The 42,312-nt window shown below is 64.2% G+C and carries 38 protein-coding genes, 1 tRNA gene, 3 pseudogenes and 1 riboswitch; of the genes and pseudogenes, 20 read left to right on the top strand and 22 right to left on the bottom strand.

Going from position 1 to position 42,312, the window contains the following annotated elements:
• The 3 genes and pseudogenes from G486_RS0115415 to G486_RS24065 all read right to left on the bottom strand — a co-directional run.
• Positions 1 to 267, bottom strand: a 267-nt coding sequence (locus G486_RS0115415; protein WP_027016349.1) for a helix-turn-helix domain-containing protein, incomplete at its 3' end; no start/stop codon positions are given.
• A gap of 84 nt (positions 268 to 351) precedes the next feature.
• A pseudogene (locus G486_RS24605) lies at positions 352 to 589 on the bottom strand (integrase core domain-containing protein); the annotation flags it as partial.
• A gap of 96 nt (positions 590 to 685) precedes the next feature.
• Entirely contained in the window at positions 686 to 874 is a 189-nt protein-coding gene (locus tag G486_RS24065; RefSeq protein WP_156920056.1) for a hypothetical protein, read from the bottom strand.
• Here G486_RS24065 and G486_RS0115405 point away from each other — a divergent pair.
• Complete coding sequence (locus G486_RS0115405; RefSeq protein ID WP_027016348.1) at positions 873 to 1,946, top strand: linear amide C-N hydrolase; 1,074 nt, start codon at positions 873 to 875, stop codon at positions 1,944 to 1,946. The genes G486_RS24065 and G486_RS0115405 overlap by 2 nt on opposite strands.
• A 166-nt stretch (positions 1,947 to 2,112) precedes the next feature.
• Here the strand turns inward: G486_RS0115405 and G486_RS0115400 are convergent, their stop codons facing one another.
• Positions 2,113 to 4,347 carry an NADP-dependent isocitrate dehydrogenase gene (locus tag G486_RS0115400; RefSeq protein ID WP_027016347.1) on the bottom strand — a complete coding sequence of 745 codons (2,235 nt, stop codon included), beginning with the start codon at positions 4,345 to 4,347 and terminating at the stop codon, positions 2,113 to 2,115.
• Between the two features lie 339 nt (positions 4,348 to 4,686).
• Here G486_RS0115400 and G486_RS0115395 point away from each other — a divergent pair, with 339 nt between their 5' ends.
• Positions 4,687 to 5,337 (top strand): CatB-related O-acetyltransferase, encoded by a 651-nt coding sequence (locus G486_RS0115395; RefSeq protein WP_027016346.1) that lies wholly within the window; start codon positions 4,687 to 4,689, stop codon positions 5,335 to 5,337.
• Positions 5,338 to 5,420: 83 nt separating this feature from the next.
• On the opposite strand, the gene G486_RS0115390 is transcribed toward G486_RS0115395, so the two are convergent.
• Positions 5,421 to 6,002, bottom strand: a complete 582-nt coding sequence (locus G486_RS0115390) for a Fe-Mn family superoxide dismutase (RefSeq protein WP_027016345.1) — start codon at positions 6,000 to 6,002, stop codon at positions 5,421 to 5,423.
• A 208-nt stretch (positions 6,003 to 6,210) separates the two neighbouring features.
• Entirely contained in the window at positions 6,211 to 7,536 is a 1,326-nt protein-coding gene (gene xseA, locus G486_RS0115385) for an exodeoxyribonuclease VII large subunit (protein WP_027016344.1), read from the bottom strand.
• Positions 7,537 to 7,906: 370 nt separating this feature from the next.
• Here xseA and G486_RS0115380 point away from each other — a divergent pair, with 370 nt between their 5' ends.
• The 8 genes from G486_RS0115380 (at position 7,907) to G486_RS0115345 (ending at position 15,169) form a co-directional block, all read left to right on the top strand.
• Positions 7,907 to 8,533: a MotA/TolQ/ExbB proton channel family protein gene (locus G486_RS0115380; protein WP_027016343.1), complete on the top strand. Its 627-nt coding sequence runs from the start codon at positions 7,907 to 7,909 to the stop codon at positions 8,531 to 8,533.
• A gap of 12 nt (positions 8,534 to 8,545) precedes the next feature.
• Positions 8,546 to 8,971 (top strand): ExbD/TolR family protein, encoded by a 426-nt coding sequence (locus G486_RS0115375; RefSeq protein WP_027016342.1) that lies wholly within the window; start codon positions 8,546 to 8,548, stop codon positions 8,969 to 8,971.
• Positions 8,972 to 8,991: 20 nt separating this feature from the next.
• Positions 8,992 to 10,014, top strand: a complete 1,023-nt coding sequence (gene lpxK / locus G486_RS0115370) for a tetraacyldisaccharide 4'-kinase (RefSeq protein WP_051303585.1) — start codon at positions 8,992 to 8,994, stop codon at positions 10,012 to 10,014.
• 60 nt (positions 10,015 to 10,074) lie between these two features.
• Entirely contained in the window at positions 10,075 to 10,263 is a 189-nt protein-coding gene (locus G486_RS0115365; protein WP_027016340.1) for a Trm112 family protein, read from the top strand.
• Positions 10,264 to 10,420: 157 nt separating this feature from the next.
• A complete protein-coding gene (gene kdsB, locus G486_RS0115360) occupies positions 10,421 to 11,194 on the top strand; it encodes a 3-deoxy-manno-octulosonate cytidylyltransferase (protein ID WP_027016339.1) in 774 nt (257 codons plus the stop codon).
• A 434-nt stretch (positions 11,195 to 11,628) separates the two neighbouring features.
• A complete protein-coding gene (adk, locus tag G486_RS0115355) occupies positions 11,629 to 12,285 on the top strand; it encodes an adenylate kinase (RefSeq protein WP_027016338.1) in 657 nt (218 codons plus the stop codon).
• 157 nt (positions 12,286 to 12,442) lie between these two features.
• Positions 12,443 to 14,491: a M3 family metallopeptidase gene (locus G486_RS0115350; protein ID WP_027016337.1), complete on the top strand. Its 2,049-nt coding sequence runs from the start codon at positions 12,443 to 12,445 to the stop codon at positions 14,489 to 14,491.
• A 6-nt stretch (positions 14,492 to 14,497) separates the two neighbouring features.
• On the top strand, positions 14,498 to 15,169 hold the full coding sequence (locus G486_RS0115345; RefSeq protein WP_084455346.1) for a glutaredoxin family protein: 672 nt from the start codon (positions 14,498 to 14,500) through the stop codon (positions 15,167 to 15,169).
• A gap of 311 nt (positions 15,170 to 15,480) precedes the next feature.
• On the opposite strand, the gene rpiA is transcribed toward G486_RS0115345, so the two are convergent.
• Complete coding sequence (rpiA, locus tag G486_RS0115340) at positions 15,481 to 16,182, bottom strand: ribose-5-phosphate isomerase RpiA (protein WP_027016335.1); 702 nt, start codon at positions 16,180 to 16,182, stop codon at positions 15,481 to 15,483.
• 35 nt (positions 16,183 to 16,217) lie between these two features.
• Here rpiA and G486_RS0115335 point away from each other — a divergent pair, with 35 nt between their 5' ends.
• The 5 genes and pseudogenes from G486_RS0115335 to G486_RS22500 form a co-directional block, all read left to right on the top strand.
• Positions 16,218 to 17,270 carry a quinone-dependent dihydroorotate dehydrogenase gene (locus tag G486_RS0115335; RefSeq protein ID WP_027016334.1) on the top strand — a complete coding sequence of 351 codons (1,053 nt, stop codon included), beginning with the start codon at positions 16,218 to 16,220 and terminating at the stop codon, positions 17,268 to 17,270.
• A 236-nt stretch (positions 17,271 to 17,506) separates the two neighbouring features.
• Positions 17,507 to 18,229, top strand: a complete 723-nt coding sequence (locus G486_RS0115330) for a protein-L-isoaspartate O-methyltransferase family protein (protein ID WP_027016333.1) — start codon at positions 17,507 to 17,509, stop codon at positions 18,227 to 18,229.
• A gap of 52 nt (positions 18,230 to 18,281) precedes the next feature.
• Positions 18,282 to 18,623 carry a rhodanese-like domain-containing protein gene (locus tag G486_RS0115325; RefSeq protein WP_027016332.1) on the top strand — a complete coding sequence of 114 codons (342 nt, stop codon included), beginning with the start codon at positions 18,282 to 18,284 and terminating at the stop codon, positions 18,621 to 18,623.
• A gap of 122 nt (positions 18,624 to 18,745) precedes the next feature.
• On the top strand, positions 18,746 to 20,215 hold the full coding sequence (locus tag G486_RS22505; protein WP_084455344.1) for a TolC family outer membrane protein: 1,470 nt from the start codon (positions 18,746 to 18,748) through the stop codon (positions 20,213 to 20,215).
• Between the two features lie 13 nt (positions 20,216 to 20,228).
• Positions 20,229 to 20,653: pseudogene (locus tag G486_RS22500) on the top strand (DDE-type integrase/transposase/recombinase); the annotation flags it as partial.
• Here the strand turns inward: G486_RS22500 and G486_RS0115310 are convergent.
• The 10 genes from G486_RS0115310 to G486_RS0115265 all read right to left on the bottom strand — a co-directional run bounded on the left by G486_RS0115310 (position 20,650) and on the right by G486_RS0115265 (position 28,958).
• A complete protein-coding gene (locus G486_RS0115310; RefSeq protein WP_027016331.1) occupies positions 20,650 to 20,958 on the bottom strand; it encodes an H-NS histone family protein in 309 nt (102 codons plus the stop codon). The pseudogene G486_RS22500 and the gene G486_RS0115310 overlap by 4 nt on opposite strands.
• A 224-nt stretch (positions 20,959 to 21,182) precedes the next feature.
• A tRNA-Pro gene (locus G486_RS0115305) sits at positions 21,183 to 21,259 on the bottom strand.
• A 103-nt stretch (positions 21,260 to 21,362) separates the two neighbouring features.
• Entirely contained in the window at positions 21,363 to 22,307 is a 945-nt protein-coding gene (locus tag G486_RS0115300; protein ID WP_027016330.1) for a CysB family HTH-type transcriptional regulator, read from the bottom strand.
• A gap of 406 nt (positions 22,308 to 22,713) precedes the next feature.
• Positions 22,714 to 22,929, bottom strand: coding sequence for a TOBE domain-containing protein (locus G486_RS0115295; RefSeq protein WP_027016329.1), 216 nt, complete (start codon positions 22,927 to 22,929; stop codon positions 22,714 to 22,716).
• A gap of 46 nt (positions 22,930 to 22,975) precedes the next feature.
• The gene (locus G486_RS0115290) at positions 22,976 to 23,953 is read right to left on the bottom strand and encodes an ATP-binding cassette domain-containing protein (protein WP_027016328.1); all 978 of its coding nucleotides are present in this window, start codon (positions 23,951 to 23,953) and stop codon (positions 22,976 to 22,978) included.
• A 13-nt stretch (positions 23,954 to 23,966) separates the two neighbouring features.
• On the bottom strand, positions 23,967 to 24,803 hold the full coding sequence (ssuC, locus tag G486_RS0115285) for an aliphatic sulfonate ABC transporter permease SsuC (protein ID WP_027016327.1): 837 nt from the start codon (positions 24,801 to 24,803) through the stop codon (positions 23,967 to 23,969).
• 12 nt (positions 24,804 to 24,815) lie between these two features.
• A complete protein-coding gene (ssuD, locus tag G486_RS0115280) occupies positions 24,816 to 25,985 on the bottom strand; it encodes an FMNH2-dependent alkanesulfonate monooxygenase (RefSeq protein ID WP_027016326.1) in 1,170 nt (389 codons plus the stop codon).
• 144 nt (positions 25,986 to 26,129) lie between these two features.
• Positions 26,130 to 27,125: an aliphatic sulfonate ABC transporter substrate-binding protein gene (locus G486_RS0115275; RefSeq protein ID WP_027016325.1), complete on the bottom strand. Its 996-nt coding sequence runs from the start codon at positions 27,123 to 27,125 to the stop codon at positions 26,130 to 26,132.
• A gap of 151 nt (positions 27,126 to 27,276) precedes the next feature.
• The gene (gene ssuE / locus G486_RS0115270; protein WP_027016324.1) at positions 27,277 to 27,867 is read right to left on the bottom strand and encodes an NADPH-dependent FMN reductase; all 591 of its coding nucleotides are present in this window, start codon (positions 27,865 to 27,867) and stop codon (positions 27,277 to 27,279) included.
• Between the two features lie 68 nt (positions 27,868 to 27,935).
• Entirely contained in the window at positions 27,936 to 28,958 is a 1,023-nt protein-coding gene (locus G486_RS0115265) for a sulfate ABC transporter substrate-binding protein (protein WP_027016323.1), read from the bottom strand.
• Between the two features lie 146 nt (positions 28,959 to 29,104).
• Here G486_RS0115265 and G486_RS0115260 point away from each other — a divergent pair, with 146 nt between their 5' ends.
• From G486_RS0115260 to G486_RS24595, 5 genes and pseudogenes are all read left to right on the top strand, one after another.
• Positions 29,105 to 29,377 (top strand): oxidative damage protection protein, encoded by a 273-nt coding sequence (locus G486_RS0115260; RefSeq protein WP_027016322.1) that lies wholly within the window; start codon positions 29,105 to 29,107, stop codon positions 29,375 to 29,377.
• Positions 29,378 to 29,578: 201 nt separating this feature from the next.
• Positions 29,579 to 29,674, top strand: a riboswitch (glycine riboswitch).
• Between the two features lie 162 nt (positions 29,675 to 29,836).
• Entirely contained in the window at positions 29,837 to 30,505 is a 669-nt protein-coding gene (locus G486_RS0115255) for a trimeric intracellular cation channel family protein (protein ID WP_027016321.1), read from the top strand.
• A gap of 47 nt (positions 30,506 to 30,552) precedes the next feature.
• Positions 30,553 to 32,493, top strand: coding sequence for an FAD-dependent 5-carboxymethylaminomethyl-2-thiouridine(34) oxidoreductase MnmC (mnmC, locus tag G486_RS0115250; protein ID WP_027016320.1), 1,941 nt, complete (start codon positions 30,553 to 30,555; stop codon positions 32,491 to 32,493).
• A 114-nt stretch (positions 32,494 to 32,607) separates the two neighbouring features.
• Positions 32,608 to 32,784: pseudogene (locus tag G486_RS24600) on the top strand (DUF4124 domain-containing protein); the annotation flags it as partial.
• A gap of 36 nt (positions 32,785 to 32,820) precedes the next feature.
• Positions 32,821 to 33,114 carry a hypothetical protein gene (locus G486_RS24595; protein WP_245587340.1) on the top strand — a complete coding sequence of 98 codons (294 nt, stop codon included), beginning with the start codon at positions 32,821 to 32,823 and terminating at the stop codon, positions 33,112 to 33,114.
• A 40-nt stretch (positions 33,115 to 33,154) separates the two neighbouring features.
• Here G486_RS24595 and G486_RS0115240 read toward each other — a convergent pair whose 3' ends face one another.
• The 5 genes from G486_RS0115240 to G486_RS22495 form a co-directional block, all read right to left on the bottom strand.
• Complete coding sequence (locus tag G486_RS0115240; RefSeq protein WP_245587339.1) at positions 33,155 to 35,290, bottom strand: site-2 protease family protein; 2,136 nt, start codon at positions 35,288 to 35,290, stop codon at positions 33,155 to 33,157.
• A complete protein-coding gene (locus tag G486_RS0115235) occupies positions 35,287 to 36,666 on the bottom strand; it encodes an efflux RND transporter periplasmic adaptor subunit (RefSeq protein ID WP_027016317.1) in 1,380 nt (459 codons plus the stop codon). The genes G486_RS0115240 and G486_RS0115235 overlap by 4 nt, the downstream gene beginning before the upstream one ends.
• Before the next feature lie 3 nt (positions 36,667 to 36,669).
• Positions 36,670 to 37,461, bottom strand: coding sequence for an efflux RND transporter periplasmic adaptor subunit (locus G486_RS0115230; protein ID WP_027016316.1), 792 nt, complete (start codon positions 37,459 to 37,461; stop codon positions 36,670 to 36,672).
• Between the two features lie 11 nt (positions 37,462 to 37,472).
• Complete coding sequence (locus tag G486_RS0115225) at positions 37,473 to 38,990, bottom strand: TolC family protein (protein ID WP_051303587.1); 1,518 nt, start codon at positions 38,988 to 38,990, stop codon at positions 37,473 to 37,475.
• A gap of 79 nt (positions 38,991 to 39,069) precedes the next feature.
• Positions 39,070 to 42,312 (bottom strand): Ig-like domain-containing protein (locus G486_RS22495; RefSeq protein ID WP_034387932.1); only part of this gene is annotated, 3,243 nt, incomplete at its 5' end.

The following is a 42,312-nucleotide window of genomic DNA, read 5'->3' as shown; positions in this document are numbered from 1 at the left end:
GATGCTGCGCGGGGCGCCCGGGCGAGGTGCGTCAAGCAGACCGTCCAAGCGGTGTTCAACGAAGCGGGCGCGCCACTTGGAAACCGTTTGGGGTGTCACGCGCAGGCGAGCGGCAACCGCCTTGTTCTCCATACCGTCGGCACAACCCAGCACGATGCGTGCACGCAGTGCCTGCGCCTGTGCGGTCTTGCGCCGCAGGGTCAATGTCGTGAGTTGCTCGCGCTCTGCGTTGCTCAGCACGAGTTGCGCCTTGGGTCTGCCTCTCATGATCACCTCGTCGTGTTGCCACATTACATGATTGATCAATCGACAGACAATAAATTCAATGAATTTCCAACTCAGGACACTAGCTTCGCATCCCGGATGATCATATATGACACTTACTGAACAGATTTGGATGCGTCTGAGGCCACTTTTCCATGGCCTGTATGGGTGCTTTGCTTTGCAGTGCTGACTGCGGTAACTGGTGGTTGTACAAGGCCCCGTAGGGCAGCAGCATTTGCTCCAAGTCCTCGGCACTGTTGAAGTAGTGGGCCTTGAGAGCATCAGCAATTCGCCCATTGAAGCGCTCCACCACGCCCAGCGACCTGCCCGTCACCGCACGCACAGCCCTGCTTCAACTCCTGCGTATAGCGCGTGCGCACTGTCTTTTTCATTTCCGTTTTCCTCGCTTGTATTGAAACACTCAGCAAGGGATACGTTTTTCAGGAGCAAGGCCACCAACCGCGCCCGCACGGATAGCGTTTACCATGGCAAAATTTTGAAACATCTTCACAATCCCTTCGCCACAAACGTGGGCGACTGTGAACGTGTAGGCCTTCGTGACTGCAGTATGCAGCGCGCCCCCAAGACCTTGCATCAAGGAGTTATCCATGCCTTCTCCCCTCAAGCGCCTGCGTCCCCTGAGCACGGCCCTGCTGCTGGGCCTGGCCGGTCTATCTGCGTTTTCCACGGCCGTGGCCTGCACGCGCCTGGTCTTTCATGGCGACAGCGGCCAGGTGATCACGGCCCGCTCCATGGACTGGAAGTCCGACATTGTGAGCAATCTGTGGGTCATGCCGCGCGGTATGGAACGTACGGGCCAGGCCGGCCCCAACTCGCTACGCTGGACATCCAGGTACGGCAGCGTGATCACTTCGGGCTACGACATCTCAACCACGGACGGCGTGAATGAAGCCGGCCTCGCCGCCAATCTGCTGTGGCTGGTGGAGTCGCAATACCCGAATTTCGGCCCATCGAGCAAGCCCGGTCTGACAATTGCCGCCTGGGCGCAGTACGTGCTGGACAACTTCGCCACCGTGGAGGAAGCAGTGAAGGCGCTGGAGCAGCAGCCTTTCACCATCGTCACCGACAAGGTGCCCGGCGAGAACCGCCTGACCACGCTGCACCTGTCCATCTCGGACGCCAGCGGCGACAGTGCCATCGTCGAATACATAGGCGGCAAGCCGGTAATACACCACAGCCGCAAATACCAGGTCATGACCAACTCGCCGGTGTTCGAGCAGCAACTGGCGCTCAATGCCTACTGGGAAAAGATCGGCGGCCTGTCCATGTTGCCGGGCACCAACCGCGCAGCCGACCGCTTTGCGCGCGCCTCGTTCTATGTGAATTCCCTGCCCAAAAACCAGAGCCCGAATAAAACCCTGGCCAGCGTATTCAGCGTGATCCGCAACGTCTCCGTGCCTTATGGCATCACCACGCCCGAGGAGCCCAACATCTCCTCCACACGCTGGCGCACGGTGTTCGACCACCAGCGCAAGCTGTATTTCTTTGAATCGGCGCTCACGCCGAATACCTTCTGGGTGGATCTCAAGGCCCTGAACTTCGACGCCAAGAGCGGCAAGGTGCTCAAGCTCGACCTGGGCGCCGACCAGAGCCACACCTTCTCGGGCGATGCCACGCGCGAGTTCAAGCCCTCCAAGCCTTTCGAGTTCCTGGGCCTGTAAGCCGCTAGGCTGAAAAGCGAACCGGCCGCCTTGTTCGAGGCAGCCGGTTTTTTTATGCGCACGAGCCTAGGCCTGGCTCATCGCATACATGTTTCATCCTGTACCGCAGCACAGGAAGGCGGCGCAGCAAAGACCCAGGGCTACGACGCGGCCATGGGTCTCAGGTTCAGGCCAGTGCTGCGATGGCGCTGTTGAACGTGGCGCTCGGGCGCATCACGGCGTCCATCTTGGCCACATCGGGCATGTAGTAGCCGCCGATGTCAGCTGCCTTGCCCTGGACCACGCGCATCTCTTCCACGATCTTGGCCTCATTCTCGGCGAGGGTCTTGGCCAGGGCCGCGAACTTGGAGGCCAGTTGCGCATCCTCGGTCTGGGAGGCCAGCGCCTCGGCCCAGTACAAGGCCACATAGAACTGGCTGCCACGGTTGTCGAGCTCGCCCGTGCGGCGCGAAGGCGACTTGTTCTCGTCCAGCAGCCGGCCTGTGGCCTGGTCCAGGGTCTTGGCCAGCAGCTTCGCGCGTGCATTGTTCTCCTTGATGCCAAGGTCTTCCAGCGACACTGCCAGGGCCAGGAACTCACCCAGCGAGTCCCAGCGCAGATGGTTTTCCTCCACCAGTTGCTGCACATGCTTGGGAGCCGAGCCGCCTGCGCCAGTCTCGTACATGCCGCCGCCAGCCATCAGCGGCACGATGGACAGCATCTTGGCCGAGGTGCCGAGTTCCATGATGGGGAACAGGTCGGTCAGGTAGTCGCGCAGGATGTTGCCGGTCACCGAGATCGTGTCCTGGCCGCGTGCCACGCGCTCCAGCGTGTAGCGCATGGCGCGCACTTGCGAGAGGATGTGGATTTCCAGGCCCGTGGTGTCGTGATCCTTTAGGTATTTGTTGACCTTCTTGATCAGCTCGGCCTCGTGCGGACGATAGGGGTCAAGCCAGAACACGGCAGGCATTCCCGAGTTGCGGGCACGGGTCACGGCCAGCTTCACCCAATCGCGGATAGGCGCATCCTTGACCTGGCACATGCGCCAGATATCGCCCTCTTCCACGTTCTGACTCATGAGCACTTCACCCGTGGCCAGATCGACGATGTTGGCCACGCCATCCTCGGCGATCTCGAAGGTCTTGTCGTGGCTGCCGTACTCCTCGGCCTTTTGCGCCATCAGGCCCACGTTGGGTACGGTGCCCATGGTCCGGGGGTCGAAATTGCCATGCCACTTGCAGAAGTTGATCATCTCCTGGTAGATGCGTGCAAACGTGGACTCGGGCATCACGGCCTTGCAGTCATAAGGCTTGCCGTCGGCGGCCCACATCGTACCGCCGGAGCGGATCATCGCAGGCATGGAGGCATCCACGATCACGTCGTTGGGCGAGTGAAAGTTGGTAATGCCCTTGGCCGAATCCACCATGGCCAGACGCGGACGGTTTTCCTGGCAGGCATGCAGGTCGCGCTCGACTTCCTCGCGCAGCGAGGTCGGCAGCGTGGCGATCTTCTCGTAGAGATTGGCCATGCCGTTGTTCACGTTCACGCCCAGTTCGTCGAACAGCTTGCCGTGTTTCTCGAAGGCCTCCTTGTAGAAGATCTTCACGCAGTGGCCGAACACGATGGGGTGGGACACCTTCATCATGGTCGCCTTCACGTGTAGCGAGAACAGAATGCCCGACTCCTTGCAGTCCTCGATCTCCTTTTCATAGAACTCGCACAAGGCCTTCTTGCTCATGAACATGGAGTCAATGACCTCGCCGTCCAGCAGTGCGACCTTGGACTTGAGAACAATGGTCTTGCCGCTCTTGGTCACCAGCTCCATCTTCACGTCGCGGGCCTTGTCCAGGGTCATGGACTTTTCGCCGTGATAGAAGTCGCCATGGCTCATGTGCGAGACATGGGTTTGCGACCACTGCTTCCACTCGCCCATGGAGTGCGGGTGTTTCTTGGCGTAGTTCTTCACCGCAGCCGGGGCGCGGCGGTCGGAGTTGCCTTCGCGCAGCACGGGATTCACGGCTGAGCCCAGGCACTTGCCATAGCGGGCCTTGAGCTCCTTCTCGGCTTCGGTCGTGGGATTTTCGGGATAGTCGGGCAGCGCAAAGCCTTTGGACTGCAGCTCCTTGATGGCTGCCGCGAGCTGGCCCACGGAAGCACTGATATTGGGCAGCTTAATGATGTTGGCATCGGCCTGCAGCGTCTTCTTGCCGAGCTCGGACAAGGTGTTGGACACGCGCTGCTCGGGTGGCAACAGGTCGGCGAACTCACCCAGGATGCGATGGGCCACGGAGATGTCGCTGGTCTCGACGTTGATGCCGGCAGGCGCGGCGAAGGCACGCACCACGGGCAGGAAGGCGGCGGTAGCCAGGCGCGGCGCCTCGTCGGTCAGGGTGTAGATGATGGTGGGTTGCTGCGTACTCATCTCTTGTCTCGGTTGGTAAAGGGGGGGAAGCGTCGCCAGCCTGCGTCCATGGCAAGCCATGGACTGGCGCGGCGTCACGGGGGCTCGCCAGCATCCGTCAGACGGATCTTGACGATTTTGCAATGCGATCCCACGATACAAAATTCTAAGCGCATACCGGCTTCAATTCATAGGTCTTGTAGAAGACTTAGGGGTTTACCGCGACTTTCACCCCTCGTTTCCTGCCATGCAGAAAATGCTGTGGCACCTGGGCGACGGCTGCACCGGCAAGGCCTTTGGGCAGGCACGAGGAAATCGATGGCACCATGGCCCGGTAAACAATTCAAGGCACGGAAGACAATGAAGTCAGAGGAAAAGCAAGTGAGGCACTGGTCCAGGGTGGAGATGCTGCATGAGACCGTGAAGAACAAGAACATCCACATCAAGGGCCGGCACAGCTACTACAGCGATGCCTGGAGCGGCAGCTTCGAGCAGTCCGTAGTCCGCTACCTGTATGGCGACGCCTACAGTCTTCAGCACTGGGAATCCCAGTGGGAAATCGACCCTTTGTACATAGGCGACTATGTCTGCATTGGCGCCGAGGTGGTGATTCTCATGGGCGGCAACAACACCCACAGGGCAGACTGGTTCAGCCTTTACCCTTTTGCCGACAACATCCTCGCCTCATACCAGCCCAAGGGGCCGACCACGATTGGCGACGGCGCCTGGATTGGCATGCGCGCCATGATCATGCCGGGCATCACGATAGGAGAAGGCGCGATCATCGCAGCCAATGCCGTCGTGACGCGTGATGTCGCGCCCTACAGCATCGTCGCAGGCAACCCCGCCAGGGAAGTCAGAAAGCGCTTCACGGAGGACACCATCCGCCGCCTGCTTGCGCTGCAGGTTTACGCCTGGCCCGAGGAAAAACTTCAGCGCCTGCAGGCCTTGCTGTGCTCGTCCGACATCGACGCACTCGAAGCGACGGAAGCCGCGCTGCGCGAGCCTTGAGCCCCCTGGGCCGGCGAGACAGGCAGCCGTCCAGGCAAAAGAAAAGCCCCTTGCGGGGCTTTGTGCTTTCGGCGCCTGGGCTATCAGGCAAAGTTCTGCTCGGCAAACTTCCAGTTCACGAGCTTGTCGAGGAAGGTCTCGACGAACTTGGGACGCAGGTTGCGGTAGTCGATGTAGTAGGCATGCTCCCATACGTCGACCGTGAGCAAGGCCTTGTCTTCGGTGGTCAGAGGCGTGCCGGCGGCACCGGTGTTGACGATGTCGACCGTGCCGTCCGTCTTCTTCACCAGCCAGGTCCAGCCCGAGCCGAAGTTGCCCACGGCAGACTTCACAAAGGCTTCCTTGAAGGCCGCGTAGCTGCCCCACTTGGCATTGATGGCTGCAGCCAGCGCACCCGTGGGCTCGCCGCCGCCATTGGGGGCCATGCAGCTCCAGAAGAAGGTGTGGTTCCAGATCTGGGCTGCGTTGTTGTAGATACCGCCCGAGGACTTCTTGACGATTTCCTCCAGCGTCATGCTTTCGAACTCGGTACCCTTTTGCAGGTTGTTCAGGTTGACCACATAGGCGTTGTGATGCTTGCCGTGGTGGTACTCCAGGGTTTCCTTGCTGTAGTGAGGCGCCAGGGCGTCGATGGCGTAAGGCAGCTGAGGCAGGGTATGTTCCATGGTGAATCCTTCGTGGTTGAAATTTTTTGCTGCGGGCCACACCGGCAGCGCGGTCCGCGTCCAATTCCTGATCGCCGGGCGAGGCAAGCCCTGCATGCGGGGCAGTGCAGCTCACCATTCGCTCGAACAAGCCATTGTAGGAAGAGTTTCGGGCTCTTGCCGCCAAGCCGCGAGATCACGGCTGACGCTCTGGGGTTGAGTCCTGCCGTCAAAGCAGGCGCGGCGGCGTCACCGTCAGGTCCAGGCTGCCCTTGGCCAGCTGGGCGCGCAATGCCGTTCCGGGCGGGGCCTGCTGCTCTTCGGTCACGGGTCTGCCGTCGGCATCCGTGAGCAGTGCATAGCCACGCTGCAAGATCAGGCGCGGGTCCAGCAATTGCAGGCGCAGTTGCAGCTGCATCAAGTGCTGCTCGCGCCGCTCCAGGATCAGCTTTGCGGCCTGGGGCAGCTTTTGCGCCAGCCATTGGTTTTTTTGCCGCTGGACCTGCAGGCCCAGGGCCATCGCATGGCGCAGCCGCTGGGCTTCGCGGTCGAGCCGGTTGCGGCTGCACACCAGTTGCTCACTGGGCCTGCCAAGGCGCTGCACGGCGGAGTCGAGCCGCTGCTGCTGGCGGTCGAGCTGGCGCTGCACGCCGTCGCTCAGGCGCTGCTGCATGAGCCCCAGAGCGCCAAGCCAGACTTCGCGCGGCTGGCTGAGCAGCTCGGCCGCCGCCGTGGGCGTGGGCGCCCGCAGGTCAGCGCAGAAATCGGCAATGCAAAAGTCGGTCTCATGGCCTATGCCCGAAATCAAAGGCACAGGGCTCTGAACGATGGTGTGGGCCAGTTGCTCGTCGTTGAAGGCCCAGAGATCCTCGAGCGAGCCTCCGCCACGCACGAGCAGGATACAGTCCAGATGCACCTCATCGCCAGAGCGGGTGCGCTCCGCCCCCCCCAGCGCATACAGTTTTTGCAAGGCCGCGATCAGGGAGGCCGGCGCCTGCGGCCCCTGGACCAGGGCCGGCGCCAGCACCACGGGGATGTGCGGCACGCGCCTGCGCAGAGCCGTGACCACATCGTGCAAGGCCGCCGCGCCCAGCGAAGTCACAAGCCCTATGCCGCGCGGCATCCTCGGCAGGCTGCGCTTGCGCGCCTCGTCGAACAGGCCCTGGGCTTGCAGACTGGCCTTGAGGCGCAGGAACTGCTCGAACAAGGCACCCTGGCCTGCGCGCTGCATGCTTTCCACCACGAGCTGCAGGTCGCCGCGCTGCTCGTAGACGCCCAGACGGCCGCGTAACTCCACCAGCTCGCCATCGCGCGGCGAGAAGTCCATGAGCTGGGCCGCACGACGAAACATCGCGCAGCGTATCTGACCCGAGGAGTCCTTGAGGTTGAAATAGCAGTGCCCGCTGGCCGCACGCGAAAAACCGCTGATCTCGCCACGCACGGCCACAGGATTGAAGCGCGCCTGCAAGGCATCGCCAATGGCCTTGCATAGGGCGCCGACCTCCCAGACCAGGGGCGAGCTTGCTGGACTCAGAGGCCCGAATCCTGAGTTCATGCGGCTTTCCCCGCTATTTGCCTTGCTGGATTCTCCACAGCATCGGGATAGACGTCTTTTGGAGACATATGCATGATCTTATGAAAGTGCTTTATTCAAAATCAAACTTAAATCATTGATTTTGAATAATTTTTCTGAAATTTTCGACACCTTGAAAGTGTCATAATAAGTGTCCTTTGTAATAAGCGCGACAAGCACCGCTGCTTGATCACAAAGTTATCCACAGAAATCCATGCTAAACGGGGCCTCATTCGTGGCCTTGTCCGGCTGGAATTGGGTGTCAGAGGATAGCGGCAGTCTTGAGCGAGCTTCGGGCTGCGCCATAATCGCCGGCTAGGATTTTCAATGCGTCAATGCGGGGGAGCGCAACTTGTTTTCGATCATACAAGCGGCTGGCTGGCCTATCTGGCCTCTCATCATTTGCTCGATTCTGGCCCTGGCCCTGGTCTTCGAGCGCTTCATGGCCCTCAAGACGGCACGCGTGGCGCCACCGCAATTGCTGAACGAGGCAATTTCGGTTTCCTCTCGCGGTCTGCCCAAGCCCGATGTGGTCGAACAACTGGCACAGAATTCCCTGCTCGGAGAAGTGCTGGCCAGCAGCCTGAAAGCCGTGCAGTCCCATCCCGACATCAGCGAGGAAGAGCTCAGGGCCTCGATGGAAGGCGCAGGCCGCGCCGCTGCCCACAAGCTGGAGAAGCACCTGAGCGCCCTGGCCACGATTGCCTCGGCCGCGCCCTTGCTGGGCTTGCTTGGCACGGTCATAGGCATGATCGAGATTTTCGGCTCTCAAGGCGGTGCCACCGGCGTGGGCAACCCTGCGCAGCTGGCCCAGGGCATTTCGATTGCGCTGTACAACACGGCCTTCGGGCTGATCGTGGCCATTCCCGCATTGATCTTCTGGCGCTACTTTCGCGCCCGCGTGGATGGCTATCTGCTGGGCATGGAGCTGGCCAGCGAGCAGTTCATGCGCCATCTGTGCCGTGCCCAGGAAGCATAAGCCCCTGCTGCCATGAAGTTCCGACATCGTCTTCGCGAAGAGCCCGAGATCAATCTGATCCCGTTCATCGACGTGCTGCTCGTGGTGCTGATCTTTCTGATGCTATCCACCACCTACAGCAAGTTCACCGAGCTGCAGCTCAACCTGCCCGTGGCCGACGCCGAGCAGCAGCGCGACCGGCCCAAGGAAATCATCGTCGGCGTTTCGGCCGATGGCCGCTATGTGGTCAACAAAAACACTGTCGATGAGCGCAGCGTGGCCGGCCTGACCCAGGCCCTGGGCGAGGCCGCCGTGGCCGGCAAGGACAGCGTGGTCATCATCAGCGCCGATGCCATGGCGCCCCACCAGTCCGTGGTCTCGGTCATGGAGGCGGCGCGCAGCGCAGGCCTCTCGCAGATCACGTTCGCCACCCAGAAATCGGACGGCGCGCGCCGCTGATCCGCCCGCACCAGCCCGCCATGAACCCTGCGCGCAAGCGTCCCATGCGAGGCCAGGGCCTGCAGGCCGCCTGGCGCAGCCGTGGGCTTGTGGCCCGTGCGCTCTGGCCGCTGTCCCGGGTGTACGCAGCCGCCGTGGCCTGGCGCAGGCGCGCTTATGACAGCGGCTGCAAACGCCCCGAATCTGCGGGCCTGCCGCTGATCGTGGTCGGCAACGTGATTGCCGGCGGTGCGGGCAAGACCCCGGTCACGCTGGCCGTGGTAGAGCATCTGCGCGCGCGCGGTTGCCGGCCCGGCATCGTCTCGCGCGGCTACGGCCGCAGCACGCGCGACTGCCGCGAGGCCCTGCCCCAGAGCCCGGCCGCCGAGGTCGGCGACGAACCGGCCCTGCTCGCACGCACCAGCGGCTGCCCGGTGTTTGTGGCCGCCAGGCGCATGGATGCGGTACGTGCCCTGCGCACACGCTACCCCGAGGTCGACGTCATCGTCAGCGACGACGGCCTGCAGCACCTAGCCATGGGCCGCGACATAGAGCTGTGCGTATTCAACGACGAAGGCACCGGCAATGGCTGGCTGCTGCCTGCCGGGCCGCTGCGCGAGCCCTGGCCACGCCCCGTGACGGCGGTCCTGCATGCGGGCGATGCGCCGCAGCCACCTGGCACGGCACCGCTGTTCGCGCTGCAGCGCAGGCTTGCACCCGAGGCCGTGAACGGCCTGGGCCAGCGCATGGCTTTGTCCGGATTTGCCGGGCAGCGCCTGGAAGCCGTGGCCGCCATTGCCAGGCCCGAGCGCTTTTTCGCCATGCTGCAAGCGCAAGGCCTTGCGCTCGCCCATGTTCAGGCCTTGCCCGATCACTATAATTTTGAGAGCTTCAAGCGCCTGGGCCAGAGCCATGAGGCGCTGATCTGCACGGAAAAGGACGCGGTCAAGCTATGGACCAATCTGCCCCAGGCCTGGGCCGTGGCCCTGGAGCTGGAGTTGCCCCCGGCCTTCTGGAGCTTGCTCGATGCCAGGCTGGAGAGCCTGGAGCGCAAGCCGGCCTGAGAGCTGCGGGCCGTGCAGGCTGCCGGCCGGCTTTTCATCCACCCAAACCCTGAACTCACCATGGACGCCAAACTTTTAGAACTGCTGGTCTGCCCCATCACCAAGGGGCCGCTGCGCTATGACCGCGAGCGTCAGGAGCTGGTTTCGCGCAGCGCGCGCCTGGCCTACCCCGTGCGTGACGGCATTCCTGTACTGCTGGAAAACGAAGCCCGCGCATTGGAAGACGAGGAAATTGAAGGCTCCTCCTGAAGGAGAGACAACAGCCTCGCTGCGGGGCGGCCCTTGAGCCCTGCCTCCTGTTTCAGCTGCGCAAGTTTGAAGCGGCATGGACTGCGCAAGAGCCATAGGCCAGGCGCGGTCTCCAATCACGAACCAGCACGACCTGCTCAAACCAAGGATTTCTTTCATGCCGTTCACGGTTCTGATTCCCGCCCGCATGGCATCAAGCCGCCTGCCGGGCAAGCCATTGGCCGATATTGCCGGCCTGCCCATGGTGGTGCGCGTGGCCCAGCGCGCCAGCCAAAGCAAGGCTCAGCGCTGCGTGGTGGCCGCCGATGATGCGCGCATCCTCGCTGCCTGCGAGCAGCATGGCGTGCAGGCCATTCTCACGCGCAGCGATCACGCCAACGGCAGCGACCGCCTGGCCGAGGCCTGCGAGCAACTGAGCCTGAGCGGCGAGGACATCGTCGTCAACGTCCAGGGCGACGAGCCCTTGATCGACCCCACCCTCATCGACGCCGTGGCCAATTTGCTCGTCCAGCGCCCCGAGGCCAGCATGGGCACGGCCGCGCATGCGATTGCGAGCCTGGCCGACTACCAGAACCCCAACGTGGTCAAGGTGGTCTGCAATGCCAAGGGCCTGGCCAGCTACTTCAGCCGCGCGCCCATCCCCTTGGCGCGCGACCACCTGGATCAGGCCTGGTGGCAGGGCGCGGCCCAGGCCGCCGGCCATGCGGGCTTTGCACCCCTGCGCCACATAGGCATCTACAGCTACAAGGCCGGGTTTCTGCGTGAATTTCCAACGCTAGCACCCGCGCCCACCGAGGTCATGGAAGCCCTGGAGCAATTGCGCGCGCTGTGGCACGGCTATGCAATCGCTGTGCACATAAGCGGCCAGGCTCCGGGCGCAGGCGTCGACACGCCCGAAGACCTGCAACGCGTGCGAGCGCTGTTTGCCTGATTTGCTATCAAAAAAATGAGCTGCAAGCGCAGGTCCCTCTTCAAATTCACGGAGTTTCTGCGCAAGTCTCTTTACCATCAAGCGCTACCAGCTATTGTTTTTGATTTTCCGCTGGCCGTACCACGGCGAACAAGGCAGAATCGCGCGGCAAGAGTGCCCACAAGGCACGATGGTCACCCCTGCCGCCTGCACCTGCGCCCTGCATTGCTTGGAGCGCAAGCCGTAAGCCTCTGTTGGCCTTGTGCATGCTATCCTTGCCCGCGCAAAAAATTGAATCCGGCGCTCATGCCCCACACGGACAACCCGCCACAGAACAAGACACGGCTTACACAAACCCGGTTGAGACAAGCTGCCAGCCCCCTGATGCGGGCCCTGGCGGCATTCCTGCTTGTGTAAGCCCTACAAGAATTTCCACATACTCTTCAAGGATCTCCATGAAACTGATCTTGTTGGGCGCTCCCGGCGCCGGCAAAGGAACCCAAGCCACCTTCATCTGCCAGAAATACGGTATCCCCCAGATCTCCACCGGCGACATGCTGCGCGCAGCCGTCAAGGCCGGCACGCCCCTGGGCCTGCAGGCCAAGGCCGTGATGGATGCAGGCCAGCTGGTCAGCGACGAACTCATCATCAACCTCGTCAAGGACCGCATCGCCCAGCCCGATTGCGCGCAAGGCTTTCTGTTCGACGGTTTTCCCCGCACCATTCCCCAGGCCGATGCCATGAAGGCGGCTGGCGTGAACCTCGACTACGTGCTGGAGATCGACGTGCCCTTCGAGGCCATCATCGAGCGCATGAGCGGCCGCCGCTCCCATCCTGCATCGGGCCGCACCTACCACATCAAGTTCAACCCGCCCAAGGTCGAAGGCCAGGACGACGTGACCGGTGAGCCCCTGGTGCAGCGCGAGGACGACAAGGAGGAGACCGTACAAAAGCGCCTGGACGTCTACAGCAGCCAGACCCGTCCGCTGGTCGACTACTACCAGGATTGGGCCAAGCAGGATGCGGCCAGCGCTCCGCGCTACCGCGCGATCAGCGGCATGGGCACGGTGGAGCAGATCACCGAGCGCGCGCTCGCAGCCCTGAGCTCCTGACAGGAGCCATACCCCGGACCTCGGCTTGCAGGGCTGCCGGGGACGGGGCTCACCCCCGGTCAGGCCTGCGCCCCAGGCTGGAGCAAGCCTGACAGCTATCTGCACGATAGCTGCCCATACGCCTTGAAACATCCCCAGTTGGCGCAAAATGCAGGCCATGACCAATTCCCTGCTTGCCCCCTCCGACCTGCCCTTGTTCGACCGCATCACCCCTGCGGATGTAGGCCCCGCCGTAGACACCCTGCTCGCGCGTGCCAGCCAGGCGCTGGAGACCGTGACGGCAGCGGACTTTCCAGCCGAATGGAAGGCCATATCCGCCGTGCTGGACGTGGCCACGGAAAAGCTGGGAACGGCCTGGTCGGCCGTCAACCATCTCAACAGCGTGGCCGACACGCCCGAGCTGCGCGCAGCCTACAACGAGGCGCTGCCCAAGGTCACCGAGTTCTGGACCAGCCTGGGCGCCGACGAGCGCCTGTACGCGAAATACAAGGCCATCGATCCTGCCAGCCTCAACAAGGAGCAGCGCGCGGCCTGGGATCACGCCATGCGCGGCTTCGTGCTTTCGGGCGCCGAGTTGCAGGGCCAGGCCAAGGAGCGCTTTGCGCAAATCCAGGCGCGCGCGGCCGAGCTCGCGCAGAAATTCAGCGAGAACGCGCTGGACGCCACCGACGCCTTTGCCTACTACGCCACGGCGGACGAGCTCGACGGCGTTCCCGATGACGTGCAACAGGCTGCCCGCGCAGCCGCCGAAGCCGATGGCAAGCCCGGTTTCAAGCTCACGCTCAAGATGCCCTGCTACCTGCCCGTGATGCAGTTCGCCAAGAGCAGTGCGCTGCGCGAGACGCTTTATCGCGCCTATGTGACACGCGCCTCCGACCAGGCCCAGGGCGATGCCCAGCGCTTTGACAACACCGCCGTGATGAAGGAAATCCTGGCCCTGCGCCTCGAAGAAGCGCAACTGCTGGGCTATGCGAATTTCGGCGAAGTCTCGCTGGTGCCCAAGATGGCCGACTCGCCCAAGCAGGTCATTGACTTTCTGCACGATCTCGCACGTCGTGCCCGCCCCCATGCCGAAAAAGACGTGGCCGATCTGCGCACCTTCGCCAAACAGGATCTGGGCATCACCGACCCCCAGCCCTGGGACTGGGCCTTCATCGGCGAGAAGCTCAAGGAGGCGCGCTACTCCTTCAGCGAGCAGGAGCTCAAGCAATACTTTCCCGCTCCCAAAGTGCTGGCAGGCCTGTTCAAGATCGTCGAGACCTTGTTCGAGGTCAGCATCCGCCGCGACGAGGCAGCGGCCTGGAACCCGGGCGTGGAGTTCTACCGCATAGAGCGCACAGGCCCCCAAGGCAGCGAGCTCGTAGGCCAGTTCTATCTGGACCCCTCGGCTCGCAAGGGCAAGCGTGGCGGCGCCTGGATGGACGATGTGCGCACACGCTGGCTGCGCCCCGACACCCAGCAACTGCAAACCCCTGTGGCCCACCTGGTCTGCAACTTTGCGGCCGGCGTGGATGGCAAGCCGCCGCTGCTCACGCATGACGACGTGATCACGCTGTTCCATGAAACAGGCCACGGCCTGCATCACATGCTCACCCAGGTCAACGAGCGCGATGTCTCGGGCATCTCGGGCGTGGAGTGGGATGCGGTGGAGCTGCCCAGCCAGTTCATGGAAAACTTCTGCTGGGAATGGGACGTGCTCAAGCACATGACGGCCCATGTGGACACGGGTCAGCCCTTGCCACGCGCGCTCTACGACAAGATGATTGCGGCCAAGAACTTCCAGTCCGGCATGCAGACCCTGCGCCAGATCGAGTTCGCGCTGTTCGACATGCTGCTGCACACCGAGCACCAGCCCGAGGCCGACTTCATGCAGCTGCTGACCCAGGTGCGCGCCGAAGTCGCCGTGCTGCCGGCCACGGCCTACAACCGCATGGCCCATACCTTCAGCCACATCTTTGCGGGCGGCTATGCGGCCGGCTACTACAGCTACAAATGGGCCGAGGTGCTCAGCGCCGATGCCTATGCGGCCTTCGAGGAAAGCGCCCTGGCCGATGGTTCGCCCAACCCCGAGACCGGACGCAAATACCGCCAGGCCATCCTGGAAGCCGGCGGCAGCCGCCCGGCCATGGAATCCTTCAAAGCCTTCCGTGGCCGCGAGCCCCAGCTCGATGCCCTGCTACGCCATCAAGGCATGGCCCAGGCCTGAGCCCACATGCCGAGCAAACGCATGACAAACGCAGCCTTGAAACTGCCCGCCGGCCTGCTGGCCGCCCTGATCCTCGCAGTCCCAGCCCTGCCCAGCGCAAACGCGCAAACGGTTTACCGCCACGTAGGCCCCGATGGGCGCGTGACTTTTTCCGACCGTCCGGAGAGGCAGGACAGCGCCTCCGCTCCGGTAGCCCAGCCGTCCAGCCCGGGCAGTGCGGCCAACGACCTGCCCTATGCCCTGCGCCAGGTGGTCGGCCGCTACCCGATGACGCTCTACACGGGCAGCGACTGCAGCCCCTGCGATCAAGCACGCCAACTGCTCAGGAACCGGGGCATTCCTTTCAACGAGCGCCTGATACTGACCGCCGCCGACCAGGCCGCGCTGCAAAAGATCAGCGGCGACACCAGCCTGCCCTTTGCAACCCTGGGCAGCCAGCACCTGCGAGGCTTTGGCGCCCAGGAATGGACCCAGTATCTGGACGCTGCCGGCTACCCCGCCAGCTCCCAGCTACCGCCCCGGTACCGCGCGCCATCCGCCACGCCTTTGACCCAACCCGAGACCAGGTCAGTGCCCAAGAGTGCACCTGTGGCACCCGCTGCCCCGGCCAACACTGCCCCGCCAGCGGCCAGCAAGCCAGGGTCCAGCAAGGACAACCCGGCCGGGCTGATTTTCTGAGAGTGCTGGTGCACGCACCGCGCCTCAAAAAAGCATGCTCAGGGGCGCCCAGAGCCAGCAGCACGATCACGGTCAGCGACAACAAGGCAAGCAAAAAAGCTATCGTCTGAGGCTTGAACAGAAGCTTGCCGGGCATGTCCGCATCGCCCGCTGATGCAGGATCAAACAGCGAGAGAAGCCGGGTTTTATTCAGGTTTACCAGGCCAGAAAACTCAAGCAGGAGATAGCAATCTCAGAGCAGGTCGTGGTGCCCGACCTCGACGCCTCCCCCCATTTCACGATGAAAGAGCTGCCAGCAGCTCTCGGGGTCTTCAATACTCCAGCGTCTTCACGCCTTCGGGCGTGCCCAGCAGGCAGACCGAAGCCTTTTGATGGGCGAACACACCTACGGTGACCACGCCAGGCCATTGGTTGACTTCGGACTCGAAAGCCAAGGGCTCGGCAATCTCCAGGCCTTGCACGTCCAGGATATGCTGGCCGTTGTCGGTGACCAGGGCTGCGCCGTCCTTGAGGCGCAAAGTGGCCTTGGCGCCCATGGCCTCGAAACGGCGTGCAATCTGGCCTACGGCCATGGGAATGACTTCCACGGGCAGAGGAAAGCGCCCCAGCTTGTCCACGAGCTTGGACGCATCGGCAATGCAGACAAAGCGCCGCGCCAGGGCGGCCACGATCTTCTCGCGCGTGAGCGCCGCGCCACCGCCCTTGACCATGAAGCCCTGGCCGTCGATCTCGTCGGCACCGTCGATATAGACAGACAGGCTGGAAACCTCATTGGCATCGAAGACGCGAATGCCCAGGGCCTTGAGGCGCTCGGTGCTGGCCTCGGAGCTCGATACCGCGCCCGCAATACTGCTTTTGATGCCATCCAGGGCTTCTATGAACTTGTTGACCGTGGAGCCCGTGCCCACACCCACGATTTCTCCGGGTTTCACATAGGCCAGGGCGGCCTGGCCGACCAGGGCTTTGAGTTCATCTTGGGAATAGGAGGCAATGGAGGCAGTGGGTGTCGTCATGGGAGAGAATCCAGGCAATTGCTGCAATTATCCCCATGTCCTTGATCCCCTACGCCCTCACCCGTCCTTTTCTTTTCGGCATGGACCCCGAATCCGCCCACGAGCTGACCATGAACATGCTCGCCAAGGGGCAGAACACGCCGCTGCAATGCGCCTGGTCCCAGCCCCTGGTCAACGACCCCGTGGAGCTCGCCGGCCTCAAATTCCCCAACCGCGTGGGCATGGCTGCGGGCCTGGACAAGAATGCACGCTGCATCGACGCGCTGGCCGCCATGGGTTTCGGCTTCGTCGAAGTGGGCACCGTGACGCCGCGCCCCCAGAGCGGCAACCCCAAGCCACGCATGTTCCGCATTCCGCAAAAGAATGCGCTGATCAACCGCCTTGGCTTCAACAACGAAGGACTGGAGGCCTTTATCGCCAATGTGCGCCGCTCCCGAGCCAGGGCTCAGGGCAAGTCCATGCTGCTGGGTTTGAACATTGGCAAAAACGCAGCCACGCCCATCGAAGAGGCAAATAACGACTACCTGCTGGCCCTGGATGGTGTCTACCCTCATGCCGACTATGTGACGGTCAACATCAGCTCGCCCAACACCAAGAATCTGCGCGCCCTGCAAAGCGATGAGGCACTGGACGGCCTGCTCTCGGCCATTGCAGAGCGCCGCGAACAGCTCGCCAGCCAGCACGGCAGGCGCGTGCCCGTGTTCGTGAAGATTGCGCCCGACCTCGACGAGGAGCAAGTCGGTGTGATCGCCACCACGCTGCAACGTCACGGCATGGACGGAGTGATCGCCACCAACACCACGATCAGCCGCGAGGCCGTCAAAGGCCTGCCTCACGCCGAGGAAACCGGCGGTCTGTCGGGAGCCCCCGTACTAGCAGCCAGCAACCAGGTCATACGCCAACTGCGCTCGGCCCTGGGCAGCCGTTTTCCCATCATCGGCGTGGGCGGCATCATGAGCGGCGCGGATGCGGTCAGCAAGATACGCGCAGGCGCCGACGTAGTGCAGATCTACAGCGGCCTGATCTACCGCGGGCCGGTGCTGGTGCATGAGGCCGCACAGGCCATCAGGCTTGAGGGAGCACTCTAAGAACGTGTTTATAACCAATCGGGACTTGACATGGCAGAGATTGCCTCTACGTCCTGCATGTTCCAGCAGCCTGCAGATGCTGCCGATGCAGGTGGCCGCAGGCATTTCGGACGCTGGATCGACGCCACCCAAACCGCGAAAACAGGGGCTACATGGTCGGGCAGTTCCTTCAAGCGCTGCGATGCCTCGTAGAATCCCAGGATTTGCCCTGATACGTCTTTCCCGGAGATTCTCTTATGCCCCTGCCTTTGAACAGCTCGGCCCATCTGCACGACACCAATGCCCAGGCGCGCTATCACATGATCGAGCAGCAAATCCGCCCCTGGAACGTGCTTGACGAACAGGTGCTGGAATTGCTCGACCAGGTACGCCGCGAGGACTTCGTGCCGCCCGAGCATGCGAGCCTGGCCTTCATGGATCTGGAGATCCCTCTGCAAGGCACGCCGGATGAGGCGGTCGACAAGGGCTGGTGCATGCTGGCCCCGCGCGTGGAAGCGCGCATGTTGCAGGATTTGCAGCTCAAGTCCACGGACCGGGTGCTGGAGATCGGTGCGGGCTCGGGCCATATGGCGGCCCTGCTCGCGGCCATGGCCAAGGAAGTCGTAAGCCTGGAGATCGAGCCCGAGCTGGCCGAGATGGCACGCGAGAACCTGCTGGGTGCAGGCGTGGAAAACGTGCGCGTGATCCAGGCTGACGGTGCCGATTCGGCCTCGGTGCAGGACGTGGCACCGGAGCAGTTCGATGCCATCGTGCTCAGCGGCTCGGTGGCCCAGGTTCCCCAGTTCCTCATCGACAAGCTGGCCGACGGCGGCCGCCTGGGCGCCATCGTGGGTCAGCTGCCCGTGATGTGCTTCACGCTGCTGACCAAGAACGGCCAGCAAGTCCAGACACTACAGCCCTGGGATCTGGTCGCCGCTCGCCTGGCGAATTTCGACGAGCCTTCGCGCTTCAACTTCTGACCCCCTGCGGGCCACTCAAGGTCCGCACCACGCCTAGAGCAAGGATGTTTTCATGGTCGAGCAAGTCCCTCCCGCCCAACTCGAAGATTGGCTGGCTCGCCACAACGGCCCTGACCTGCCCATGGTGCTGGATGTGCGCGAGCCCTGGGAGCAGGGCTTGGCCAGCATCCAGCCCCAGGGCTTCGAGCTGCGCTGCATTGCCATGGGAGAGCTTGCTTCGCGCCTGCAGGAGCTAGACCCCGACCACCCCGTGGCCTGCCTGTGCCACCACGGCGTGCGCAGCATGCATGTGGCGGCCTTTTTGCTCCAGCAGGGCTTTGAGCAGGTGGTGAACATCACCGGCGGCATCGATGCCTGGTCGCGCGAGCGTGATCCGCGCGTGCCCCGGTATTGAGATACATGCCAGCCCAGCCGCCATGGCATGGGCCGCGCAAGAAAAAACAGCGCCACGCATGAGCGCCAGAACGGCTCCGGCCCAGCCCACGTGTTTTGCCCTCTCTTGAAGCGAAAGCCCCCATGCCCATGCCCCGGTCTTTTCCGCCCAGCGCCGTCCCCGCAGCCCTGCCCCATGTGCGCGGATCGCACGCCCTGCACTGGCTGGCCTGCCTGGGCCTTGGCAGTCTGCTGAGTCTGGCTCAGGCCGCACCCGATCCCACCCCGGTCACGCACACCCTGTCCGAGCTCGTGGCGCGGGCCAGGGGCTTCGATGCCCAGTGGCAGGCCCAGCAGGCCGATGCGCGCGCCACCGCCAGCCGGGCCGAGCAGGCGCGTGCCGGGCTGCTTCCCAGCGTGGGGCTGCAGGCCGGGGTCAGCGAACAGCATTCGAAAACCAATATCGCGCCGGGCACCACCTCGCAGCCGCTGCGCAATTTCCAGCTGAGCGCCCAGCAGCCGCTGTACCGCCCTGCCAACAAGATTGCCTATGAGCAAGGCCAGCGCAGCCTGGATGCAGCCCAAGCCCAGCTCGCAGGCGGCGAGCAGACCCTGCTGGTGCGCGTGGCCCAGGCCTATTTCGACGTGCTCGGTGCCCAGGACAGCCTGGCCGTGGTCCGCGCGCAAAAGCAGGCCATTGCCGAGCAGCTCGCCTCGGCCCAGCGCAACTTCGAACTCGGCACGGCCACCATCACCGATGCCCGCGAGGCCCAGGCGCGCTTCGACCTGAGCCTTGCCCAGGAGATCGCAGCCAGCAACGAGCTCGAAGTCAAGCGCCTGGCGCTGGAGCAGATCGTGGGCTCGGCCGGCGTTCGGCCGCGCCCGCTGGCCGCGCCGCTCACGCTCGCGCCGCTGGCGCCTGCGGATGCGCAAAGCTGGGTCGATCTGGCCCTGGCCCACCAGCCCCAACTGCACCAGGCGCAGGTGGCACTGGATATCGCACGGATGGAGACGCGCAAGGCCGAGGCCGGCCACAAGCCCACCGTGGACCTGCAGGCCGGCGCCGGCATGAACCGCTACCCCGAAGGCAGCATCACCCCGCCCGTGCCTGTGCCCTATACGGGCCGTGCAGCCAGCGTAGGCGTGGTCATGAACCTGCCGCTGTTTGCAGGCTTTGCAGTGCAAAACCGCATCCAGGAAACCCTGGCCCTGGAGGACAAGGCCCGGGCCCAGCTCGATGAGGCCAGGCGCAGCGTGGAGCAGAACACGCGCACGGCCTTTCTCGGCGTGCAGTCGGGTCAGGCCCAGGTGACGGCGCTGGAAGCCGCCCTGGCCTCCAGCCAGAGCGCACTGGAAGCCAACCAGCGCGGCTATCAGGTGGGCGTGCGCATCAACATCGACGTGCTCAACGCCCAAAGCCAGCTCTACCAGACACGGCGCGATCTCGCGCTCGCGCGCTACGCCCTGCTCATGGGCCAGCTCAGGCTGCGCCAGGCCACGGGCCAGCTCAGCGATGCCGACCTCAGCGCCATCGATGCGCTGACCGAGCAGCGCATCGCCCAGGGCCCAGACAGCAGCAATAAGAGAAGTGGCTCCAGTTTTTTGAACAAATAGCCAGTTTCGCATCCCGGGTTATTTGCACATGGACGTGAAGTACCTGCCGCAGATGCAGGACGAGGCCAAGCGCCGCTACCTGTTCGTGGCCATAGACATAGACCGCGCAACCCGCCGGGTGTTTGTGCGGGTCAAATCCAACAAGACAGCCGCCAATGCCAAGGCTTTCTTGAAGGCCTTGCACAAGGCCTTTCCCATCAAGATCAGCAAGCTGCTGACCGACAACAGCAAGAAGTTCATCGATCGCCTGTTTGCCAGCCGTGAGCGCGCGCTCAGCGGCAACCACAAGTTCGATCAGCTATGCGAACAACTGGGCATCGAGCATCGCCTGACCAAGCCCGGAGCCCCAAGAACCAATGGCATGGTCGAACGCTTCAATGGCCGGATTGCGGACGTCTTGAAGACAACCTCTTCAACAGCGCCGAGGATTTAGATCAGGCCTCTGCGTCGAACAGGTCTTCGTTTTTCTTGATTTCAAACTGGCTGCGATCCTTGTCCGCAATCCATTTGGGCGGTTTGCCACGACCGGTCCAGGTATTGCCGCTTTCGGGGTCATAGTATTTGACCTCGGCCTTTTTCTTGGTTTCAGGCTTCCAGGGAAAGACTTGCTGCGCAGTGAAGCCAAAGCTTTCGACCAGTTGTCTTACCGTGGCCAGGGCCGCCTTGGACTCCTGGTTGCGAGCCTGTTCGATTTGCTTGTCCAGCTCGGCCTTTTGCGCCAATAGCTCTTTGTAGTTTTGCATTTAAGTTTCCTGTTGCATTAGCAGATGGCTCTCCCGCGCACTGCTTTTGGATGCATGCCGGGCGGCATGCAAGGCCGGACGCACCGTCCCTGCTCCGCCCTGCCAACACCTTGCCCCGGCGAGTACTGAACCCGGACACAGTTGCTACAAGAGTTGCGCATGGTTGAAGAAATCCAGCAATCAAAAAGGGCCCCTAACTTTCCAGCTAAGAGCCCTTATGAATATGGTCGGCGTGGCGGGATTCGAACTCGCGACCCCTTGCACCCCATGCAAGTGCGCTACCAGGCTGCGCTACACGCCGAAGTCAGCAATTATGGCAGAAAAACATGGCTCAAAATCAATTCAGGTCTTCAATGGCCGCATTGCAGTCATGCCTGCGAGGGCTTGATCCCTGGCAGCCGCACTCATGCCCTGGCTTCGATCCAGGGCTCGGCCATGGCATCGCGCACGACCTGCGGGGTCAGCGTAGGCACAAAGCTCTCGATGAAGCTGTAGACATAGTCGCGCAGCCAGGCGCCTCGGCGCAGGGCCAGCCGGGTGAGGTTGATCTCGAAGAGGTGGCGCGCATCCAGGGCCTGCAAATGCCGGTCGCGCTCGGCATCGAAGGCTATGGAGGCAATCACCCCCACGCCCATGCCGAGCTCCACATAGGTCTTGATCACGTCCGCATCCATGGCCGTGAGCACGACGTCAGGGCTCAGGCCCGCGCGCGCAAAGGCCTTGTCAATATGCGCGCGTCCCGTATAGCCGAGGTCATAGGTGATGATCGGATGGCGTGCCAGCGCCTGCAGCGTCACAGGCCCGGGCTCGGCCAGCAGTGCATGTCCGGGGGGCACGATGATGGAGTGCGACCAGCGGTAGCAGGCCAGGGTCACAAGCTGCTCGTAACTGGCCAGAGCCTCGGTGGCCACGCCGATGTCGGCCTCGCCCGAGCACAGCATCTCGGCCACCTGTCTGGGCGAGCCCTGGTGCAGATGCAGCGAGACCTGGGGGTAATGAAGCCTGAAGTCGTGCACCACCTGGGGCAGCACATAGCGCGCCTGGGAGTGCGTGGCCGCCACGGTCAGCCGGCCGCGCTCGCTGGCCTTGAACTCGTCGCCCACGCGGCGCAGGTTGTCGGCCTCCTGCAGCAGGCGCTCCACCGTGGCCAGCATGGCCTCGCCCGGCGGTGTCAGCCCGGTGAGGCGCTTGCCTGCACGCACGAAGATCTCCACCCCCAGCTCCTCCTCCAGCTCGCGTATCTGCCGGCTGACGCCCGGCTGGGAGGTATGCAGATGAATTGCGACCTCGGTCAGATTGAAACCACGTCTTGCGGCCTCGCGCACGGAACGCAGTTGCTGGAAATTCATGTTTTGCTATTTAAAAAAGAGCTGGTTGCGCTCATGGATAAAGGGCTTCAACGGGTTTTCATGTAAATTTCCACGCCCCAAGACATGCGTGGGCTGCGGGGCCTATCCCGCCCCGCGCCTGACGCTTTAGAGCGTGTTCACGATCTCTACGCTGCCGCGTTGGAGCGCAATCGGGATGAGTTCAAAGCGATGGGGTGCAGCTTGCACCGGGGTGCAAGCAAGGGCCAGCGCGAAGAAATCGCCCGATTTCGCTCCAACCCTTGGGGCCAGTGCCTTTGCGGGCGGTCTACAGCGTTGCGAATCCTCGCAATAGCGCGGCTATTGCTGCGGTGTCGCGCCTCGTATCCCATCCCGCAAAGACACTGGCGCGCCGCGAGGAGATCGTAAACACGCTCTTAGAGCGTGTTCAAAGCTTGGCGATCGAGACCTCGGTGGACTTGACCAGGGCGACCACATCCGAGCCCACGGCCAGGCCCAGCTCGTCGACCGAACGCGTGGTGATCACCGAAGTCACCACGCCCCAGGGCGTTTGCACATCGACTTCCGAGACCACGTCTCCGCGAATGATTTCCCGCACCTTGCCCTTGAACTGGTTGCGTACGTTGATGGCTTGAATGGACATATTTCCTCCTTGTGTGAATGAATTGAAATCGCCTGAATTTCGTGTGTCATATGGCCCAGCGCAGGCCATGCGCCGGCCAGCCGGACTCCAGGCCCTGCATGTCGACGGGCGGCGTTTCTGATGCGGGCTTTTGCAACACCCGGTCCAGAATGCGCCTCTCCACCTCGGCCAGGGCCGCGCTGCCGTGCTGGCGCGGCCTTGGCAAGGCCACGCGCTCATCCAGGGCAATGCGCCCGTCCTCGATGAGCACCACGCGGTCGGCCAGGGCCACGGCCTCCTGCACGTCGTGCGTCACCAGCAGGGCCGTGAAGCCATGGCGCAGCCACAGCTCTTCTATGAGCCTGTGCATCTCCATGCGCGTCAGCGCGTCCAGCGCTCCCAGAGGCTCGTCCAGCAGCAGCAGGCGCGGTTCGTGCACCAGGGCTCTGGCCAGCGCCACACGCTGACGCTGGCCGCCCGAGAGGCGCGCAGGCCATTCGTGGGCGCGCTCGGCCAGCCCGACCTGGGCCAGCACCTCGTGGCCGCGCTGCCTGGCCTCACGCGGCAATCCCAGGATGACATTGGCCAGCACACGCCGCCAGGGCAGCAGCCGCGCCTCCTGGAACATGATGCGCGTGCCTCCCAAGGCGTCCGGCTGCACGCCAGCACCTTGGCCGCTGCGCGCGCCCGTGGCTTCACCATCGAGCAGCAGACTGCCTGCCGAGCCTTGCTCAAGCCCCGCGACCAGCCGCAGCAAGGTGCTCTTGCCGCAGCCGCTGCGCCCGACGATGGCCACGAACTCCCCGGGCTCCACCCGCAGATGCACCTGGCGCAAGACCTCACGCTCGCCATAGCGCTTACTCAGGCCTTGGGCCTGCAGGCTCACCCCCCTGGGGCGCGGCGCGGCATTCTTGTGCAGGGCCGCATCTGCACCTTGTTCGGGGAGCGCCTCGGCAAGCGCGCTTTCCCAGGCCAGCAAAGGCTGTACTGCACTTGCCTCCACGGCCAGGGCCAGCGATGTTTTCAGATTGGACCAACGGCTCATACGACCTCCTTGCCTAGCGCAACTTTTGATAGCCCGGGTGCCAGCGCAGCCACCAGCTCTCCAGCAGGCGCGCCACCGCATCGGCCAGCTTGCCCAGCAGGGCGTAGAGCAAAATGCCCACCAGCACCACATCGGTCTGCAGAAACTCGCGCGCATTCGTGGTCAGGTAGCCAATGCCCTGCTGCGCGGAAATGGTCTCGGCGACGATGAGAATCACCCACATCAGGCCCAGAGAAAAGCGCAGCCCCACAAGAATCGACGACAGGGCCCCGGGCAGAATCACCTCGCGGTACAGTTGCCAGCGCGTAAGCCCGTAGCTGCGCCCCATCTCGATCAGCGCCGGATCCACATTGCGTATGCCGTGAAAGGTGTTGAGATAGAGGGGAAAGAACACCGAGATACTGATCAGGAACAGCTTGGCGCTTTCGTCTATGCCGAACCACAGGATGACCAGCGGAATCATGGCCAGGGCCGGAATCGTGCGCAGCATCTGGATGCTCGAATCCAGCAGGGTCTCGGCCAAGCGCAGCGATCCCGTGAGCAGCCCGAGAAGCAGGCCCAGGCTGCCGCCCAGCGCCAGCCCCGCCAGCGCCCGGCCGGCGCTGACCTGCACATGTTCGAGCAGCTCGCCCGAGGCCGTCAGCGCGGCGGCCGCGCGCAACACATCCAGCGGCGCCGGCAGCACGCGGCTGGAGAGCCAGCCCAGGGCCGAAGACAGCTGCCACAGGCCGACCAGGGCCAGCGGCAGCAACCAGGGCAGCAAACGCTGGCCTAGCCTGGCCGCAAAGCGCGCCAGCCCTGCAGCCCCGGCAAGCGGTGCAGCCTGAATGATCTGAACGGCATTGCTCATGCCCTGCCCCTTTCAGCTCTGGGCCGCCCGCAGCGGCGTGTACTGATTGCCCACGGTCTCGCCGAACGGGCCGCCCAGCGCATTGCCACCCGAGAGCCTGTTTCTGAGCTTGAGCGGCAGCAGCGGAAACACCAGCTCCGCAAAGCGGTAGGCCTCCTCCAGATGCGGATAGCCCGAGAGCACAAAGGTGTCTATGCCCAGATCCGCATATTCCTGGATGCGCGCCGCCACGCTGCGGGGATCGCCGACCAGGGCCGTGCCCGCGCCGCCGCGCACCAGGCCTACGCCGGCCCAGAGGTTGGGGCTGATCTCGAGCTCGGCGCGCGTGCGCCCCTTGCCCGCCCCATGCAGGGCCGCCATGCGCCGCTGGCCTTCGGAGTCCATGCGCGCAAAGGCCGACTGGGCCAGGGCCACGGTGTCATCGTCGAGCCGGCTGATCAGGCTCTCGGCAGCAGCCCAGGCCTGGCTCTCGGTTTCACGCACGATGACGTGCAGGCGTATCCCGTATTGCAGCCTGCGCCCATGGCGCTCGGCCCTGGCGCGCACATCGGCGATCTTGCGCGCCACTTCGGCCGGTGGCTCGCCCCAGCTCAGATAGGCATCCACATGCTCGGCCGCCAGCGCATGGGCGGCAGGTGAAGATCCGCCGAAATACAGCGGCGGATAAGGCTTTTGCAATGGGGGAAACAAAAGCTTGGCCCCTTTGACGGACAAATGCTCGCCTTCGAAGTCCAGCGCCCGCCCCTCATGGCTGCGCGAGAGGATTTCGCGCCAGATATGGATGAACTCGCTGGACTGCGCATAGCGCTGTGCATGGTCCAGAAACACGCCATCACCTTCGAGCTCGGCACGATCCCCGCCCGTCACCAGGTTGATCAGCAAGCGCCCTTCGGACAGGCGGTCGAAGCTCGCGGCCATGCGCGCGGCCAGACTGGGCTGGTGCAGGCCCGGGCGCACGGCCACGAGAAACTTGAGCCTGCGGGTCACGGCCGCGAGGCTGGAGGCCACGACCCAGGGATCCTCGCAGGAGCGACCCGTGGGAATGAGCACGCCCTCATAGCCAAGGCTGTCGGCCGCCACGGCCACCTGCTTGAGATAGTCGAAGCTGAGCTCCCGCCCGCCCTCGCTCGTGCCCAGATAGCGGCTGTCGCCATGGGTGGGGATGAACCAGAAAACCTGCATGTTTTTACTCCTCATAGAGCCAGTACCGCGAACTGGCCTTCATGTCGTGCTCTTGAGCGCTTTCTGCACCTGGCAGGCCGCCAAGGCCTTGGCTGCGCCGAATGCAATGCATGTCGATGCACTTTCTTTGCCACGCAGCGGCGCTCAGCCCTGCACCGGGGCCGCATGCAGCAGATTGAGCTTTCTGGGGATCAGCCTGAGCTCGTAGAAAGTGTCGGCAATGCCTTGCTGCTCGGCCAGGATCTCCCGCGTCACGGGCCCCAGGCCATAGCTGTAGCGCTGGATGTAGAGCCCGGTGATCGACTGCTCCAGCCCCAGCACCTGGGACAGCTCCTGCGCCGCTGCAGCCCGGTTCTTCTCGGCCCAGGCCTCCACGCCCCGCACCGCATCCACGGCAATGCGCAGCACATCGGCGTTGTGCGTGGCGTAGTCGCGCGAGGTGAAGAGGTAGTAGCGGTTGCTGACCACGCCGGAGGCATCGGCCAGCACTTTCGCGCCCAGGCTTTGCTGGGCCGCTGCGAGGAACGGGTCCCAGATGGCCCAGGCATCGACGGCGCCGCGCTCGAAGGCTGCGCGGGCATCGGCCGGTGCCAGAAAGACCGACTGCACATCGCTATAGCGCAGGCCGTGCTTTTCGAGCAGCTTGACCAGAAAGTAGTGCACGTTGGAGCCCTTGTTGTAGGCCACGCGCTTGCCTTTGAGGTCCTGCACGCTCCTGATCGAAGAGTCCTTGGGCAGCAGCACGGCTTCCTGGGCCGGGCGCGGCACCGAGGCCGCGGCATACACCAGCGCAGCGCCTGCGGCCTGGGCGAATATGGGCGGGGCCTCGCCCACATCGCCAAAGTCTATGGAGCCCACGTTCAAGGCTTCGAGCTGCACCGGGCCTGCATTGAACTCCACCCAGCTGAGCCTCACGCCCAGCGGCGCCAGCAGCTTTTCCAGCGTGCCCTGTTTTTTCAGAATCGACAGCCAGCCTTTCTGATAGCCCACGCGCAGCACGCGCTCGTCCCTGGCCGAACCCGAGCGGCTCTGCGCCCATGCCTGCGGAGCCAGCCCTGCGATGCCGCCCGCCAGTCCTGCGCCCAGCAGCTTGCGCCGGCGCCCGTCGATGAAAGCAGAAGTCAGATCCAGCCTGGTCATGAAAAATCCTTGTTCAAACTCCTTGCTCCAGGCAAAGCTGCGCCCACACATGCCGAAGCCATGCGCAAAAAGCTCGCCCTAGAGCAGGGGAAAAGTGAGAGACGAGAGAGACGAGAGAGAGGGAGAGAAGCGGCGCCGTCGGCGCCGGGGATCAAACGCTACAGCGCACCTGGGCGAAGTCCACGGGCTCGAACTCCGTGGCCGGCCGGGCCTGGCGCCGGCGGTCATCGACGATGAGCTGCACGGCCTCGTCGATGCGCGCCGAGATCTCCGGGGCCAGCTCATGGCCGCCTTCGGGCAGCAGGCGCACCTGGTGCTCGGTCGCGTAGATGCCCGGCAGGATGTGGCGCGCGCCCAGGGACTGGAGCACGGGACGCAGCGCATAGTCCAGCGCCAGCATGTGGTGCGGGCTGCCTCCTGTGGCCAGCGGCAGGATCAGCTTGTCCCTGAAGGCCGTCTGCGCCAGCAGATCGAGAAACACCTTGAGCAGGCCGCTGTACGCGGCCTTGTAGACCGGCGTGGCCACGACCAGCACCTGGGCCTGGGCCACGCGGGCCACGGCGGCATCGATGCCGGATTCATGGGCCTGGGCCTTGAGCAAGGCCTGGGCCGGGAGCTCGGACAGCACCAGGGGCGCCTGCACCGCAAGCTCACGGCTGCGCAGCTTGTGGGCCGTGGCCTGCAGCAAGGCCGTGGAGCGCGAGGGTTGGGAGGGGCTGCCGGCAATCAAGACAATGGACATGGCAAAGAATGGATCGAGGTTTCAGACACCGGGCCGCAAGCCCGGCTGGGTCGCAAGGCGCATCGGCCTCATTTCCTGGCGTAGATGCGGTCGAAGCTGCCGCCATCGGCAAAGTGCGCCTTGTCGGCAGCGGCCCAGCCGCCAAAGGCCTGGTCTATGGTGAACAGCTCCAGCTTGGGGAACTTGCTCGCGAACTCGGCCTTGATCTTGTCGTCCGTGGGCCGGTAGTAGTTGCGTCCGGCAATGCGCTGGGCCTCGTCCGAGTACAGGTATTTCAGATATTCCTCGGCCACGGCGCGCGTGCCCTTTTTGTCCACGACCTTGTCGACCACGGCCACCGAGGGCTCGGCCAGGATGGAGATCGAGGGCACGACGATCTGGAATTTCTCGGGCCCGAACTCCTTCAGCGCCAGAAAGGCCTCGTTCTCCCAGGCCAGCAGCACATCGCCCACGCCGCGCTGCACAAAGGTGATCGTGGCGCCGCGCGCTCCCGTATCCAGCACGGGGACATTCTTGAACAGCCGGGCGATGAAGTCCTGGGCCTTGCCGTCCCCGCCGTACTTGCGCTTGGCGAACTCCCAGGCCGCAAGATAATTCCAGCGCGCGCCGCCGCTGGTCTTGGGATTGGGCGTGATCACCTGGACGCCGGGCCTGACGAGATCGTCCCAGTCCTTGAGGCCCTTGGGATTGCCCTTCTTGACCAGGAACACGATGGTCGAGCTGTAAGGCGCGGAGTTGTGCGGCAGGCGCTTTTGCCAGTCGGCCCCGACCAGAGCGCCGTTCTTGACCAGGGCATCTATGTCGCCGGCCAGCGCCAGGGTGGCCACATCGGCCTCCAGGCCGTCGATGATGGAGCGCGCCTGCTTGCCCGAGCCGCCGTGCGACTGGCGGATGCCCACCTCCTGGCCGCTCTTGGCCTTCCAGTGCTTGGCAAAGGCCTGGTTGTACTCCACGTAGAGCTCCCGCGTGGGGTCATATGAGACGTTGAGCAGCTGTGCGCTCTGGGCGAGCACCGGCTGCGCCGCAAGGGATAAGCCGGCGATCAGGCCAAGGGCTACAGGAAACTTGATAAAGTGGCGGCGAATTTTCATCGGTCGTACTGGTTGGGATGGAACAAGACTGTTTGTCACTGCGGCCCATTCTCAAAGCCAATACTTAAAACTCAAACCAATAAGATTTCAGTTTGTTATACCCAAAACATCTGACAATCTCCTGCACAAAGAAGGACTGCACCCACATGGCACGCACTGTTCACTGCATCAAGCTTGGCGTTGACGCCGAAGGCCTGGACTTTCCTCCTTACCCCGGCGAGCTCGGCAAGCGCATCTTCGAGAGCGTGAGCAAGCAGGCCTGGGCCGACTGGCTCAAGCACCAGACCATGCTGGTCAATGAAAACCGCCTCAACCTTGCCGATGCGCGTGCACGCCAGTACCTCGCACGCCAGATGGAAGGCCACTTCTTCGGCGGCGGCGCCGACGCGGCGGCGGGCTATGTCCCGCCCAGCGCCTGATCCTTCTTTTTCATAGCGGCTAGCGCCTTCCACACCTGCATTTCAGGTATGAATCGATCTGAAAACGAGGTGTAGCAAGCGCTGGCAGCTATCAAAACAAGGGAGCTGACCTTGCGTCCGGCTCCATGCAAATGCCCCCGAGGCCAGGCCATCGGGGGCATTTGCTTTTCGGCCCGCGCGCAACAAGGCCTACAATGCGCGGCTGATTTCGCGGGAGAGAGAGGCGCGCCCCGCCGCAGCCTCCGCCGAAGGCGCAAACTCCCATAATCGCTCAGGCACCAAGACCGCGAAACCCATCGCCGACTGGAGAGAAGCCGCGCCCCCGGGCCGCACAGGCTCACCGAAGGGGCAAGCCCTGGCCGCAAGCCACGGGCGCAACTCTCAGGTACCAAGGACAGCGGGAGAGGCATGACAGCTTGGCGCATCGCAGCGCCAGGCGGCTTTTGAGCAGAGGTTTGTGTGCTTCCATCCGTCTCCCTGCTGGACTCGTTCCAGCTGTCCCAGATCACCACCATGCTGGTGATCTACCTCGTGGCCATCACGGCCGAAGCCATGTCCGGCGCCCTGGCCGCAGGGCGGCGCAACATGGACATCTTCGGCGTGGCCGTGATCGCCTTCGTCACGGCCCTGGGCGGAGGCACGATACGCGACATGGTGCTGGGCCACTACCCCATAGGCTGGACCCAGCACCCCGAATACGTGTATCTCGTGATCTCGGCCGGCCTGCTGACCACCGTGGTCGCGCGCCACATGCACCATCTCAAGCAGATCTTTCTGCTGCTCGACGCCATGGGCCTGATCGCCTTCTCGCTGATCGGCTGCAACGTGGCCATGGAGCTCGGCTATCCGCCCGTGGTGGTCGTCATGTCGGGCATGCTCACCGGCATCAGCGGCGGCATTTTGCGTGACGTGCTGTGCAACCAGGTGCCCGTGGTCTTCAGACGCGAGCTGTATGCAAGCGTGTCGCTGGCCGTATGTCTGCTGTTCCTGATCCTCAACAAGTTCGGCGTCGGCCACGACCTCAGCAGTGTCCTATGCTTTGCCGGCGGCCTCGGACTGCGGCTTGCGGCCATACGCTTCAAGTGGCGCCTGCCCGTATTCTCCTACCAGCAGCGCTGGGAGGAATAAGCCATCCGCCGCAGGCCGCACGGCTTTTCGTCCCGCCCTCTTCGCCCATGACCGAACCCCTTGCCAGCCAGCCCGACGGCACGCCTTACAGCCCACGCCTTGGCCAATGCCAGCACAGCGAAAACGCCCTGCTCCAGGCCAGCCAGATCTTTCTGGCCGGCTGCGGCCTGCCCCAGGCCTGGAGCCAGGCGGCGCAATGGCGGATTCTGGAGACCGGCTTCGGTCTAGGCCTGAACTTTCTGCTCACCTGGGCCGCCTGGAAGGCCGATCCCATGCGTCCCGGCCTTTTGCACCATGTGGCCACCGAAGCCTGCCCGGTCGCCGCCGCCGACCTGCTCGCTGCCCTGCCCGCCGAAGCCGCCGACCTGCGCCCGCTGGCGCACGAGCTTGCGGCGCAATTCCAGGGCCTGCTGCCCGGCGTGCACCGCCTGGTGTTCGAGCAGGGCCGCGTGCTGCTCACGCTCTATGTCGGCGATGCCCAGACCGTGCTCAGGCGCCAGCGCATCACGGCCGACAGCATTTACCTGGACGGCCTCAGTCCCGCGCTCAACCCCGAGCTCTGGAGCCTGGAAACCCTCAAGACCCTGTCGCGCCACTGCCGGCGTGGCACGCGTCTGGCCACCTGGTGCGTGGCAGACCAGGTGCGCGAGCGCCTGACACAACTGGGCTTCGAGGTCCACAAGACACCGGGTATGGCCCCCAGGCGCCATGCGCTGCAGGCCCGCTACAACCCGGCCTGGGAGCCGCGCAGCCGCCAGCCCCAGCCGCTGGCGACCCGGCCTGCGCGCTGCATGGTCCTGGGCGCAGGCATTGCCGGCGCCGCGGCCGCTGCCAGCCTGGCCAGGCGCGGCTGGCAGGTGAGCGTGCTCGATGCCGCACCCCGGCCAGCGGCCGGCGCCTCGGCCCTGCCCGCAGGCCTGTTCTGCCCCCATGTCTCGCCCGACGACAGCTTGCTGTCGCGCCTGAGCCGCGATGGTGCGCGCGCCACGCTGCAGCAGTTGCAGACACTGAGCCGGCAAGGCCTGCTCGAAGAAGGCCTGGACTGGGCGCACAGCGGCGTACTCGAACATGGCGTCGAAGAGGCCCCGCGCCTGCCGCGCGCCTGGCAGCAAAGCCCGGACCTCGCCGAAGCCGGCAGCTTCTGGAGCCGCAGCCCGTCGGCAGAGCAGCTCGCCGCCGCCCGGCTGCCCGCACAAAGCCCGGCCTGCTGGCATGTACAGGCCGGCTGGCTGCGCCCGGCACGCCTGGTCCAGGCCCTGCTGCGCCAGCCCGGCATCCAATGGCAGGCCAACGCCCGGGTCGCACGTCTTGTCCCGCCAGACATCACAGCGCCTGAAAATCCGGCCTGCTGGCAGGCATTGGACGAGCGCGGCAGCACGCTGGCTACGGCCGAGCTGGTCGTGATCGCCCTGGGGCCGGAGTCCGCACCCTTGCTCGCGCGCAGCCTTGGTATTCCGGGCCGGCCCTTCAGCGCCTGGCCGCTGCAGCCCCTGCGCGGCCAGGTCAGCTGGCATGCGCATGACCCGCAAAGCCTTGCGGCCATGCCGCCGTTTCCCGTCAATGGCCATGGCAACCTGGTGCCCGTCTTTCCCACGCAGCACGCCAGCCAGGCCTGGGTCATGGGCTCGACCTTCGAGCGCGACCTCACCGAGCTGCCGCCCAGCCCCGAGGACCAGGCCGCCGCCCATGCAACCAACGGTGGCAAGCTCCAGCGTCTGCTGCCTTGCGCCCATGCGGCGCTGAGCGGCTTTTTCACGGCCCCGCCCCGCCCCACCTGGGCCGCCGTGCGCGTCGCCGCCCCCGACCGTCTGCCCATGGTCGGCCCGGTGGCAAGCACCGCACCCGGCCTCTGGGCTCTGACGGCACTGGGCTCGCGCGGCCTGACCCTGTCTCTTTTGTGCGCCGAGCTGCTGGCCGCACGCCTGCACCACGAACCCCTGCCCCTGGATGCCAGGCTGGCCTCGGCCCTGGCCAGCGAACGCCTTTAAGAACGTGTTCACCAGCGCCGAGCAACATCTCTGGCATCAAATCGTTGTGGCAAGGCCTCAGGCCAGGAGGCTTCTCATGATCACGTTGCCCGCGCATGCCGCTAAACTCGGACCATGCACGCAAAAAACTGCCTGTTCGCTCTCTTGCTAAGCACTGCTTGTGCCAGCGCCCTGGCCCAATGGCAATGGATAGATGACAACGGTCGCAAGACTTTCAGCGACCGTCCGCCGCCGGCCCACATCCCCGCAAAGAACATTCTCAAAAGTCCGGGAGGCAGCACTGCTGCAACGCCAGCCCCATCGGCCTCCACGCCCTCCTCTGCTCCTGTGGCATCCGTTTCCTCGGACAAACCCGTAGCCCCAGCCGAGGACAAGCAATTGCAGGAAAAACTAGCTGCTCAACAAGCCGCAGAACAAGCCAAGCAAAAGCAGGAAGAGGCCAAAGCGGCCAAGCAGCGCCAGGAAAACTGCCGCGAGGCGCAATCGGCGCTCAACACCCTGCAGGCTGGCGGCCTCATAGGCCATGTGAACGCGCAAGGGGAGCGCGGCTTCATGAGCGATGAGGAACGTGCGCGCCAGCAGCAGCGTGCCCAGGAAGTGATTCGCAAGAACTGCGGCTGACCTCTCCCGGGAGATATGTTCTCCAGCAGGCAGGCTGCGACTAGAACCCGCTCTCGCGGATCAGCACGGCAAGCCCGCTTTGCACAGTAGGCCATAGCCAGCTGCGGCGCAGGGCCTCGATGTGCACCGAGCCTCTGAGTTCACGCACCTGGGCCGGCGCCTCATGCAGTTGCAGGCGCACGCGATAGAGAGGCGCCACGGGCAAGGGCTCCTGCTCATGCGGCTGGGTGGCGATGGCTCCGCCATGGCGCGCATCCAGCATCACATGCCTGAGCTTCTGGCTGCGTGCACGGTCCACCTCGATGACCGTGGCCTTCAAGGGCGTGCCCCAGCGCTGGGGCCAGAAGCTCGCCCTTGCGCCCACGGCGATGCGGGCCACCTGTTTTTGATCCACATAGGCATCGACCACCCAGCTGCCGGGATCCACCAGCACGCCCAGAGGATGATGAGTATTCACCCAGGCGCCGGCGCGCAGATGCCTGTCCACATCCATCCACTGACCGGCGAACTCGGCCTTGAGCCTGAGTCTGGCCTCCTCCTGGTCTATGGCGTGAGACTGGGCCAGTTGCTCCTGCAGGCGCCTGGCCGTGGTCTGCAACAGGTCCAGCCCCTGCTCCTGGCCCATGAGCTGCGGCAATTGCTGGGACAAGGCCTGAACACTGGCCTGGGTACGGGCCTGGCGCGCGAGCAGATCCGGCATGTAGAGCTGGGCCAGTGCCTGGCCTGCCTCTACCTCTCCAGCGGGCTCCACACCGAGCACCTGGGCAGGCTCGGGGCTATAGACGATCTGCTGGCGCTGGGCATGGGCAAAGCCCGTAGCCCGCAAATCCGCTGACCAGGGGAACACGGCCAGAGCCAGCAGGCCGCACACCAGACCCCAGATCAAAATCCGCTTGCGGGCCGCAACCTCGGGCCAGCGCTTTTTCCACACCATGATTTCCGTCCACACAGGCTTGGCGACAAACCACCACAGCTCCACGAGCAGCAGAAAAATGCCCAGCGCCTTGAAGAAAAAGTAATACACCGCAAACGCAATGCCCAGAAACACCGTCAGCCTGTACAGCCAGGTCAGATAGGCAAACAGGCGCAGCTTCCAGCGCACCTCGGGCCTGAAGGGCTCGGGATCGGGCTCGTTCAGTCCCAGTAACTGGCGCCGCATGAAGGCCTTGGCCATGGCACCCGCACGCTCATGCAGATTGGGAAAGTCCAGCAGGTCCGAGGCAATGAAGTAGCCGTCGAAACGCATAAAGGGACTCGCATTGAGCAGCAGGGACAGAATCCAACCCGTGGTCGCCAGATACAGCATGGCCTGGCGCAGCATGCCGTCATCAAGCAGGGCCCAGGCCAGCGTGGCCAGCCCAGCGAGGGCCAGCTCGGTGACGATGCCGGCCACCGAAATCGCCAGCCTCTGACGATGGCTGCGCAAGCGCCAGGACTCGCCGGTATCCGTATACAACATGGGCCACAACACCACCAGGGCCACGCCCATGTGTGCCACACGCACGCCCAGCCGTGTGGCAACCAGCGCATGGCCCAGTTCGTGCAAGGCCTTGGAGACGATCAGGGCCAGCGCAAAGCCGGCCAGCCCCGAGGGGGAGAGCATGTCCATGAAGCCATGGGCAAAGCTGTCCCACTGACGCACCACAAGCACCAGGCCCAGGCCTGTCGCAGCCAGCAGCAGCCACAGGGCCGTCCAGCTGAACAGGGGCTGAACCCAGGGCAACATGGCCTGCAGCATGCGCTGGGGCCGCAGCAGCGGCAGGCGCACAAACAAATAGGTGTGCAGCCACCATTTGCCGCTCTTCCACTTGGCATTGCGGCTTTTTTCCTGTAGTTGGGCGACTTTTTGCGGCCCCGCACGCAGCAGGTTGTGCTGCTCCAGGAACTGGGCGAACTGCAGCACCTGCTCCTCCTGCACATCCAGCGTGGTGCTCGCACGAATGGCCTCGGCCATGCGCGCCGGCGCCATATGCCAGCGCAGCAGGCACTCGTACTCCAGCCAGCCAATGCGATAGAAACGATTGCTCACCGGGTCCTGTATGACCCAGGCCGGAGCGCCATCCGCATAGGCCGCGCTGGGGTGCAGCTTGAGATCGTCGCGCAAGGATGCGGCCGGCGGAGCCTTCTTCGTCGCCGGGCCCGCCATGGGCACGGCGGCACTGGCTTGGGAGCTCACCAGCCGCTCCACTCGCGCAGTGTGGCCAGCGGCCTGCGCAGCACATAGTAGATCAGCACCACCCAGTTGCCCGAGACCTTGGCCGTACCATGCAGGCCAATGCGCGCATCATCGAGCGATTGGCCCGGATCCAGCGTGGCACGCAAGCGGTAGCTGGCCACGTTGTCGGGCGACAGCGTGGACTGGTAGCTGGTCTCGGTCACGGTGGCACGCAGTGGCGACAAGGGCCGGACCGTGAGAAAGAGCTTGAGCGGCGCATTCTCTTCGAGCACCAGGGCATCGGCCACAGGCATGTAGATCAGCACGCCTGCGGACTCAGGATTCGCCACCTGCATGATGCGCTCGCCCGTTACCACGGGCCGGCCCAGCCAGTCGTCGGCAGCACCGAACACCGCAATGCCGTCATGCGGAGCCAGCACATGGATGCGATCCAGCTGGGCCTGCACGGCGGCCAGCTCGGCTCTTTTTTCCTGCGCCCGGCCCTGAAGCTGGGTCAGCTCGCCCTTGCTTTGCAGGTTGTCGAACGCCTTCTGGCTGGCCGCCATCCACTCTGCATCGGCCACGGCCACGGACTGCGTGGCCACATCCAGCCGGTTGCGCAGCGTGGTCTCGTCCAGCGACAGGAGCAGATCGCCTTGCCTGACCGCCTGGTTCGGCCGTACATGAAAGGTCTTGACCACTCCATCCAGCGCCGCCGCCACCGTGGTTGCATCCAGGGCCACGATCTCGGCAGGCGCCAGGGCCGACTGGCGCACCGGCAGCAGGCACAGCACGACCAGAGCCAGCCAGACGGCATGGCGCTTGCGCCCCATGGCCTTCCAGCGCTGGCGCAGGCTGGGCCTGGGCTTGCCGCCCAGCATCTCCCAGCAATAGCCCCAGTGCACGGCCAGGTGCTGCAAGGCCTGCTGATGCAGAGCATCGGGTTGCTCATCCAGCAAAAAAGCCGCCCAGGCCAGAATCGCGCCGTCGCGCCGCCTCAGGGGCAAGGCATAAATGCCCTGGGGCCACCACTCTAGCCAACCGTCGGCAATCTCGGCAGGCGCTGACTTGAGCTCCGGCCCGACGTCCTCTGACGTTTCCAGCAACGGCGAAACCAGCCATCCGCCAGATGCACCCACATGCTCCTGCACCCAAGGCCAGCTGCGGCGCAGCCAGATCAGATAAGGGCTGTCCTCGGTTGGCGGCGCCAGGCCCGACAAGGTCAGCAGCCGTGCCTGCGCTCCACTGCCGGCCATGACAAAGGCCTGCCGAAAACCCAGCAGGCCAAAACTGTCATTGGCAATGGAGAAGGCCAGCTCCAGCGGCGAATTGGCGGCACGCGCACGCGCCTCCAGCTGCGCCACGGCGGATGCGGCCGATGCGGGCCTGGTGCTCATGGCTTATTGCATCCCCGAAAAACGCGCGACCCCGCTCATGCCGGCAAGCAGCTCGGGCGGACGCCCCTCTATGCGGGCTTCCAGCTCCACGGTCTGAGCGACGGCATCCACCCTCGCGTTGATGGCCGTGACCTTGGCCGCATAGCTCTTGCGCGTTTCGTCTATGAGCACCTCGAATGGCGTGTCCTTTTTGAGCGCATGCAGCCAGCGCGAAGGCACGTTGAGCCTCAGCTTGAGCGGGCCGTCGCTGACCATCTCCAGCAGCGGCATACCCACGTTCACGCCCTGTGCGGGCTTGACGTGCAGCTTGACCACATGACCGGAGAAAGGCGCCTTGACCAGGCATTGCCCCATCTGCACCTGGCTCAGGGCAATCGCAGCCTTGGCCTTGTCGGCCATGGTCTGGGCCAGCACCACCTCGGTATCGCCGGCAGCGTCGAGCTTGCGCAGGCGCTGCTTGACGTCCAGTGATTCCTTGGCGTTCGCGTATTCGGCCTGGGCCATGCGCAGACGCGCATCGGGCTCGCTGCAATCGAAGCTGACCAGGGTTCGCCCCTTGGCCACACGGGTGCCCAAACCCGCGTGCACGTTGGCAATGCGACCCAGCATCTGGGCCGCCAGAACGGTTTCCAGCTCGGGCGTGAGCAGCACCCGGATCGCATTCGGGTCCGCAGCAAGGGCGGCAGGCGCCGCCATGGGTCGGGGAGCCGGCACGGCCGCAGTCTGCGCCTGGGAGGCGGTGGCAATCACGCCCAGGGCCAGGGCCCCGAGCAGTCGGCATGAGGTTTGCATCATGGCCCTGCGCCTTACTTGGCCACGACCTGGAACACGGCTTGCTGCCACTGGGCCATGGTGTCCTGCATGGAGCGCGCCAGCGTCTTCACGTCATGGCTTTCCACGGTCTCGGGCAGGATGTCCAGGCCCACGGAGTTATACAAGCGGCCCCAGGCCGCCTGGGCATTGGAGTAGGCGGCAAAGCGCTGGTACTCGCCCAGCAGGGCCCGGGCCTCGGTGCGAATCACCTCGAGCTCGGAATCGAACTGGCTCTTGGCTGCGGCCTTGGCATAGTTGAGCAGGCGCTTGTCGACCTGGGCGCTTTCCTCGGCGAAGCGGAGTTCCGACAGGGACAGGCCGTAGCGCTGTATGCCCACGCGCACCTGGGTCAGCACAGCCATGGACAAGGCCATGCGGCGCATGTCGTCGGTCGTGTTCTGGGCTTCATGGGCTCGCTGCAACGAGGGGTACTGGGTGAGCTTGAGCAGGTTCCAGGACACGCGCACGCCCGTGTCTATCCAGTTGCTGTTGTAGGCGTACTTGTTGGAGTCGTATTGCCAGCCCGCATCCAGGCTGATGTTCGGCCACAGCAGCACCTTGGCGGCCTTGATGTCGTTTTCGGTCACGCGTTTGCGATACCACTCCTCCATGATTTCGGGGCGCCGCTCCAGGGCCAACCGCTCCAGGGCCTCCACATTCACGGGCACGGCCGGCAAGGCCTGCTCGCCCTGCTCGACCAGGGTGATCTTCTCGCCGGGCGCAACCGACATCAGGGCGCGCAGCTCGGCCATGGCCAGCTCCAGATCCTGGCGGCGCAGTGTCAGGGTGTTCACCGCGTCCAGCAAGGCGCGCTGATAGCCCAGCACCTGGGCCTGGGGCATGAGGCCTTGCTTTTCCACTTCCTTGGCGCGCAGCATGGCCTTCTCCACGCGTTCGAGCAGTGCATCCACGCGGCCCAGCAGCTGTTGCGCACCCACGGCTCGCCAGTAGCTGTTGCGCACGTCCTGGAGCACGTTCTGTATGACCTTGCGGCGGCGCTCCTCGGCCATCAGCACCTGGTCGGCCTTTTGCTGGGCACGGTAATAGGAGACGCCAAAGTCCAGGGCATTCCAGGAGAAGGACAGATTGGCCAGCGAGCGATCGCGCTCCTGCGAGGTCGAGGGATTGAGCGAAACCGTGCGCGGGGGGTCGATGAGCACGGAGACGCCGCCCGAATCGTTGTTGCGGCTCACATAACCTGCACCCGCCACCAGCTTGGGCAGCATCTCATAGGTGGAGACATCGAGCAGGCTCTGGCTCAGGGCCGTCTCCATGAGCTTGAGCTTGTAGTCCAGGTTGTATTTGAGGGCGCGCGCCGCTGCCTCGTGAAAGTCTATGGGGGCGCTGATCGGCTCCTGGTCTTTGTACATGGAGACCAGATCCTGGGCAGCACGATCGCGGATCTCGTCGGTGCTGAAGGCCTTGGGGGTCACCGAGCCGCAGGCTGCGAGCAGCAAGGGCATGCAGGCAGCGGTCAGACGCAGGGCGAAAGGTGGAATGCGGTTTGTCATGATTGTGGATTCGCTCAAAAGATGTCTTGGATGTGACCGGCACATCGCTGTGCCGGCCCGGTCTGGAAGTAGATGACGATTAGCTCGGACGGCGCTCGGGAAGCTGTTGCGCCTGCTCCATGAGCTGCTGCGTGAAAGAGTCCGCAGCAGCGACCGGGCGGGCCTGAGGTGCCTCGGCCAGCTCTTGCTGCCAGCGCTGCAGGAGCAGCCCGGCCTGCTCGGCGGCCTCTGACTGCCCTGCCTTTGGCGCTTCATCTTCAGGAGCAGCCTGCACAGGCTCAGCAAGGGGTTTCAGCGATTCAGGCAATCCGATATCGGTCACGGCATCGGGCTCGGCCTGAGGCATGGCAAACGCAAGATTGGCGCGCAGGCGCTGAGCCAGTCGTGCGAGCACGGAGCCTTCACGCTGGGACGCCTTCACGGCCTGACCGACAAAGAGCGTGTCCTCCTGGCCAAGCCCTGCACCGATCGAGGAGGTCTGGACCTCGCCCGCTTGCTGGAGTCCCAGGTCATTGCCCAGGCGCTCACGAAGTGCCTGGTCTGCCTGTCGCGCCTCGACCTCGCGGCTCACGAACAGCACCGGATGCATGGGCTGGATCATGCGGCGGACCATACGGTTGCTCAGATCGTCCCAGAACACGCTGGGATTGCGTGCCACGTCTCCGGTCACCAGCCCCCCCCTGGGATCACTCAAGGGCTGAAGCGGCTGCAGCACATCGGGAACCGAGGGCGTCCACTGGGACACCTGCGAATCCGGCGGCAGGCCTGGCAGATCAGGCTCAGACGGCTCCGGCTGCACGGGCACCTGGGGTTCGGCGAGCTCAATACCAATCACGATCCTGGCCGTGGAGCTGTCGCCATCGCTATCGGTAATCGTGTACTCGAACACCTCACTCGCCGTGAGCGGAGCGCCGTTGTAGCGCGTATAGGTGTAGCTGCCATCGGGCTGGATCACCAGCGTACCGTGACGCCCCTCGACCGTGATCTGTCCATTCGCGTCCACCCTGCCTGCCTGTCGATCAGGGCCGTTCGCCCCTGTGACCCGCACCTCACGGTCAGCACCCAGCGTGTCGTTGTCCAGGGCCTGGCCCTTGGCCTGACCTGTGGTGTTGTCCACGTTCGCGGCATCGTCCCTGGCCTCGGGCTGGTCGTCGATGATGTCCACGACCACGGTGACCTGGGTGAAGTCGCCATCCTCGTCGGTGATCCTGACCTCGAACTCATCGCTCGTCGTATCGCCCTTGGTGGGCGTGGTCAGCTCGTACTCGTAGGTGATGACAGGCTTGTGCCCAGGCTGCCCCGGCTTGTAGGTCACGGTCACCTTGCCCGACTCCATGGGAATCGTCACCGGGATATCAGGCACCAGGGTCACGGCGCTGCCGCCCGGTGGCGTGATGGTCACGGTGGATGCGCCATCGCCCGGGGTCAGCTCTATCGTGCCCGTGGTCTTGTTGCCGTCTCCGGGCCGGCTGCCATTCGGCAAGCCGGCTTCGTTGGCAGGCCTCTCGGGCTTGAGCACATCGCGCTTGGGACCGTTGGGGTTCTTGGGGTCGGTTTCCGGCTGGGGTGGATTGCCCTTGCCATCGCCCGTGACCACCGGAGTCCTGTCACCGATATGGATGGTGATCGTCGCCTTGGAGGCATCGCCATCGCCATCGGTCAGCGTGTACTCGAACACCTCGGTGGCCGTGAGCGGTTCGCCGTTGTGGCGCGTGTAGACATAGTTGCCATCGGGCCTGATCACCAGCGTTCCATGCTGGCCCTGCACGGTGATGGCTCCGCTGCCATCGGCTGTTCCGCCAGCCACGGCCGTAATGGTCGCACCGTCTGCTCCCTGCACGTCAGCCACATTGCCAGGAGAGCCACCATCACGCGCATTGCCCGTGATGACCGAGCGGTTGCCCATGGAGACCTCATCGTTATTCGCCACGGGCTGGTCATCGATGATGTCCACGACCACGGTCACCTGGGTGGAGTCGCCATCCTCGTCGGTGATCCTGACCTCGAACTCGTCCGTGTTCGTATCACCCACGGTGACCACCGTCAGTTCGTACTCGTAGGTGATGACAGGCTTGTGCCCAGGCTGCCCCGGCTTGTAGGTCACGGTCACCTTGCCCGACTCCATGGGAATCGTCACCGGGATATCAGGCACCAGGGTCACAGCGCTGCCGCCCGGTGGCGTGATGGTCACGGTGGAATCACCGTCGCCCGGGGTCAGCTCTATCGTGCCCGAGACCCGGTTGCCGTCTCCGGGCCGGCTGCCATTCGGCAAGCCGGCTTCGTTGGCAGGCCTCTCGGGCTTGAGCACATCGCGCTTGGGACCATGGGGATCCCTGGGATCGACAGGCTCGGAAGTCGGCGGATGACCCTTGCCGTCGCCCGTGACCACCGGGGTCTTGTCGTCGATATGGATGGTGATCGTCGCCTTGGAGGCATCGCCATCGCCATCGGTCAGCGTGTACTCGAACACCTCGGTGGTCGTGAGCGGCTCGCCGTTATCACGCGTATAGACGTAACTGCCGTCAGGCTGAATGACCAGGCTGCCATGCTGGCCTGCCACGGTGAGGATGCCCTTGCCGTCTGCCGTGCCGGCAGCTCCACCGGGGCCAGTCACTGCCGTGACGGTGGCGCCGTCCGCGCCTTGCACGTCGGCCACATTGCCCTTGCCGTCTCCCGCCACGGCATTGCCCGTAATGGTCGTGGCATTGCCCAGGAAGACTTCATCGTCCATGGCTTCGGGCGCATCGTCCACGATGGTGATCGTCACGGTGTTGGTCACCGTATTGCCATACGCGTCCTTGGCCGTGTAGGTGAAGCTGTCGGTGACCGTATCACCCTGGCTCTGGGTGGTCAGCGTGTAGCTGTAGGTGCCATCGGCATGGACTTCAAAGTTGCCGTAATGGCTCTGACCGCTAGCGGGCACGGCGCTGTGCCCCTCCGGCAGGCCCAGGTCCTGCCTGTCCACGCTGTGGCCGCTGCCTTCGGTGGAGCCACCTGCAAGACCGCTTTCCTTGACCGTGCCATCGGCTGCGGTCGAAACCAGGCTGATGTTTCTGACATCAATGCTCAGCGTGGCCGTGGCTTCGTCGCCATCGGCATCGCGCACCACGTAGCTGAACACATCGATCACATCGCCCGTGATGCTGTCGCCTCGGCTCACATAGGTGTAGCTTCCGTCGGCATGCAGCGTCAGCGTGCCGTAGCTTCCCTGGATTGCCACGCCCACGCCAGAACCCACGGCTGCGCTGGCATCTGCACCCGAAGCCACGCCCACCACGGCACCCGTGCCGGCCCAGCCGTCGGCGCCCGGGTTGTCGTTGCT

It is taken from the genome of Comamonas composti DSM 21721 (assembly GCF_000429845.1).
GTDB lineage: Bacteria > Pseudomonadota > Gammaproteobacteria > Burkholderiales > Burkholderiaceae_C > Comamonas > Comamonas composti.
This window is presented reverse-complemented; position numbering and strand designations above follow the sequence as displayed.

Bases quoted from the DNA above. Each gene is read 5' to 3' on its own strand.
- G486_RS0115405 (WP_027016348.1), top strand. From the start codon at position 873: ATGCCTTCTCCCCTCAAGCGCCTGCGTCCCCTGAGCACGGCCCTGCTG.
- G486_RS24065 (WP_156920056.1), bottom strand. From the start codon at position 874: ATGGATAACTCCTTGATGCAAGGTCTTGGGGGCGCGCTGCATACTGCA.
- G486_RS0115400 (WP_027016347.1), bottom strand. From the start codon at position 4,347: ATGAGTACGCAGCAACCCACCATCATCTACACCCTGACCGACGAGGCG.
- G486_RS0115395 (WP_027016346.1), top strand. From the start codon at position 4,687: ATGAAGTCAGAGGAAAAGCAAGTGAGGCACTGGTCCAGGGTGGAGATG.
- G486_RS0115390 (WP_027016345.1), bottom strand. From the start codon at position 6,002: ATGGAACATACCCTGCCTCAGCTGCCTTACGCCATCGACGCCCTGGCG.
- xseA (WP_027016344.1), bottom strand. From the start codon at position 7,536: ATGAACTCAGGATTCGGGCCTCTGAGTCCAGCAAGCTCGCCCCTGGTC.
- G486_RS0115375 (WP_027016342.1), top strand. From the start codon at position 8,546: ATGAAGTTCCGACATCGTCTTCGCGAAGAGCCCGAGATCAATCTGATC.
- lpxK (WP_051303585.1), top strand. From the start codon at position 8,992: ATGAACCCTGCGCGCAAGCGTCCCATGCGAGGCCAGGGCCTGCAGGCC.
- G486_RS0115365 (WP_027016340.1), top strand. From the start codon at position 10,075: ATGGACGCCAAACTTTTAGAACTGCTGGTCTGCCCCATCACCAAGGGG.
- kdsB (WP_027016339.1), top strand. From the start codon at position 10,421: ATGCCGTTCACGGTTCTGATTCCCGCCCGCATGGCATCAAGCCGCCTG.
- adk (WP_027016338.1), top strand. From the start codon at position 11,629: ATGAAACTGATCTTGTTGGGCGCTCCCGGCGCCGGCAAAGGAACCCAA.
- G486_RS0115350 (WP_027016337.1), top strand. From the start codon at position 12,443: ATGACCAATTCCCTGCTTGCCCCCTCCGACCTGCCCTTGTTCGACCGC.
- G486_RS0115345 (WP_084455346.1), top strand. From the start codon at position 14,498: ATGCCGAGCAAACGCATGACAAACGCAGCCTTGAAACTGCCCGCCGGC.
- rpiA (WP_027016335.1), bottom strand. From the start codon at position 16,182: ATGACGACACCCACTGCCTCCATTGCCTCCTATTCCCAAGATGAACTC.
- G486_RS0115335 (WP_027016334.1), top strand. From the start codon at position 16,218: ATGTCCTTGATCCCCTACGCCCTCACCCGTCCTTTTCTTTTCGGCATG.
- G486_RS0115330 (WP_027016333.1), top strand. From the start codon at position 17,507: ATGCCCCTGCCTTTGAACAGCTCGGCCCATCTGCACGACACCAATGCC.
- G486_RS0115325 (WP_027016332.1), top strand. From the start codon at position 18,282: ATGGTCGAGCAAGTCCCTCCCGCCCAACTCGAAGATTGGCTGGCTCGC.
- G486_RS22505 (WP_084455344.1), top strand. From the start codon at position 18,746: ATGCCCATGCCCCGGTCTTTTCCGCCCAGCGCCGTCCCCGCAGCCCTG.
- G486_RS0115310 (WP_027016331.1), bottom strand. From the start codon at position 20,958: ATGCAAAACTACAAAGAGCTATTGGCGCAAAAGGCCGAGCTGGACAAG.
- G486_RS0115300 (WP_027016330.1), bottom strand. From the start codon at position 22,307: ATGAATTTCCAGCAACTGCGTTCCGTGCGCGAGGCCGCAAGACGTGGT.
- G486_RS0115295 (WP_027016329.1), bottom strand. From the start codon at position 22,929: ATGTCCATTCAAGCCATCAACGTACGCAACCAGTTCAAGGGCAAGGTG.
- G486_RS0115290 (WP_027016328.1), bottom strand. From the start codon at position 23,953: ATGAGCCGTTGGTCCAATCTGAAAACATCGCTGGCCCTGGCCGTGGAG.
- ssuC (WP_027016327.1), bottom strand. From the start codon at position 24,803: ATGAGCAATGCCGTTCAGATCATTCAGGCTGCACCGCTTGCCGGGGCT.
- ssuD (WP_027016326.1), bottom strand. From the start codon at position 25,985: ATGCAGGTTTTCTGGTTCATCCCCACCCATGGCGACAGCCGCTATCTG.
- G486_RS0115275 (WP_027016325.1), bottom strand. From the start codon at position 27,125: ATGACCAGGCTGGATCTGACTTCTGCTTTCATCGACGGGCGCCGGCGC.
- ssuE (WP_027016324.1), bottom strand. From the start codon at position 27,867: ATGTCCATTGTCTTGATTGCCGGCAGCCCCTCCCAACCCTCGCGCTCC.
- G486_RS0115265 (WP_027016323.1), bottom strand. From the start codon at position 28,958: ATGAAAATTCGCCGCCACTTTATCAAGTTTCCTGTAGCCCTTGGCCTG.
- G486_RS0115260 (WP_027016322.1), top strand. From the start codon at position 29,105: ATGGCACGCACTGTTCACTGCATCAAGCTTGGCGTTGACGCCGAAGGC.
- mnmC (WP_027016320.1), top strand. From the start codon at position 30,553: ATGACCGAACCCCTTGCCAGCCAGCCCGACGGCACGCCTTACAGCCCA.
- G486_RS0115235 (WP_027016317.1), bottom strand. From the start codon at position 36,666: ATGAGCACCAGGCCCGCATCGGCCGCATCCGCCGTGGCGCAGCTGGAG.
- G486_RS0115230 (WP_027016316.1), bottom strand. From the start codon at position 37,461: ATGATGCAAACCTCATGCCGACTGCTCGGGGCCCTGGCCCTGGGCGTG.
- G486_RS0115225 (WP_051303587.1), bottom strand. From the start codon at position 38,990: ATGACAAACCGCATTCCACCTTTCGCCCTGCGTCTGACCGCTGCCTGC.